At 64.3% G+C, this 41,267-nt stretch carries 31 protein-coding genes, 3 pseudogenes and 1 riboswitch; of the genes and pseudogenes, 13 read left to right on the top strand and 21 right to left on the bottom strand.

The features are described 5' to 3' along the window. Positions 1-1,128: 1,128 nt before the first annotated feature. From ACYP5B_RS33555 to ACYP5B_RS33545, 3 genes and pseudogenes are all read right to left on the bottom strand, one after another. Positions 1,129-1,821, bottom strand: coding sequence for a DsbA family oxidoreductase (locus tag ACYP5B_RS33555; protein ID WP_459572495.1), 693 nt, complete (start codon positions 1,819-1,821; stop codon positions 1,129-1,131). Beyond that, complete coding sequence (locus tag ACYP5B_RS33550) at positions 1,818-2,018, bottom strand: DUF1289 domain-containing protein (RefSeq protein WP_459572494.1); 201 nt, start codon at positions 2,016-2,018, stop codon at positions 1,818-1,820. Before ACYP5B_RS33550 ends, ACYP5B_RS33555 begins: the two co-directional genes overlap by 4 nt. A gap of 262 nt (positions 2,019-2,280) precedes the next feature. Further along, positions 2,281-2,514: pseudogene (locus ACYP5B_RS33545) on the bottom strand (3-keto-5-aminohexanoate cleavage protein); the annotation flags it as partial. A gap of 138 nt (positions 2,515-2,652) precedes the next feature. On the opposite strand from ACYP5B_RS33545, the gene ACYP5B_RS33540 reads away from it, so the two are divergent. Beyond that, positions 2,653-3,666 carry an AraC family transcriptional regulator gene (locus ACYP5B_RS33540; protein ID WP_400096162.1) on the top strand — a complete coding sequence of 338 codons (1,014 nt, stop codon included), beginning with the start codon at positions 2,653-2,655 and terminating at the stop codon, positions 3,664-3,666. A gap of 121 nt (positions 3,667-3,787) precedes the next feature. Here ACYP5B_RS33540 and ACYP5B_RS33535 read toward each other — a convergent pair. Continuing rightward, a pseudogene (locus ACYP5B_RS33535) lies at positions 3,788-4,040 on the bottom strand (hypothetical protein); the annotation flags it as partial. Positions 4,041-4,257: 217 nt separating this feature from the next. Between ACYP5B_RS33535 and ACYP5B_RS33530 the strand changes: the two are divergent. Next, positions 4,258-4,566, top strand: coding sequence for a hypothetical protein (locus ACYP5B_RS33530; protein WP_318232179.1), 309 nt, complete (start codon positions 4,258-4,260; stop codon positions 4,564-4,566). Between the two features lie 913 nt (positions 4,567-5,479). Here the strand turns inward: ACYP5B_RS33530 and ACYP5B_RS33525 are convergent. Beyond that, positions 5,480-5,719 carry a hypothetical protein gene (locus ACYP5B_RS33525; protein ID WP_318232178.1) on the bottom strand — a complete coding sequence of 80 codons (240 nt, stop codon included), beginning with the start codon at positions 5,717-5,719 and terminating at the stop codon, positions 5,480-5,482. 530 nt (positions 5,720-6,249) lie between these two features. Continuing rightward, positions 6,250-6,347, top strand: a riboswitch (glycine riboswitch). 167 nt (positions 6,348-6,514) lie between these two features. Here ACYP5B_RS33525 and ACYP5B_RS33520 point away from each other — a divergent pair. Continuing rightward, a complete protein-coding gene (locus ACYP5B_RS33520) occupies positions 6,515-7,783 on the top strand; it encodes a D-amino acid dehydrogenase (RefSeq protein ID WP_400096163.1) in 1,269 nt (422 codons plus the stop codon). 55 nt (positions 7,784-7,838) lie between these two features. Here the strand turns inward: ACYP5B_RS33520 and ACYP5B_RS33515 are convergent, their stop codons facing one another. Beyond that, positions 7,839-10,286 carry a DUF3772 domain-containing protein gene (locus ACYP5B_RS33515; protein ID WP_459572492.1) on the bottom strand — a complete coding sequence of 816 codons (2,448 nt, stop codon included), beginning with the start codon at positions 10,284-10,286 and terminating at the stop codon, positions 7,839-7,841. Between the two features lie 384 nt (positions 10,287-10,670). Between ACYP5B_RS33515 and ACYP5B_RS33510 the strand changes: the two genes are divergently transcribed. From ACYP5B_RS33510 to ACYP5B_RS33500, 3 genes are all read left to right on the top strand, one after another. Beyond that, positions 10,671-11,828: an acyl-CoA dehydrogenase family protein gene (locus tag ACYP5B_RS33510; protein ID WP_459572491.1), complete on the top strand. Its 1,158-nt coding sequence runs from the start codon at positions 10,671-10,673 to the stop codon at positions 11,826-11,828. Positions 11,829-11,900: 72 nt separating this feature from the next. Beyond that, positions 11,901-12,140: a DUF2789 domain-containing protein gene (locus ACYP5B_RS33505; RefSeq protein WP_400096166.1), complete on the top strand. Its 240-nt coding sequence runs from the start codon at positions 11,901-11,903 to the stop codon at positions 12,138-12,140. Between the two features lie 221 nt (positions 12,141-12,361). Then, entirely contained in the window at positions 12,362-12,970 is a 609-nt protein-coding gene (locus tag ACYP5B_RS33500) for a hypothetical protein (RefSeq protein ID WP_459572490.1), read from the top strand. A 159-nt stretch (positions 12,971-13,129) separates the two neighbouring features. On the opposite strand, the gene cyoD is transcribed toward ACYP5B_RS33500, so the two are convergent. The 4 genes from cyoD to cyoA form a co-directional block, all read right to left on the bottom strand. Continuing rightward, a complete protein-coding gene (gene cyoD / locus ACYP5B_RS33495) occupies positions 13,130-13,504 on the bottom strand; it encodes a cytochrome o ubiquinol oxidase subunit IV (protein WP_400096168.1) in 375 nt (124 codons plus the stop codon). After that, positions 13,501-14,103 (bottom strand): cytochrome o ubiquinol oxidase subunit III, encoded by a 603-nt coding sequence (cyoC, locus tag ACYP5B_RS33490; RefSeq protein WP_400096169.1) that lies wholly within the window; start codon positions 14,101-14,103, stop codon positions 13,501-13,503. The genes cyoD and cyoC overlap by 4 nt, the downstream gene beginning before the upstream one ends. Before the next feature lie 3 nt (positions 14,104-14,106). Further along, positions 14,107-16,083 carry a cytochrome o ubiquinol oxidase subunit I gene (gene cyoB / locus ACYP5B_RS33485; RefSeq protein WP_400096170.1) on the bottom strand — a complete coding sequence of 659 codons (1,977 nt, stop codon included), beginning with the start codon at positions 16,081-16,083 and terminating at the stop codon, positions 14,107-14,109. An 89-nt stretch (positions 16,084-16,172) separates the two neighbouring features. After that, complete coding sequence (gene cyoA, locus ACYP5B_RS33480; RefSeq protein WP_400096171.1) at positions 16,173-17,042, bottom strand: ubiquinol oxidase subunit II; 870 nt, start codon at positions 17,040-17,042, stop codon at positions 16,173-16,175. Between the two features lie 306 nt (positions 17,043-17,348). On the opposite strand from cyoA, the gene ACYP5B_RS33475 reads away from it, so the two are divergent. Beyond that, a complete protein-coding gene (locus ACYP5B_RS33475) occupies positions 17,349-18,752 on the top strand; it encodes an aminotransferase-like domain-containing protein (protein WP_459572489.1) in 1,404 nt (467 codons plus the stop codon). A 38-nt stretch (positions 18,753-18,790) separates the two neighbouring features. On the opposite strand, the gene pdxR is transcribed toward ACYP5B_RS33475, so the two are convergent. Next, positions 18,791-20,296 (bottom strand): MocR-like pyridoxine biosynthesis transcription factor PdxR, encoded by a 1,506-nt coding sequence (gene pdxR / locus ACYP5B_RS33470; protein WP_400096173.1) that lies wholly within the window; start codon positions 20,294-20,296, stop codon positions 18,791-18,793. Positions 20,297-20,569: 273 nt separating this feature from the next. Here pdxR and ACYP5B_RS33465 point away from each other — a divergent pair, with 273 nt between their 5' ends. From ACYP5B_RS33465 to ACYP5B_RS33440, 6 genes are all read left to right on the top strand, one after another. Further along, a complete protein-coding gene (locus ACYP5B_RS33465) occupies positions 20,570-21,466 on the top strand; it encodes a carbon-nitrogen hydrolase family protein (RefSeq protein ID WP_400096174.1) in 897 nt (298 codons plus the stop codon). Between the two features lie 342 nt (positions 21,467-21,808). Beyond that, entirely contained in the window at positions 21,809-24,616 is a 2,808-nt protein-coding gene (locus ACYP5B_RS33460; RefSeq protein ID WP_459572488.1) for an aminotransferase class I/II-fold pyridoxal phosphate-dependent enzyme, read from the top strand. A gap of 146 nt (positions 24,617-24,762) precedes the next feature. Further along, complete coding sequence (locus ACYP5B_RS33455) at positions 24,763-26,217, top strand: biotin carboxylase (RefSeq protein ID WP_459572487.1); 1,455 nt, start codon at positions 24,763-24,765, stop codon at positions 26,215-26,217. A gap of 33 nt (positions 26,218-26,250) precedes the next feature. Then, the gene (locus tag ACYP5B_RS33450; RefSeq protein ID WP_400096177.1) at positions 26,251-27,315 is read left to right on the top strand and encodes a C45 family autoproteolytic acyltransferase/hydolase; all 1,065 of its coding nucleotides are present in this window, start codon (positions 26,251-26,253) and stop codon (positions 27,313-27,315) included. 194 nt (positions 27,316-27,509) lie between these two features. Then, positions 27,510-28,823, top strand: a complete 1,314-nt coding sequence (locus tag ACYP5B_RS33445) for a dicarboxylate/amino acid:cation symporter (RefSeq protein WP_400096178.1) — start codon at positions 27,510-27,512, stop codon at positions 28,821-28,823. Between the two features lie 151 nt (positions 28,824-28,974). Then, complete coding sequence (locus ACYP5B_RS33440; RefSeq protein WP_318232239.1) at positions 28,975-29,859, top strand: amino acid ABC transporter substrate-binding protein; 885 nt, start codon at positions 28,975-28,977, stop codon at positions 29,857-29,859. An 82-nt stretch (positions 29,860-29,941) separates the two neighbouring features. Here ACYP5B_RS33440 and ACYP5B_RS33435 read toward each other — a convergent pair whose 3' ends face one another. From ACYP5B_RS33435 to phaC, 10 genes and pseudogenes are all read right to left on the bottom strand, one after another. Further along, a complete protein-coding gene (locus ACYP5B_RS33435) occupies positions 29,942-31,183 on the bottom strand; it encodes a polyhydroxyalkanoate depolymerase (protein ID WP_459572486.1) in 1,242 nt (413 codons plus the stop codon). A gap of 76 nt (positions 31,184-31,259) precedes the next feature. Next, complete coding sequence (locus tag ACYP5B_RS33430; RefSeq protein ID WP_459572485.1) at positions 31,260-32,618, bottom strand: sigma-54-dependent transcriptional regulator; 1,359 nt, start codon at positions 32,616-32,618, stop codon at positions 31,260-31,262. Continuing rightward, entirely contained in the window at positions 32,611-34,386 is a 1,776-nt protein-coding gene (locus ACYP5B_RS33425; protein ID WP_400102214.1) for a sensor histidine kinase, read from the bottom strand. Before ACYP5B_RS33425 ends, ACYP5B_RS33430 begins: the two co-directional genes overlap by 8 nt. 196 nt (positions 34,387-34,582) lie before the next feature. Continuing rightward, positions 34,583-35,578: a cytochrome d ubiquinol oxidase subunit II gene (locus ACYP5B_RS33420; protein WP_459572499.1), complete on the bottom strand. Its 996-nt coding sequence runs from the start codon at positions 35,576-35,578 to the stop codon at positions 34,583-34,585. 5 nt (positions 35,579-35,583) lie between these two features. Next, positions 35,584-36,987 (bottom strand): cytochrome ubiquinol oxidase subunit I, encoded by a 1,404-nt coding sequence (locus ACYP5B_RS33415; RefSeq protein WP_459572484.1) that lies wholly within the window; start codon positions 36,985-36,987, stop codon positions 35,584-35,586. A 124-nt stretch (positions 36,988-37,111) separates the two neighbouring features. Beyond that, complete coding sequence (locus ACYP5B_RS33410) at positions 37,112-37,546, bottom strand: DUF6781 family protein (RefSeq protein WP_459572483.1); 435 nt, start codon at positions 37,544-37,546, stop codon at positions 37,112-37,114. 119 nt (positions 37,547-37,665) lie between these two features. Continuing rightward, positions 37,666-37,761: pseudogene (locus ACYP5B_RS33405) on the bottom strand (DUF6781 family protein); the annotation flags it as partial. A gap of 107 nt (positions 37,762-37,868) precedes the next feature. After that, a complete protein-coding gene (gene phbB, locus ACYP5B_RS33400) occupies positions 37,869-38,615 on the bottom strand; it encodes an acetoacetyl-CoA reductase (protein WP_400102211.1) in 747 nt (248 codons plus the stop codon). Positions 38,616-38,643: 28 nt separating this feature from the next. Beyond that, positions 38,644-39,819: an acetyl-CoA C-acetyltransferase gene (locus ACYP5B_RS33395; protein WP_400102210.1), complete on the bottom strand. Its 1,176-nt coding sequence runs from the start codon at positions 39,817-39,819 to the stop codon at positions 38,644-38,646. A gap of 64 nt (positions 39,820-39,883) precedes the next feature. Then, the coding region (gene phaC, locus ACYP5B_RS33390; RefSeq protein WP_459572482.1) for a class I poly(R)-hydroxyalkanoic acid synthase at positions 39,884-41,267 on the bottom strand (1,384 nt) is incomplete at its 5' end.

Genomic DNA, 41,267 nt, shown 5'->3' with positions numbered 1-41,267 from the left:
TTCCATAGGGGCCCGCAGGCTTGACCTGCATGAGGCCGGATATAAGGCTGCAACCAAATCCTCGCCGAGCATCATGAGATGATTTACCTGGCAAACGCGGGGCGCGTTCATATAAGTAACCAAAAGAAAGCGATCCTTGCAGGAGGCTGGCTTGTCGGGGTTGCGCAGCCCAATGGTTTCGTCGTCAGGCCCCGGGTTTTAATTAACTCGTGCCGTTACCGGTTTAAATGGCCACGATCCTTTTAATGACGCTGGTTTCGTGGTGAGGCCCCCGGTAGCGGCATCCTTGCCCACTCGCCCATCTGCCGGTACCGGTGCGAAGCACCACGATATATCACGCCGTGATGGTTTCGTGGTGGGGTGGGGCGCGATGGTGATACCATCGGATTTATTCCTCGGTGCCACCGCGCCCACGACGAAAACGGGACGCCTGCAACTTCGTGGCTGCCCGCGCTGCGAGCGACAGACGGCTTGAAATTCGTGGTGGTGGCTACCGGTGGGGGCCACCACGAAACCCTGGGCACTGGCAGCGTCGTGATGATCTAAACTGGTAACGGCACGAGGTCATTAGAACCCGGGGCCGCACGACGAAACCATTGGGGTTCCCAATGACGCCACGCCAGCCTCCTGCAAGGATCGCTTTCTTTTGGTTACTTTTCTTTACGAGTAAAGAAAAGTGACATCTCACACGTTCTAAAACGGCCAACACCGCCCAGCCGCGACAGCAGCTAGAAGCATCAAAACCCCGCCCTAAAGAGACACCCCCGCGTCAGCGGGCCACAAGCAATACACATCGCACACTTCCCCCAACCTACAATTCCTGCTCCAAGCTCAACAGACTTTGCGAACGAATCAGCGGAACGGGACACTGATATGTATTGACCGAGTCAAGTGCTGAGTTCCTTGTTCATAGTGATAGTCCAGTGTGTTTGGGCCAGGCCCGGCGGTTCTTCGACGGTTGATCATTCTGATATGCGCGGGTTGGCTACCGCATGACAAACGATTCGTCGAGGAGCTGCCTCGGTCTAGCGTCGAGGGTTGTGCTGTTTCCAGTTGCCTCCTAGTGTCCGCGAGGGTTCTCCACCGCTGCCGGACCTGGCCCAAACACACTGCGCTGTATCGGTTCGCTTAGGCCCCGCCGATCTCTGGCAAGGCGCGGGCGAGCGCCCGATGCATCTCCTTGAGCAATATTTGCGGTGGTCTTGCGCCGGAGATGCCCTGGACGCCGTTGAGCACAATGTTAGGCACGCCAAGGCCAGGGCGTGGTGGTAGCGCATCCGCTTCGCGCAGCGCCGGCAGCCAGTCCAGATTCATGCCTGCGGCGGCTTCCGACGCTTGCGCCATCGGGATGTCGCAGGCGATGGCCGCTCGGTGCAGCACGCGCGGATCGCCGAGATCTTCCCCGTGCAGGAAATAGCCTTCAAACAGCCTGTCGATGAGCGCCGATGCGGCTGCCCGTCCGCAGGACTGAGCGGCAAAGCGGATCAGGCGGTGCGCAAGCACGGTGTTGGGCAGGGTTTCGATGCGGTCAAGCTCCAGCGCGATGCCGGCCTCGCGCGCCGCGGCGCATACCTGCGCCTGGCGCCTGGCCAGCGCTTCGGCGCTGCCCAGCCGCGCAAGATAGAAGTTGCGGTACGGGATACCGGCGGGCGGTATCGCCGGGAGCAGCGGACAGCTTCGCCATTCGATCGTGACGGCGACATCGGCCCGCTCGTGGCCAAGCCGGGCGAGTGCCGCTTCAAGATGGCGTTTGCCGATCATGCACCATGGGCAGATCAAGTCAAAGTCAACCTGGACCAGCAGGGAATCCGGGTAGTTCATGGCAGTCTTCCCGAAGGGTTATGCTGCCGGCGACGGCCCGGCGCTGCCGCGAGCACTTGCGTGCGTTCCGCGGCGGTCATCTGATCCCAGCGGCCGATTTCGAGCAGTGTTCTGCTGCAGCCCTGGCAGTAACGGCCGGCCAGGTCCATGCGGCAGATATTGATGCATGGATCGCCAACGGGGTTGGGGTGATTCATCACTGGCTCCCGGTTCATCAACCTGAGGAATTGGGGTAGACGGCAGGCCAGCGCGAAGCCACCGCGCCGGCCCGGCGGCAAGGCGTCAGGCAGCCGCGCGCAGCGGCAGGTCCTTCTGCCCTGCGGTGCGGTTTGGCACCATGCCGTTGGCCGCCAACGTGGTTTGCGCGCTGTCATACCAGGTGCCGATGCGGTAGATCTCGCGCGCCTCGGGGCCGCTCGCGATCTCGCGGCCCAGCTCTCGTGCCAAGCGCGCGCACTGCTCATTGAATGTTGACAGCCGCTTGGAGCCCTTGCCGTCCAGCTCCCGCACGTGCAGGTGCAACACCGTGGCGCCCGCGTTGTAGCAGTCAACGGCTTTCTGAACCTGTTCCTTCATGGTGACGGGAATGTCCTCGGGAAAGTCCTGGGGCATCCATTCCGGGCCATAAGGGGCAACGGTGATCACCACTTTGTCCATGTTCTCGGGATGCAGGGAATCGTCAAGGAATTGCATAAATCGCCTCCGGCTGGGCTGTGCTTGTCAAGGGAGCTGCCATGCCTGGAGTATCGGTGAACGCCGTGTTCCGATTTGACTATTCGGGACATCCGATTTACATTTTGGGACAGCCAGGGAAAACACGGTGTTCGACTAATGTCCTACTATCTGCGCAGCGCCAGCCTTACCAACTACGTTGAAGTGGCGCGCGCCGTCGACCTGGATCCATACCAGCACCTGCGGGCGGCAAAGATCAGCCGCTCGGTCTTGCTGGATCCCGATATCCGGATACCCGCGGCATCGGTTGGCCGGCTGCTGGACACGTCGGCGAGGGCAGCCAAGGTGGACGATTTCGGCCTGCGCATGGCTGAGTTGCGCGAATTCTCCAACCTGGGGCCGCTTGCCTTTGTGGTACGCGAGGAGCCGACGCTGCGCCGCGCGCTGGAGTCGATGGTCCGCTACATGGGTTTGCAGAACGAGGCGCTTTCCATGCGCATGGAGGAAGGCGACGGCGTGGTGATGATCCGGCTGCAGGTGCTAAGCGACCAGCCCGGTACGCTGCGCCAGGCCAGTGACCTGGCGGTCGGCGTGATGTTCCGCATGCTGCGCCTGTTCCTGGGGCAGTCGTGGCGCCCGCGCAGCATCTGTTTCACGCATGCCGCGCCCGCCAGCACGGCCACGTTCGCACGGGTGTTCGGCATGCCCACGGCATTCAACCAGGACTTTGATGGCATTGTCTGCCTCGCATCGGACCTGGAGGCGCCTTTGCCTTCGTATGACCCGGTGATGGCACAGCAGGTGAAGCGCTATCTCGGCACGCTGCTGGCGCAGTCGACGGCCGCCACGATGTCCGACAAGGTGCGCAAGCTCGTCTATGCGCTGCTGCCCACGGGGCTGTGCTCAGTCGAGCGTGTGGCCCAGCACCTGAGCGTCGACCGGCGGACCGTGCACCGCCGGCTCGAGCAGGAACATACGACTTACCTGGCAGTCCTCGCCGAGGCACGTGCCGACCTGGTGATCCGGTACATCGAGAACGGCGAGCGTCCGCTTTCCGAAGTGGCGGCGCTGCTCGGCTTTTCGTCGCTGAGCGCGTTCTCACGCTGGTTCAGTGGCCGCTTTGGGTGCAGTGTGTCGGCGTGGCGCGCGCAGGGGCGGCGCTCAGATGGCTAAAAAAGCCGCTGGCTAACCCGCAGCGCGGCGGCGGCCAAGGCGAGCGTCGGGCAGCCCGCTACGGTGCGGTCAGAACTTGTGGCGCACGCCTGCGGCAACGCCAACCATGCTGCGCTGGTCGCATCGCCGCGACCAGGCCCGCGCGATCGGTTCCCAAGCCGTAGTAGCGGGAAAGGAAGCTGGACATCCATGCCAGCAGCGCCCCCATGACGAGCAACTGCAGCGCGCTGCCCGCATAGGCGCAGAGCATGGAGGGCGCCGCAAGGAGTTCGTACAGCCTCTGGCGAGGTTTCAGGCACTTCGGCGATGCCCACACTGCCATAGGCCGCCTCGCCAATGCCTACGCACAGCCGTGCAATGAACATCTGTCCAAAGCGAATCAGCGTCATGTGCGTTAGCAGACGTTCGCGCCGAGAACTAGCATGCATTCTAAAGATCCCTTGGGAGGTTCCTCTCAACCTTCCTTCGCCTTGCCGCATCTCCTTCTGTGCGGCGAGGCGTTTTTCGTCCCCTGATTGCCGCGCGCAGGGTTACCTGGCACTCCCGGGGCGTGGGAGCGGTTTATATCCGAGGGCAGGAACCACGACGGAAATGGAGCCGATTGTCGTCCTTGGGCCGTGCTACGATTCTCTTGAACAACTGGAGAAGGCTATGGATCTCCAAGGCTTCACGTACTACAAAGATCACTGGTATGAGGCTAGCGCAACGTCGCCAACCGGTGGACCTTGGCAGGGCGAGGTGACGATCTGTGCAAAAGCGGCGGACGGAAGCTCGATCAAGATCTTCGAGCACGAACCTGTGCCTGGGCAGTACTTTTCCGAAGGCGAGGCGTGGCAGCATGCGCGCGACTATGCCGAGAAGCTGATAGACGAAGGCCGGGCGAACCCAGGCGCTCTCTGATTCGCGCGCCGTATCCCCATCCGGGTCAACCACGCAGCGTGCTGCGGTCCTCCGAAATCCGGCGAGGCACATATGGACTTCAAGTACAAAGGCCGGGATATCTCCATCCAGACGATAAGGGTCGCGGGTGATCGGTGGGACTGGTCGTATGTCATCCGTGGGCACGGACACAGGCAAAACACTCGGGAGCCTGCAGCCTCGGAAGATATTGCGATCGATGATGCATATCGAGCCGCGAAGCGAGAGATTGACCATATTGCCGTTGACAGTGACGATTAACATTTCTGAAATCCGCCACCCCCGCCCAAAAGCTCGTCTCCCAAACACTGGTGCCCGTCGCCGCATGCTAAAGAAAAACGCGCCCTGGCAAGGCGGCGGCGCGAGGTGCGAACGGGAAATGCAGAGTGACTGCATGCAGGCAGGCGATGGTGACGCGTTGGGTGTAAAAGTTGCAATCCGATGGTTCTGACCCCGAGGCGGCACGCTGACAAAAAAAGAAGGCGCGGTGGTGCCGCGCCTTTTGGTGCCGAGACTCATACACGGGGAGCGTACAGTCGGGAGAGGAAAAAATCCTCAGAGTCCAATCTATGTCAAAGTCCGACAGATAACAATCATTCCGAAATAACATCAGATTTAACAGATTTTTCACATTATCCGGCCGACCGGGATGATTGGCGGGTGTGGTTGCGCTTCGACTCGCTGACTTATCTCTGGTAATTTATCTCTCCCTATCTCGACAACTCCTTTGTTTTGAGCCAACCAATGCCCGCACGTTTAAGGCCGGCATACGGCATAGCTTTCCTCAAACAAAGCAGGGGTGTTCCAGGAATCGAATCTGCTGCATCTTGTGCGATGCAGTAGGAAACAGTCGCCCTGTTGCCGCTGCAAACGCCTTTCGAGAATTGGAGCGCCCTCATACGACAGACAGCGGCGCAGGCGACAGATCGAGCATGATGCGAAGCTCGACGTTGTCCGGGGCGCGTGGCTGCCACATGCGACCGATGACCACAAAGATGATTGGTTGTCCCGGGAACTGGATCAGGTCGCCGATCACCGGCGTTAGCGCGCCGGTGTGCGGTGTCAGGTCCAGGTCGATGTCTCTGGCTGCGGCCTGTGCAGCCGGGGTGAACTCAAGGGTGATCGTGAGTTTCATTCGGGCCCCTTCGTGGTTGAGAAGGTCGGATTCCTCGTTTGTGCTAGCTTGCCAGCAAGCCCAAGATCTTGCTGGCGGGCGCGCCGGACGCGCGTCGGGCCAGCAGATCATGCGCGGTGCCTCGACAAGGGTACGGCTTGCGCGGCTCGCTTTGTAGGAAATGCCTTCTCGTAACTTGTACTTTGAATATTAGGGGGATCCACGTGTTTCAGAGGCGTCTGACTGCGTCGTGAAGCCGGCGTCGGAGAGCGCAGGGAAGGCCGAACCCGACGGGCTGCACGGGAGGGCCGCGCAAAGGCACCGGGGGCGGCACTGTCGACCAGACCGGAGTCCCCGATGCCAAAGGCCGCTAATATCAACGCCCTGTTATCAACGCCCTGTTCGGACCTGGCATCTCGGCCGCCTGACAGGTTCTCCTTGAGCGGGCAATAAAAAGTTCCTCACGCGGACATGACTAATGCTAAAGTTCTGCATCGCGCCGCCGGAGACTCGCTTGGTAAAGCAGGCAGGCATCCAACGGCCGCGACGCAAAGTTGATATCGGGAGAGACCGCCTGGCCATGCTGCCAGGCAGCGCCGAAGGAGCAACCGCCCCGGAAACTCTCAGGCAAAAGGACCGATATCACGTTTGAACTCTGAAGAACCCCGGCGCTCGTCAGCCGGCGGTACCGAAGGAGCAAGCGATCCGCGCCACCCCAAAGTGGCGCATCGTGAATCTCTCAGGTCAAGGACAGAGGGGGCGTCTTTCGCGCATGTCGCGCAAGAGGCTCCCACTCGACGTCCTGGAACCAAAGAGATGAGAACAATTGCCGTTATCGGTGGTGGCATCACTGGCGTGACCACTGCCTACGCACTCGCCAAGCGCGGTTTCTCGGTCACCCTGCTCGAAAAACACCGCTATGCCGCCATGGAAACCTCGTTCGCCAATGGCGGCCAGCTTTCCGCCTCCAACGCCGAAGTCTGGACCCACTGGTCCACCATCCTCAAGGGCATCAAGTGGATGCTCAAGAGCGATGCGCCGCTGCTGGTCAACCCGCGCCCGAGCTGGCACAAGCTGTCCTGGTTCGCCGAGTTCATCGCCGCCATTCCCCAATACCGCAAGAACACCGTGGAAACGACGCGCCTGGCGATTGCCGCGCGCGACCACCTGTTCGCCTGGGCCGCGGCCGAGGGCATCGATTTCGACCTGAAGAAGGAGGGCATCCTCCACATCTATCGCGACAAGGCGGGCTTCGACCACGCTGGCAGGGTATCGAAGCTGCTGGCCGAGGGCGGCCTTGCGCGCCATGCCGTCACACCGGAAGAGATGCGCGCCATCGAGCCGACCCTGGCCGGCGAGTACTACGGTGGCTATTTCACCCAGAGCGATTCCACCGGCGACATCCACAAGTTCACCAGCGGCATGGCCGCGGCGATCGACCGCCTGGGCGTGCGATGCCTGTACAACCAGGATGTCCAGTCGGTCAGCACTGATGGCCGGCAGGTCGCCATCGTCAGCAGCGACGGCCAGCAGACCGAATCGCGCGTGTTCGACGGCGTGGTGGTCTGTGCCGGCACCGCCAGCCGGGCGCTGGCCGCCAGCCTTGGCGATCGCGTCAACATCTATCCGGTCAAGGGCTATTCGATCACGGTCAACCTGAACGACGCGCAAAGCCAGGCTGCCGCGCCCGTCGTCAGCCTGCTCGACGATGAGACCAAGCTGGTCACCAGCCGCCTGGGCGTCGACCGCTTCCGCGTGGCGGGCACGGCGGAGTTCAACGGCTACAACCGCGACATTCGCGCCGACCGCATCCGTCCACTGGTGGAGTGGGTCAACCAGTGCTTCCCCGGTGTCAGCACGCGTAGCGTGGTGCCTTGGGCCGGCCTGCGGCCGATGATGCCTACCATGCTGCCGCGCGTGGGCCGGGGCCGTGCGTCCTGCGTGTTCTACAACACCGGCCACGGCCACCTGGGGTGGACGCTGTCGGCGGTCACCGCCGACATGATCGGCGATGTCGTGCAGCAAGCCATGGGCGCCAAGCGCGTGCATGGCGTGCAGGATAGGGTGGCGCTGGTTAGTCCTTGACAGGCTGCCAGGGACTGGCAAGGGCCGGCAATCGGGCCTGAAGCCAGCCAACGCGTTACACGCCGAGCGCGGCCATATTCTCCACCCGCAACGTCTGCGGGACCGACAGCGAGATATCGGCCGCGCGCAGCCGCTTCAGGATCTCGAACAGCAGGTCGCTCTTGGTCGCGGTGGCGATCCGCGGGCTGCCTACGTAGCCCGTCACGCTAAGCGTGATCCCGTTCGGCGCCAGCTGGCTGAACGTGACGGATGGCGCGGGCTTGTCGAGAATCGCCTCATTCTCCCGATAGGAGTCGAGCAGCAGTTCGCGCACCTGTTCGGGATCGATGTTCAACGGGAAGGTGAGCAGCAGCGTCGCGACGCCTTGCGTGCTGTTGCTCATCGTCACGTTGCGCAGGTTCTGCGAGATCAGCTGCGAGTTAGGCACGATCACGGTGGAGCGGTCGCCCAGCAGGATCTCCGTCGCGCGCACGTTGATGCGCTTGATGTCGCCTTCCACGCCGCCGATGCTCACCATGTCGCCGACCTTCACCGGGCGCTCGGTCAGCAGGATGAGCCCCGACACGAAGTTCTTGACGATCTCCTGCAGGCCGAAGCCAATGCCGACGGACAGCGCGCTGACGATCCAGGCCAGGTTTTCCCATCTGACGCCCAGCAGCGATAGCGTCAGCAACACGATCAGCACGTAGCCGATGTTGCTGAACAGCGTCACGAGCGAGGCGCGCAGGCCCGCTTCCATGCAGACCTTCGGCAGGAGTTCCGCATCCAGCCAGCGCCGCACCGAGCGCAGCAGGTAGATGCCGACCGACAACGCGATGACAGCGTTCAGGATGCGGTCGGGCATGATGTTGAGGCTGCGCAGCCGCTCCCCGCCGAGCATCGTCAGCAGGCTGTTGAGCAGGTCGCTCGGCGTGGTGCCGAAGCCGCCGGTCAGCAGCGCAATGACCGCCACCAGGAGCAGCAGGCTGGTGCCGATCCCCGACAGCACCGTCGACGCTTGCTCGAGATGGCTGTCCCCGAGGCCGAACAATTGCTTGATGACCTTGCCGCTTGGATGGTGCGCGCTGAACACGCTTTCGCAGACGTCGCGGGTCAGTTGCGTCAACAGGTACAAGCTGCACAGGACGATGTCGATCCACACGAGCTCATAGGTCAGGAAGCGCGCGAACGTGATATAGCCGATCAGCAGCGCCAGCAATGAGGCGACGACCGTCACCGTCACGCCAGCGTGAATCAGGCCGGCGAAGGTGGAGCGCGCTTCAGGCCGCTCGCCCGCCGCGGCTAGCATCGTGCGCACGCGGTTGGCGCGCAGCAGCGCTGCGCCGATTGTCAGCACCACCACAAGCGACACCAGGCCGCGGCCTAGCAAGGTCACCTGCAGGCTCGTATCCGCGGTCCGGTTGAGTTGCTCGAGCGTGCCGGCAATCAGTAGCAGGCCCGCGAGGGCGGTCGGGAAAGGACGCATCGCCAGCGCGACCTTGTCGGCGAGCGCCGGCAGGCGCCATGAGGGATGGCGCGTGCACAGCAATGCCCGTCCCAGGCCCGCGATCAGCGCGCTCGTCAATGCTAGCTTGCCGAGCTCGCTGATCAGGTCTTGCACCTGCCCCGGCAGCTCGTAGTGCGGGGCGAACGCGATACACACGAGCTGTACCGCGATGGCGGTCGCAGCAACCGTCGCGAGCACAGTCGCCAGCGCGAGCGCGCTGCGCCGCAGCCGGCTTTCGGGCAAGCGTGTCAGGCAGAACCACGCCAGTGCCCGCTCGATCAACCGTCGGCCGATGGTCCAGACGCCGATCGCAAGTAGCAGGAGTAGCGCGGTAATCGCTTGCCGCCCGGGCTGCCAGGCCAGGTCCCACAACGGCGTGACTTGTCCCTTGAAAGCGCTCAGCCGCTGCTGGTCCTCCGGGCTTGGCGCGAACAACGGTTCCCAGAATTGCTTGCTAAGGATGCCGGCCGACTGCAGCGCGAGCTGGTTCTTCAAGCGGCTGCGCTGCAGCTTGGCGATCTGCTCGGTCAGGTTGGTGACATTGCCCTTGACCTCGGCGGCCTGCTTGAGTCCGCTGTCCAGTTGGGCCTTGCGCGCATTCAGGTCTGCCCGCTGCTGTGCGACTGCAGCCGCCTCGGGCGTGGTGCCCGCGGCGGGTGGCGGCCCGAGCACGTCGAGTTGTGCCTGCAACTGCGCGCGCTGGGGCGTGAGCGCCGCGGTCAGCTTGTCGACGTCGCTTGCCAGCTGGTGGATGGCGTCATCCAGCCCTTCGAGCTGCGTGCCGCTGGTGGGCGACGACGCCAGCTGCTTGATGCGGTCCTGTTCGGTCTGGAGCCGTTTCAGCTCGGCCACGGCATCCGCGTGCGACAGCGGCTTGGCGGCAGGCGCGTCCGCATTCGAGGTGGTGTCGGCGGCTGTGGCTGCCACTGCCGTTGCTGCATTCGGGAGCGCTGTGGGGATCAGCTGCAATAGCGCAACCAGCACAAGGCTCAGCGCGAGCTTGGGGAGTTTGCTCATAGGACAAGAACTTTGCTGATCGGCTAGCCGGGCAGGCAATCGAACAGGTTCGCGTGGATTGCCATGCTTCGCCAGACGGCGGGTGACCGGGGTCGACGATCAGGGTGTTGGACGGCCGCGCTGGCGATCAAGATGGGAATCGATCGGAGCGCCCGAGGCGATGCCGCGTGATTGGCAAGCCGCTTGATGGCAAGCCGCTTGAAGCGGAAGGTTTGCCTGAAAGAAGTCGAATTATACAGAAGGCATGGCGTGCCGTTGCGCAGTGCACGATACGCAACTCGGGCGCCAGGTGGCGTGCGGATAATCCTGCACTAGAATTTCTACCAGTGGCCGCATCGGCCCAACCAGAACACGAACCACCACGAACCAACACGAGGCAAGCCAATGGACTTCAGTCTGACTTCCGTTCAACGGGATTTGCAGGAGCGTACCCGCCAGTTCATTGCTGACCAGGTCATGCCGATGGAGCGCGATCCCCGGCAAACGCCGCATGGCCCAACCGAGGACCTGCGCGCGGACCTGGTGGAAAAGGCAAGGGCAGCGGGCTTGCTGACACCCCACGCCAGCACGGAGGCCGGAGGCCTCGGGCTTTCGCACCGGGACAAGGCCATCGTCTTTGAAGAGGCGGGCTACTCGCCGCTGGGGCCGGTCGCGATGAACATCCATGCGCCGGACGAAGGCAACATCCACCTGATGGAACTGGTCGCCACGCCGGAGCAGAAGGCGCGCTGGCTGCAGCCCCTGATCGACGGGCACACGCGCTCGTGCTTTTGCATGACCGAGCCGGCGCCAGGCGCGGGAGCCGATCCGTCGATGCTGCAAACCACGGCGGTGCGCGATGGCGATCATTTCGTGATCACTGGCCGGAAGTGGTTTATCACGGGCGCCACCGGCGCCACCTTCGCCATCATCATGGCGCGGATGGAAGACGGCTCGGCCACCATGTTCCTCGCTGACATGAACCAGGCCGGTGTCGCGATCGAGCGGCAGATGGATGCGCTCGATACGTGCTTCACGGGCGGGCATGCCGTGGTGCGCTTCGATGGCCTGCGAGTCCCGGCGAGCGACGTGCTCGGCAAGCTCGGCGAAGGATTCCGCTACGCGCAACTGCGCCTGGCCCCGGCGCGGCTGACGCACTGCATGCGCTGGCTCGGGGCGGCCCGGCGCGCGCACGACATCGCGGTCAACTATGCGCGGCAACGCCGCGCGTTTGGCCGGACCTTGGTGGAGCATGAGGGCGTGGGGTTCATGCTGGCCGACAACGAGATGGACATGCACACCGCGCGCCTGACCATCTGGCACTGCGCCTGGGTGCTGGACCAGGGCGAGAAGGGGCGCGATGAGTCCAGCCTGGCCAAGGTGCACTGCTCGGAGGCCTTGTGGCGGGTGGTGGATCGTTCCGTGCAGGTGCTTGGCGGCAGCGGGGTGACGGATGAAACCATCGTCGCGCGCATCTTCCGCGACATGCGCGCCTTCCGGATCTACGATGGTCCCTCGGAGGTGCATCGCTGGAGCATGGCCAAGCGGATTGCGCGGGGCTGAATCCCTCTCAGCGTGCAGGATCAAACAGTGATTTAAACAGTGATGCATTTCACCGCAGGAGGTTCGCTCGCCATGGACAATGCCTTCCACCATTTTTCCGAGCTGTTTGCGCAACTGGGCCTGCCTGCCGACGAAAAGGGCATCCGTGAATTCCTGGCCGCGCATTCTCCCCTGGCCCCCGACGTCGTGCTTGCCGACGCCCCCTTCTGGACGCCCGCGCAGGCCACGTTGCTGCGGGAGGAAATCCTGGAAGATGCTGACTGGGCGGAGGTCGTTGACCAGCTGAATGCCGCGCTGCGGGTGCCCGGATAAAGCCTCGGTGAAATTCGAGCCTGCTCCGTTCCAAATAGTGTACTTCTGCTCCTGTTCTGCATTGCTGCGGTGCGGCAACATCCCCTGGACGCGCGTCATTGTCGACGCCAGGGGAAATCGCCGCAGCCATGAAGTACCAGTTATTTGTATTGGCCGGATGTCCGGCCTGCACCGCGCTTGAACTGTGCATGCGAGACGCCGGTCTCGCCTATGACCGTATCGTGCTGGCGTCGCCGCGCCACGCCGCCGATGTGCTGGTTTTGCTTTCCGAATCCGATCCGCGTTGTCCGGTTTTAAGTCATGGTGAGCAGAGCGCCAGCGGCCTCGCGGCTTGCCTTGCGCTTCTGAGCGAAGGCCATCCCGACCGCGCCTCGCTTGCACCGCTGGCATTCACTGGCGCAGGCAAGGAACTGGTGGATGGCATGCTTAGCGGGCGTGTGCTGATGGCCAGGAACGAGCGGGCGTTCTCGCTCGCGCTCGGTGCATTGCGTGCTGGCATCCAGGTATGGACCACCGCGATGCCGGCGGCGCTGCGCCGCACCGGACTATTCGTGCCTTACCTGGACCTGAGAATCGCGGATGGCCTGTCTGGGGGGAAGTTCAGGCTTGCTGGTGCGCTTGGCGTCGACGAAAGCGCGCTGGCCTCACTCGCCCATCGCGTGCCAGCCGGATTTGAAGACGCCTATCTGGACCGCCTTAGAAGAGGCCGGAGCTGGGTCTATTGGGAGGGGGGCGCCAGCATGCTCGGCGACCGGACTACGCGGTTTCAAAATGCCCGTCACTGGCCCGCGGCCAGGAGCGCGGCGGCCGCCGGCGGTCTGCTTATCTAGCTTTCCGGGGTCGCCAGGCTTCAGTGAGTGTGGATTCACCGCTGGGTTGCTCCCCTCTCCCACGAAGCCCACGAAGCCCACGAAGCCCACGAAGCCCACGAAGCGGGAGGGGATCAAACCACGGATCCGCATAACGCGAGATCCGGCCGCGCCGTGGTCCTAGTCGCGCAAACGCGCGCGTTCCGGCGACATATCCATCGGCATCATGTTGACGTTGGCGTTATGCATGACCCATAGCGAGCCTGCCACGATGATGGCGATCAGCAGCCCGGTGCAGACGAAAATCGCGGTGTTCATGCGCTGGTCCGCAGACGTGCCGATATGCAGGAAGAACACCAGCTGCACCACCAGCTGCGCAACGCACAGCAGCACGATGGCCGCAAGGCCCATGCCCTTCGGCACGAACCCTCCCATCACCGCGCCGAAAGACGCGAGGGTGAGCGCCAGCGACAGCGCAAAGCCGATCACATAGCCTTTCATGCTGCCATGCGCGGCGTGCGCAGCGGATCCTGTGGGGAGGTGGGCGGTCTTCATACAAACTCTCGCAGATAGACAAAGGTGAACACGCAGATCCAGATCAGGTCCAGGAAGTGCCAGAACAGGCTCAGGCAGGCCAGGCGGCGCCGGGTCACGCCATCCAGCCCGAAGCGCTTGACCTGGTGCATCATGACCAGGATCCACAGCAGGCCGCAACTCACATGCAGGCCGTGGGTGCCCACCAGGGAGAAGTAGGCAGACAGGAACGCGCTGACGCCCGGCCCCGCGCCGGCATGCAGCAGCTCGGCGAACTCATACAGCTCCATGGCGATGAAGGCCGCGCCGAGCAAGAACGTGACGCCCAGCCACTGGATGACCTGGCGCTCCCGCCCGGGCTGCATGTTCAGCATGGCCACGCCGAAGGTGAAGCTGCTGACCAGCAGCAGCATGGTTTCGCCGAGCACGAATGGCAGCTCGAACAGGTCGCGGCCGCCCGGGCCGCCTGCCGTATTGCCGGCGAGCACCCCGAAGGTAGCGAACAGCACGGCGAAGATCAGGCAGTCGCTCATCAGGTAGATCCAGAACCCCAGCGTGGTCTTGGAGCCGTCGTCGTGCGCCACGTGCTCGTGCGTGTTGTGAATGACTGTGTAGCTCATGGGTCAAGCCGCCTTGCGTAGCTGCGCATAGCGCGCGTTTTCGATGCGTTCGACTTCAGCCGCCGGGACGTAGTAGTCCACGTCGCGGTTGTAGGTCCGTGCGATGAAGGTGCCGATCACGCCCAGCAGGCCCAGGGCCGCCACCGCCCACATGTGCCAGACCAGGGCGAAGCACAGCACCAGGCCGAACGCGGAGACGATCACCCCCGCGCTGGTGTTCCTTGGCATGTGGATGTCCTCGTAGTGGCTTGGCCGCACGTAGGCGCGCCCGGCCTCCTTGTCATCCCAGTGCTGCTCCAGCGAGGTGATGTGCGGCACATGGGCGAAGTTGTAGAAGGGCGCCGGCGAGGCCGTGGCCCACTCCAGGCTGCGGCCATCCCACGGGTCGCCAGTGAGGTCGGGGTTGTGCTTGCGGTCGCGCACGCTCACGGCCAGCTGGACGAGCAGGGCGACGATGCCCGCGCCGATGATCACGGCACCGCACAGCGCCACGATCAGGTAGGGCTGCCAGTCTGCGTGCGTGTAGTGGTTCATCCGGCGGGTCATGCCCTTGAAGCCGAGCACGTAGAGCGGCATGAAGGCCAGGTAAAAGCCCACCAGCCAGCACCAGAACGAGATCTTGCCCCAGCGCTCGTTCAGGGTGAAGCCGAACACCTTGGGGAACCAGAAGCTCATCGCGGCCAGGCAGCCGAAGATGACGCCGCCGATGATCACGTTGTGGAAGTGCGCGACCAGGAACAGGCTGTTGTGCAGCAAGAAGTCCGCGCCGGGCACGGCCAGCAGCACGCCGGTCATGCCGCCCACGGCAAAGGTCACCATGAAGCCGATCGTCCACAGCGTGGAGGAGTGGTAGCGGATGCGGCCGCGGTACATCGTGAACAGCCAGTTGAACAGCTTCACCCCGGTCGGGATCGAGATGATGGTCGTCATGATCCCGAAGAAGGCATTGACGTTCGCGCCCGAGCCCATCGTGAAGAAGTGATGCAGCCAGACGAAGAACGACAGGATGCCGATGGACGAGGTGGCGTACACCATCGACTTGTAGCCGAACAGCGGCTTGCCGGAGAACGTGGAGATGATCTCGGAGAAGGCCCCGAAGCACGGCAGGATCAGGATGTAGACCTCGGGGTGGCCCCAGACCCAGATCAGGTTGACGTACATCATGGCGTTGCCGCCAAGCTCATTGGTAAAGAAATGCATGCCCAGATAGCGGTCGGCGGTGAGCAGCGCGAGCGTGGCGGTCAGCACCGGGAACACGGCAACGATCAGGATGTTGGTGATCAGCGCGGTCCAGGTGAACACCGGCATCTTCATCAGCGTCAGGCCCGGGGCACGCATGCGCAGGATGGTGACGATGAAGTTGATCCCGGTGAGCGTGGTCCCCAAGCCCGATATCTGTAGTGACCATATGTAGTAGTCCACCCCCACCGTCGGGCTGTATCCCAGCTCGGACAGCGGTGGATAGGCCACCCATCCCGTGGCGGCAAAGTCGCCGACGAACATCGACATCATCACCAGCACCGCGCCCGCTGCCGCCAGCCAGAAGCTGAGTGAGTTGACGAACGGATAGGCTACGTCGCGCGCGCCGATCTGCAGTGGCACGATGACGTTCATCAAGCCGAGGATGAACGGCGTCGCCACGAAGAAGATCATGATCACGCCGTGGGCGGTGAAGATCTGGTCGTAGTGGTGCGGGGGCAGGTAGCCGGCCGCATCGCCGACAGCGATCGCCTGCTGCACGCGCATCATGATGGCGTCGGCAAAGCCGCGCAGCAGCATGACCAGCGCCATGATGATGTACATCACGCCGATGCGCTTGTGGTCGACCGAGCAGATCCACTCGGTCCACAGGTACTTCCATTTGCCGAAGTAGGTCACGGCGCCGAGCAGCGCGATGCCGCCCAGAATGACGGCGACCAGCGTACCCATGATGATGGGCTCATGGTACGGAATCGCCTCGAGGTTTAATTTGCCGAACATGGATCAGTGCTCCGTGGCCGCGGCGCGGTGGCGTTGCGTGTGTTGCATGCAGTGCATGTATTGCATGTATTGCGGATTCATTGGCTTCATCAGTTGGCAGCCAGTGGGGGGCTTTGGGCTGTGCAAACGTCGCCACGCACATCGCCACGCATATTGGCGCGCATATCGCTATGCATGTACTTGTTGACGATGTTCTGGAACAGGCCGGGCGCAACGCCCGCGTAGACCGTCGCCGGCTCCTTGGTGCTCGGCAGCTCCAGCGTCTTGTAGGCCTTCTCGTCCAGCGTCAGCAGCGACCGCCTGGCCTGCCGTACCCACGCGTCGAATGCCTCGCGCGAGGTGGCCACGGTGTCGAAATGCATGTCGGAGAAGCCGGGGCCGCTATAGGCCGCGGACAGCCCCGCGTAGGTGCCCGGCGTGTCGGCGATCAGGTGCAGCTTGGTCTCCATGCCGGCCATGGCATAGACCATGCTGCCGAGCTGCGGGATGAACAGGGAGTTCATCATCGATTCCGCGGTGATGCTGAAATTGATCGGCGTATCGACGGGTATAGGCAGCCGGTTGACCGAGGCGATGCCGTAGTCCGGGTAGATGAACAACCATTTCCAGTTCAGCGCCACGGCTTCGACGCGGATCGGCTTGACCTTCGACTCAAGCGGTTTGTAGGGATCCAGCGAATGGGTGGTGTTCCAGATCAGCACCGCCAGGCCGGCCACGATCACGCACGGGATGGTCCAGATGACCACCTCGATGCGGGTGGAGTGCGCCCACTTGGGCGCATACGTTGCCTTGGTGTTGGAGGCGCGATAGCGCCAGCCGAAGTACAGCGTCAGGAAAATGACCGGCACCACGACCAGCAGCATGATGAACAGCGAGACCAGGATCAGCGTCTTTTCCTGGTGCCCGATGTCGCCCTTCGGGGATAGCAGCTCCAGCTGGCAGCCACTGAGAAGGAGCATCGCTGCCCCACCGAGGAACAGCCCCGCATGGCGGAGCCCTCCCTTGCACGCATTCAGCCAGTCGCTGGATTCTCGCCGGACAGCAGCGCTTGCGCCGGCAATTGAGTTACGCATAAGACACACCTCAGTTATGCATCACATAACCGGCGCACGCGTCGAGACTGCCTGCCACGGCACGCTGGAAACCATCGCGAGAGAGGGGATTCCGCCGGACTGGCGGGAAACGCATACAAAGCGTTAAATGTATGGATTTGTGTGATGCTGCGGCGCATGATAATGTAAGACAAAGCCCATACATCAAGCAAAATGCATCAGAATAAATCCATACAAGATGAGGGCGACGGACCCGACTGGGCCGCCGCCTTCGTGCGCGGCGAGGGCGCGCGCTACCAGCAGATCGTTGGCTTCATCGAGCGCGCGGTGGGAGAAGGGCGCCTGAACCCGGGCGACCGCCTGCCGCCGCAGCGCGAGCTGGCCAGGCAGCTCGGGGTGGATCTCACCACGGTGACGCGGGCGTTCACCGAGGCCAAGCGGCGCAACCTGATCGAGGCACGCGGGGCGCTGGGCACGTTCGTCGCCCCGCCAAAGGTCGAACTGGCGCAGATGGTCGACCTGAGCATGAACGTGCCGCCGCCTCCCGCTGGGGTGGACTTCCATGACCTGCTGCAGCGAGGGTTGTCACAGGTGCTGCTGCGCTCCGATGCGCACCTGCTCATGACCTACCAGCTTGGTGGCGGCAGCAGGGCGGACCGGGCCGCCGGCGCCATGTGGCTGAAGCCGGTGCTGGAGTCGGTCAGCCCGCAGCAGTTGATTGCCTGCCCCGGCGCCCAGGCCGCGCTGGCGGCGCTGATCCTCACGCTCACGCAGCCAGGCGAGGCGATCCTTGCGGAGCCGCTGATCTATCCCGGTTTGCGCGCGGCGGCCGAACAGCTCGGGCGCCGCGTGGTGACGGTGGCCACCGATGACGAAGGGATGCGGCCCGATGCGCTGGAGCAAGCGTGCCGCGAGCATGGCGCTCGCGCGATCTACCTCAACCCGACCATCCAGAACCCGACCACGCGGACCATGCCCGCGCACCGGCGCCGCGATGTCGCGCTGGCCGCGCAGAAGGGCGGCGCCTGGATCATCGAGGACGATCCCTACTGGCTCCTCGGCATCAATATGCCGCCGCCCGTGGCCCACTTTGCGCCGGGCCAGGTCTACTACGTTGCCACGCTGTCGAAATGCCTGAGCCCGGGGCTGCGCACCGCCTACATCCGCCTGCCCGAAGCGCGCAGCCGGGCCGGCGTGCTGGCCGCGCTGCGCTCCTTCGCGCTGATGTCGACACCGCTGTCGACGGCCCTGGCCACTCAGTGGATTCACGAAGGCTCCGCCGCCCAGCTGCTGGCCGGGATCCGCACGGAAGCGTTTGCGCGGCGCGAGCTTGCGCGGCAGTTGCTCGCAAGCGCGGACCAGGCGCCGCCCAGCGGCATACACGTCTGGCATACGTTGCCGAGCTACTGGACTTCGCTGGCGCTGACGCAGGCCGCGCGCGCCGAGGATCTGCGCGTCACCGCTTCCGATGCGTTCTATTCCGGCCCCACGCCGCCTAATGCGATCCGCATCTCGTTGGGTGGGGTCGAAACGCGTGCCCATCTCGCCGCTGCGTTGAAAAAGCTCGCAGAGCTATTGGTGCGCAGGCCGCAGATGTCCGGGGAGATCGTGGTCTAGTGTCGGGCCGTCAGGAGGAAATCAGCAGCTTGCGCGGATCAGGCGTTCTTCAGCACATCGATGGCCAAAGCCAGCCTGGCCACCGCCGGCCGGATCTCGTCATCCCGTACGCCGCCGTAGCCCAGGACCAGGCCGTTCTGCGAGCGCTCGGGCGTGGCGAAATAGGACGACAGCGGGCGCGCCACGATGCCTTGCGCCAGGGCGCAACGCGATACCAGCTGGTCGTTGGCGTGCCGGAGAATGACGCTCAAATGCAGCCCGGTGTCCGTACCGACGATTGCCACCTCGTCGCCGAGCTGACGCTGCAATTCATCAATCAGCAGCGCCTGGCGCTCGCCATAGATCTTGCGCATGCGCCGTACGTGCGCCGCGTAATGGCCATCGGAAATAAACTCCGCCAGCGCCGCCTGCACCGATAGTTGCCCGCCACGATGGAGCTCGGATTGCGCCACCGAGAAGGCGTCGACCAGCTCCGGCGGCACGATCAGGAAGGCGAGCCGCAAGCCGGGATAGAGCACCTTCGAGAAGCTGCCGACGTAAATGGTGTTGCGATGCGGGTCCAGTCCTTGCAGCGACGGCAAAGGCGCGCCCTGGTAGCGGAACTCGCTGTCGTAGTCGTCTTCGATGATCCACGCATTGTGGCGATGCGCCAGCTCCGTCAGCAGGCGGCGCCGCGCAAGGCTCATCACCACGCCGCTAGGGTATTGATGAGAGGGCGTGACGAACATCAGCCTTGGCGCGGTTTCCGGCGCAATTGGTGGCTGGATCCCGTGCTCGTCCACGGGGATGGCCTCCATCTGCAGGCCCGCCGAGCGAAAGACACTACGCGCGCCCCAATAGCATGGGTCCTCGACCCAGACCAGTTCGCCGGGGTCCGCGAGCAGCCGGGCGCAAAGATCGATGGCCTGGTGGCTGCCCTGCGTCACGATGATCTGTTCCGGGGAACAATCCACGCCCCGGGCGAGCGACAGATACTCCGTCAACGCACGCTTGAGCGGCGGATAGCCATGCCGGCTGCCATAGCCCAGCTGCTCCTGGCTGGCGGTCTTCCAGACCTTGGTGATCAGGCGCTGCCACACGCCGCGCGGGAACTGGCTGACATCCGGAATGCCGGGCACGAACGCACCCACTTGCAGGTCAGATGCGCCAACGCTGGCAAGCAGCTCGCGCGCGCGCTGGGAGAGCCTGGATGCATTGCCAGGGAGCGGCGTGGGTTCGCTGGCCTGGCTCGGGTCCACCATGCGGGCGAGCAGGGCAGGATCAGGGGCGGTATCGCCAACATAGGTGCCACTGCCGCCATGTGTGTGCGTGTAGCCTTCGTCGGTGAGCCGTTCATAGGCATACAAAACCGTGTTGCGGGCAATGCTCAGTTCCCGGGCAAGTTCGCGCGTGGGTGGCAACCGTGTGCCCGGGGATAGCTGGCCGGCGAGGATGGCCTCGCGGATGTCGTCAAACAACTGCCTGTTCAGCGGAGCGCCGGATCTTTCGGGCTGGCTCCAATGACTGCGCGCGAGAAGCCAATCGGTCAGCGGCGTCTCTCTCAATTCTTGGCTCCATCTGAAAATTTGTACCGGCACTATACAGTGGAGCCAACAGGCTTGTAGAGTAGATCCCATCATGTCGCGGCATTACCACATAACCATTTAAAACAAGTAACGAACCGCCGCCGTGAATCCAAAAAACAGGAAAGACCTGCGAAAGACCTGCAATTGAGCGGGCACTTAAATCATTGCCTGGACGGTTTAAAAGGTGATGGCGGATATCCCCATGTCGGTGCGTGGTTAATCGCTGATATGTTGTATTTCTTGAGGCATTCAATGAAGCGTTTTGCAGTAGCAGGTATCCAGATGCCGGTGTCGGCATTCGAAGAGAACATCACGCAGATGCATCGCTACCTGGCGCATGTCAGGCATCGCTTTCCCTGGGTCGACATGGTGCTGTTCTCCGAACTGGCGGCCTTCGGCCCGAGCCCGGCCAAGGCCGAGGAAATGCCGGGCGCGGCCGAGGCCCGCCTGTGCGAGATGGCCGCCAAGTACGGCTTGTGGCTGATACCGGGATCCCTGTTCGAGCGCCGTGATGGTGCAATCTACAACACCTCGCCGGTGATCGATCCGGCCGGGAACGTGGTCGCCCGTTTCCGCAAGCTGTTTCCCTTTCGGCCCTACGAGCAAGGCATTGCCGCGGGCAGCGAGTTCGTGGTGTTCGACGTGCCGCACGCGGGGCGCTTTGGTATCTCGATCTGCTATGACATGTGGTTCCCGGAGACCACCCGGACACTGGTGGCGATGGGCGCGGAAGTCATCCTGCACCCGACCATGACGGACACCATCGACCGCGATATCGAACTGTCGATCGTGCGGGCATCGGCCGCAACCAACCAGGTCTACTTCTTCGATATCAATGGGGTCGGCGATGGTGGCGTGGGCCGCTCCATCGTGGTGGATCCTGCTGGCTATGTGCTGCACGAAGCCGGCTCGGGCACCGCTGAGATCATTCCCGTCGAGATCGATTTCGAGAAGGTCCGGCGCGAGCGCGAGCGTGGCTTGCGTGGGCTTGGCCAGCCGCTGAAGAGTTTCCGCGACCGGGAGGTGGAGTTCCCGGTCTACCAGCGCAACAGCGGTGCCGATGCCTATCTCCATTCGCTCGGAAAGCTGGTGAAGCCGGGTGTCCTGGAAGACGCACAGCCGGAAGTGACCGGGCCGGCGGGCGAGTAGCCGCAGGGGGAAAGCCCCGGCAGGCCGCCATGCCTTCCCGGCGTGGCGGGAAAAAAACCGTATTCAAATATCCGGGGGAAAGCGTGATCGCTGGCCCAATGGGTAGCGCTTGCCTTCTGGGTTGTTATTGATCCGGTTAATGGATATCGACGGGTAAATATAAAACCAGGAATAAAACGGTCGTTCGATTCAACGGATTCGCAGCTGCTGATCCGCGCGTTGAGATTATCTAGTTAGCAGAGGAATAACATGGCACGCAGCACGGCACGAAAAGCAAAGACCGGGCAGAACATTTCCCTAAACCGTTACCGCAGCGTTTGGGAAATGCGCGCGGATGGCTGGATGAATCTGACTGATGACCTGGGCCGCCTGGTCAATCTCGCGCGGGAGTGCAAGGAATTCGTCGAGCGCCACGCCCGGGTAAAGGAGACGCTGGCCATGCTCGAGCCGATCGAGCGGTTCTGGGCGTTTCCCGGGCACCGCTTGTTCGAGGAGCTGACGGCGTGGTTCGAGGCTGGCGATCTGGGCCGGCTGAATATCGCCGTGCACCGTATCAACCGCATGCTGGCCAGCGATACCTACCGCCACAAGAAGCTGTCGCTGGATGCGGAATCCGAAGAGCCGTCGGAGATCGAGACGGAAGAGGAGATGCAGGCGCAAATAGCACGACCGTACTTCGAAGTCCTGATCGTCGACGACATGACGCGCGAGGACGAAGAGGCCCTGCGCCGGCGCGTCCAGCGCAAGCAGCGGGTGGATGACCCCTTCGTCTGGGACGTGGTGGTGGTGCCAAGCTTCGAGGACGCGCTGATCGCCACGCTCTTCAACTTCAACCTGCAGGCTTGCGTGATCCGGCATGGCTTTCCGTTCAAATCGGAATACGAACTGGACCTGCTGCGCAAGTTCCTGGAAGGGCTGGACGAGGGCATCGAGGAGCAGCCGGAGTCCGAGCGCGGCCCCTTGTTGGGTCAGAAGATTGCGGAACTGCGTCCCGAACTGGATCTGTACCTGGTCACGGATGTGAAGGCCGAGGAGATCGCGTCGCGGCTGGGCGAGGTCTTCAACCGGATCTTCTTCCGGGAGGAGGATCACACCGAGCTGTACATGTCGATCATGAAGGGCGTGTCGGAGCGTTACAAGACGCCGTTCTTCACGGCGCTCAAGGAGTACTCGAAGCAGCCAACCGGGGTGTTCCACGCCTTGCCGCTGGCGCGCGGCAAATCGATCATGAACTCCCACTGGATCCAGGACATGGCGCAGTTCTATGGCCTGAATCTCTTTATGGCGGAGACCTCCGCCACCTCCGGCGGGCTGGATTCGCTGCTGGATCCCATCGGGCCCATCAAGGTCGCGCAGGAGTACGCTGCGCGCGCGTTTGGTGCGCGCCGCACCTTCTTCGCGACCAATGGCACGTCGACTGCCAACAAGATCGTGGTGCAGGCGCTGGTCAAGCCGGGCGATATCGTGATGGTAGACCGCAACTGCCACAAGTCGCACCACTATGGCATGGTCCTGGCGGGTGCCAAGGTGGCGTATCTCGACTCCTATCCGCTGGACGATTTCTCGATGTACGGCGCCGTCCCCATCGCCCAGATGAAGCGCACGTTGCTGCGTTTCAAGCAGGCGGGCACGCTGCACAAGGTCAAGATGGTGCTGCTGACCAACTGTACCTTCGATGGCGTGGTCTATGACGTGAAGCGCGTGATGGAGGAGTGCCTGGCCATCAAGCCGGACCTGATCTTCCTGTGGGACGAGGCCTGGTTCGCTTTTGCCCGCTTTCACCCCACCTACCGCCAGCGCACCGGCATGGACTGCGCATCGCGCCTGCGCCGCGAGCTCGATAGCGCGGACTATCGGCGGCGCTACGAGGATTTCACCGCGTCGTTCGGCGGCGCTGACTGGGACGACGAGGACAAGCTCGTGGCCACCCGGCTGATGCCCGATCCGGACCGCGCGCGGGTCCGGGTCTATGCGACCCAGTCCACCCACAAGACCCTGACCTCGCTGCGGCAGGGCTCCATGATCCATGTCTGGGACCAGGACTTCAAGGACAAGGCGGAGGAGGCGTTCCACGAGGCGTACATGACGCACACCTCCACATCGCCGAACTACCAGATCCTGGCCTCGCTCGATGTCGGCCGCCGCCAGGTGGAGCTGGAAGGCTACGAGCTGGTCCAGCGCCAGATGGAACTGGCCATGACGCTGCGCGAGTGGATCCATACACACCCGTTGCTGAAGAAGTACTTCCAGTTCCTCAACGTCTCCCGGGTGGTGCCGACCGCGTACCGGCCATCGGGCATCGAGGCCTACTACAGCCCCGAATCCGGCTGGGCGAACATGGAAGCCGCATGGCGCGTGGATGAGTTCGCGTTGGACCCGACGCGCCTGACGCTCTCGATCGGCACCTCCGGCATCGACGGCGACACGTTCAAGAACAAGTACCTGATGGACAAGTACGGCATCCAGATCAACAAGACGTCCCGCAACACCGTGCTGTTCATGACCAATATCGGCACCACGCGCTCGTCCGTGGCCTACCTGATCGAGGTGCTGATCAAGATTGCCAGGGAGCTGGAGGAGCGCACCGCGGACATGAGCGTGATCGAGCGCCGCCTGCACGAGAAGCGCGTGTCGTCGCTGACCAAGGAGCTGCCGCCGCTGCCGGACTTCTCGCACTTCCATTTTGCGTTCCGCAGCGTGTGCAACAGCGGGCAGATCGAAACGCCGGACGGCGATATCCGCAAGGCCTTCTTCATGTCCTATGACGAGGAGAATTGCGAGTACCTGAACATGGCCGAGGTGGCCAAGGCCATCTCCAAGGGGCGTGAGGTGGTATCGGCCCTGTTCGTGATCCCATATCCCCCGGGCTTCCCGATCCTGGTGCCGGGGCAGGTCATCAGCTCGGAGATTCTCGAGTTCATGCAGGCGCTGGACGTGCGGGAGATCCACGGCTACCGCCCGGAACTGGGCTTCCGCGTGTTCGGCGACGGAGCGCTCCAGCAACTGGCGCTCCAGGCAGCCGGCGAGGCGGCGGCAGCGGTTGCGGCCGCGGCCAACGCCTCGGTCTCGACCGTCGTGGAAGTCTCGACGGCAACGGTCGATGAAGTGGCAGCGGCGGCCCAGGCGGAACGCCCCGCGCTAAAAAAGTAGCGAGGCGGGAGGCCGGGAGCGGGCTTGGCGCCCGGTTTCTCGCAACAGAGCCCATGCCAGCAAAAAAAGAATGCCGGACCTGGATCTCCAGGAGCCGCGGGAAACCCGCGTCCAGCCGGCCCCGAATTCCTCAGGAGAAAGCCGCGATGCAAAAAGTCCGTAATGTCTCAGATCTGCGCGTGATGTTCCATAGGAACGAGAAGCCTATCTACTTCATCAGCGCCACCAACTTCAATCTCCTGGGCATCGATCAGTGGGTTAACCGTTTCAAGTACATCAACTACATCGATTGCTTCGACGGGCGCCATCCTAACGTCTTCGTGCCGCAAGCGCTGCCGCACGAGGAGTTCACCTCGATCGAAGACATCAACAACTACCTGCTGCAACACAAGGATGTGGTGCAGATGATCGAGCAGCGGGGAGGAAGGCCGGCAGCCACCTTCCTGATGTTCGACGAAAAGACCGAGGAGCTCGCCGACGAACTCGGGCTTGACGTGTGGTTCCCGCCGGCCGCGCTGCGCAGCCGCTGCGACAACAAGATGGAGACCGTGCGCATCGGCAACAAGGCCGGCGTGCACTCGGTGCCCAACGCGCTGGAGAAAGTCGACAGCTACGCGCACTTGATGCAGATCGCGGAGCACCATGGCCTGGGCAATGACCTGGTGGTGCAGAGCGCGTTCGGCGACTCCGGCCACACCACCTTCTTTATCGCAAGCGTTGACGACTTCAACAAGCACAAGGATGAGATCGTCAACGACCCCGAAGTCAAGATCATGAAGCGCATCAACTGTCGGGGCGCGACCCTGGAGGCGTGCGCCACGCAGTCCGGCACGCTGGTCGGGCCGCTGCTGACCGAGGTGGTGGGCGCGCGCGAGCTGACCCCCTACAAGGGCGGCTGGTGCGGCAACGAGATCTTCCCCGGGGCGTTCTCCGAAGAGGTCCGGATGAAGGCGCGCGACATGGCCTTCCGGTTTGGCAACCAGTTGCTGGAAGAGGGCTATCGCGGCTACTTCGACCTGGATTTCCTGATCGACGTGGATACCGGAGAGGTATATCTGGGCGAGCTGAATCCACGCATTTGCGGTGCCAGCCCGATGACCAATCACGCGGCCTTTGCCTATGCGGACGCGCCGCTGTTCCTGTTCCACCTGCTCGAGTTCTCGGGCGTGCCGTTCGACCTCAATGTGCGCGAGCTCAATGAGCGCTGGGCCGAGAAGTCGTTCATCGACGGCTGGTCCCAGCTGGTCATCAAATCCACCGAGGACAACGTGGACATCGTGACCCATGCACCGCCATCTGGCATCTACCGCATGGCGTCCGACGGCGCCGTGTCCTACCACCGCTTCGATTCCAACCGACGCGAGATCGAGAGCGAGCACGAAGCCTTCTTCTTGCGTATCACCGGGCCCGGCGACTATCGTTATGAGGGTGCGGATCTCGGCATCCTGATCACGCGGGGCCGCTCGATGAACGATGAATTCAAGCTCAACGAGCGCGCGCACCAATGGATCCGCGGCATCAAGCAATACTACGTGGCCAAGCCGCTGGCTGCCGCGCAGGCCGGGCTGGCGCCGCAGCCGGGCGCCTTCAAGATCCTGTAGGCCGCAAGTCCAACCACGAGAGGGCAAGAATTCATGCGTTGTACTTTCGAAGCGATCAGTGAGGACTTGCCCGGCCAGCGATGGCAGAACATCTTCCGGCAATTCTGGCCTGGATACCGGCAATGGTATCTGCGCGACGGTGACCGCGCGCGGCCCGGCTACCTGATGTGCCGCAAGGCCTTGCGCAACCATATGCCGGAACTGGTCCCGACCTGGGAGCGGCTGGTCGAGCTGGCCGGCGGCGGCGACCTGGAGGCGCGCTTCCTGTCGATGTGGGGCCCCCCGCCCTATATCGCGGGCTGCTCCCAGGCGGTGTGGCTGCCGGTGGACGGGCAGCAGGCCGCGGGCGCCACGCCCGCGCTGTTACGCAATTACGATTTCGCCCCGGCTTTGCTCGAGGGTGTCTGGCTGGCGTCCAGATGGCATGGCCAGCGGGTGGTGGCGGTCAATGACTGCCTGTGGGGCGCGCTCGACGGCATCAACGAGAGCGGCCTGGCCGCGTCGCTGTCGTTCGGGGGCCGCAAGGCGGTGGGTAATGGATTCGGCATTCCGCTGGTCTTGCGCTACGTGCTGGAGTTCGCGCAGAACGTCGAGCAGGCCGTGGAAATGCTCGCGCGCATCCCGGTGCATATGAGCTACACGGTGAGCCTGCTTGACCGCCGCGCGCAGTGGGCAACGGTGTTCGTCACGCCCGACCGCCCGCTCGAGGTGGTGCGCAAGCAGGCGGTCAGCAACCTGCAGCATGGCGTCGAGTGGGCGGCGCACGCCAACGCGACCCTGGCAGAAGCCAGGGAGCAGACGCTGGCTGTTGCGGTGCGGCAGGCCGAGGATTCCAAGGCTGTCCTGCGCGCGCTGCTGCGCCCGCCGCTGTTTCAAACATCCTACGGGCGCGGCCACGGGACGTTGTACAGCGCCGTCTACCACCCGTATGACGGTGCTGTCGAAATGGTCTGGCCGGATGCCATCTGGAGGCAGTCATGCAGCCATTTCCTGCCCGGCGCGCGGATGATCGAGTTCGACGTGGAGAGTACGGCGCTGCGGCACGCGGTGGCGCCCGCGCGCCGCTGGATGCTCGACGATGTTGGCAGTTTTCAATGAGTTTCCTAGTCTCATAGTCAGGGGAAGGCATGCATATCGAAACCAGGCTGTCGCTGGCCGCACGCTAGCCATCTAACACGCTGAAACACAAGCAGCACGCGATCCGTTTCGGCTCGTGGGGGCCCATATCGCCTGGACCTGTCCGAGGGTGGCGGCTTCGGAAAAGCAGGCTCGCAAGAATCCAAGGAGCAGTCATGAAAAAGAAGCGCCCAATCACCACATACATCGTCATCGCGATGATCCTCGGCGTCATCGTCGGCTATAGCTGCCACCAGGCCTTCCCGGATCCCGGTACCGCCAAGGAGATTGCCGGCTACATCTCGATCTTTACCGACGTCTTCCTGCGCCTGATCAAGATGATCATCGCGCCGCTGGTGTTCTCCACGCTGGTGGTTGGTATTGCGCACATGGGCGATGCGAGTACCGTCGGCCGCGTTGGCGTGAAGGCACTCGGCTGGTTTATCGTGGCTTCGTTCATTTCTCTCACGCTGGGCCTGATACTCGCCACCCTCCTGCAGCCGGGCCACAACATCGGCCTGCCGCTGCCGGACGTTGGGGCGGCCACCAACCTGAAGACCAACGCCTTCACGCTGAAGGACTTTGTTACGCACCTGGTGCCGAAGTCCGTGGCCGAGTCCATGGCCAACAACGAAATCCTGCAGATCGTGGTGTTCTCGATCTTCTTCGGCACCGCGCTGTCGACGCTGGGGGAGACGGGCAAGCGGCTGGCCGGCGTCATCGACGACCTTGCGCAGACCATGCTCAAGATCACCGGCGCCGTGATGTGGATGGCACCGGTAGCCGTATTTGCCGCGCTCGCGTCCACCGTGACCACGCAAGGCCTGGGCATCCTCCTCACCTTTGCCAAGTTCATGGGCAGCTTCTATCTTGGGCTGGTGGTGCTGTGGGGCCTGCTGGTGGCGGCCGGGTTCTTCTTCCTGGGCAAGCGGGTGTTCACGCTGATCCGGCTGATTCGCGAGCCCTTCCTGCTGTCGTTCTCCACCGCTAGCTCGGAGGCCGCCTATCCGAAGATGCTCACCGCGCTGGACCGGTTCGGCGTGAACCGCAAGATCTCCAGCTTCGTGCTGCCGATGGGCTACTCGTTCAACCTCGACGGCACCATGATGTACTGCACGTTTGCCGTGCTGTTCATCGCCCAGGCTTATGACATCCATCTGCCGATCGGTACCCAGATCACCATGCTGCTGCTGCTCATGCTGACGTCCAAGGGCATGGCCGGGGTGCCGCGCGCATCGCTGGTGGTGATCGCCGCCACGCTGAACCAGTTCGGCATTCCGGAAGCGGGCTTGCTGCTGATCATGGGGGTCGACCAGTTCCTGGACATGGGCCGCTCCGCGACCAACGCCGTGGGCAACTCGATTGCCGCTGCCGTGGTGGCGAAGTGGGAGGGCCAGCTGGCTGGCGAGTCGGATGTGGAAGGCGAGGGCGACAGCACCGCATCGGATGCGCACGCCCCGCTCGCCAAGCCGGACGCGGTCCAGGCCTGACCGGCGTGCGCGCCGGGCGCCTCGCTGGCGGCCTCGCGCATGGCGTGCCTGGCATTGTGCGAACGATCATTGCAGGAGTGCAAATCAAATGATTTCAAACGGAGCACGCGTGAGCGACGGGCGCAGCCGCCGCAGGTGCCGGCAAATCGTGATGTGGGCGGCCGTTGCGCTGTGCGCGGCATTGTCCGCCGCCGCGGCGTCGGCGCAACAGGCGGGGGAACTGGCCGGCACGTTGAAGAAGGCGAAGGAAAGCGGCACCCTGACCATCGGCTATCGCGAGTCGTCCCTGCCCTTTTCGTACCTGGACAGGCTCGGCAAGCCGGTCGGCTATTCCATCGATATCTGCCGCGCGATCGTGGACGCGGCGGCGGCGGAGGTGGGCCGCGAGGTCAGCATCCAATGGGCGCCGGTCACCTCGGAGAATCGTTTCGACGCGGTCACGTCCGGCAAGGTCGACCTGGAGTGCGGCTCGACCACCCGGAACGCCGAGCGCCAGAAGCTCGTGTCGTTCTCGCCGGTGATCTTCGTGGCCGGGACCAAGCTGATGGTGCCAAGGGGATCGTCGATCAAGTCGTTCAAGGACCTGAAGGGAAAGTACGTGGTCGCGACCGGCGGCACCACCAATGTGGAAGCCATTGAGCGGCTTTCGGCCCGCTTCGACCTGCAACTGAAGATCATCAAGGCGCGGGACCATGCCGATGCGTTCAAGGTGCTGGAGCACGGCGGCGCGGATGCCTATGCGGGGGATGATGTGCTGCTGTACGGCTTTTTGCGCAGCAGCGGGGCTGGCGGCAAGTTCCAGATCACCGGCGATTTCCTCTCCTACGATCCCTACGGGATCATGTTCCGCAAGGGCGATCCGCAGTTCGCCGCCGTGGTGGACAGGGCGGTGCGTGAGTTGGCGGTGTCCGGGGAGATCGATCGCATGTACAAGCAATGGTTCATGAACAAGCTGCCCACCGGCGAGCGGCTCGGCCTGCCCATGAGCGCACAGCTCGATGAGCTGATCCGGGCTATCCCGGACCAGACGGATTAAGGCGCCTGCCCATCCCGGGGCCTATGCAATTGCTGGGGAGCGCCGCTCAAGGGCGCGCTCCTCGGGCATCGGAATGGCCCGCTCAGCGATAGCTGGCGATGAAGGCGCGCAGTTGCGGATAGATCTCCTCGCGCCAGCGCCGGCCTGAGAAGATGCCGTAGTGCCCGCACCCGAGCGCGGTGACATGCTGCTTGCGCTCACCGGGAATGCCAGAGCACAGGTCGTGCGCCGCCGCGGTCTGGCCCGCTCCCGTGATGTCGTCCAGTTCGCCTTCTATGGTCAGCAGCGCCGCACCCTTGATGTCCTGCGGCCGCACCGGCTTGCCGCCGATTTCCCACGTGCCGGTGGCCAGGCGGAATTCCTGGAACACGTCGCGGATCGTATCCAGGTAATACTCCGCGGCCATGTCGAGCACGGCGTTGTACTCGTCATAGAAACGTACATGGGCCTCGGCGTCGTCCAGGTCGCCATCGACCAGGTTCTGGTAGTAGTCGTAGTGCGATGAGAGGTGGCGATCCGGGTTGGTCGCCACAAAGCCGGCATGCTGGAGGAACCCTGGGTAGACCTTGCGGCCGTGGCCCGGGTAGTTGGCCGGCACGGCATGAATCACGTTGTTCTCGAACCACTCGAATGACTTGTCGGTGGCCAGCGCGTTCACGGCAGTGGGGCTGCGGCGCGCATCGATCGGGCCGCCCATCATGGTCATGGTCCGCGGCGTGGCCTCGCCGGCCGATGCCAGCAGCGAGATGGCGGCAAGCACGGGCACGGCGGGCTGGCATACGGAGATGACATGCAGGTTCTGCGCGCCGATGTGGCGAATGAAGTCCTGGATGTAATGCACATAGTCCGTCAGGTGGAAGGGGCCATCCTCCGCCGGCACCATGCGGGCATCGATCCAGTCCGTCACATAGACCTTGTGGTGCTGCAGCAGGGTCCGTACCGTGTCGCGCAGCAGGGTCGCGTGGTGTCCGGACAGCGGGGCGCACACCAGCACCACCGGCTCGTCCTTCAGCATCTGGATGACCTGAGGGTCGTCTGCATAGCGCTTGAAACGCAGCAGCGTGCAGAAGGGCTTCTCCACAATGGTCTGTTCCACGATGGGAATATCCCGGCCGTGGCACCGCACCGACTTGATGTCGAAGGGCGGCTTCTTGTAATCCTTGCCCAGGCGGTAGAGCAGTTCGTAGCCGGCAGCCATCCGGTTGGCGCCCGGCATCATGGACAGCGGGCTGAGTGGATTGGTGAAGGTGCGCGACGTTGCCTGGGCCAGCGCGGTGAGCGGCAACAGCATGGCGCTCTTGAGTTCGTGGAATTGGTAAAGCATGGGGAATGCCTGTAAGTCTTGAAAATAGGGGGGGTGTCCCCCGCGCTACCGGGGGGGATAGAGGGTCGAGCCTGGGTCACTCCTCGGCCTGCACCTTGTCATAGGCGATCTGCAGGCGGCGCAGCTTGGAGTACAGCGTTTGCTTGGGGATGGAGAGCGCCCGCGCGGTAGCCGCCACATCGCAGTTGTTGCGCTTGAGCTCCTCCATCACTACGACCCGTTCAAACTGCTCAAGCTGTTCCGGCAGGCTGTTACCGTGCTCGGCGTGGCTGCGGTGCAGCTCGAAATCATCGGACAGCAGCCCAAGCACGAAGCGGTCGGCCACGTTGCGCAGCTCCCGCACATTGCCGGGCCAGGAATGGGACAGCAGCAGCTCGAACTGCGCGTTCCCGAGCACAGGCGCCGGCCGGTTGAAGCGGGTGGCGGCCTGCAGGATGAGATGCTCGAACAGCAGCGGGATATCTTCGCGGCGCTCGCGCAGTGGCGGCAGGTCGATAAAGGCCACGCCAATGCGGTAGTACAAATCGGCACGGAACCTTTTTTGCTCGCTGAGCAGTTTCAGGTCTTCCTTGCTGGCGGCAATCACCCGGCAATCCACCGCGATGGATTCGTTCGATCCCACCCGCTCGATGGAGCGCTCCTGCAGCGCGCGCAGGAACTTGACCTGCACCGACATCGGCATGCTCTCGATTTCGTCGAGGAACAGGGTGCCGCCCTGCGCATGCTCGAACTTGCCGCAGCGCCGCCGCGTGGCGCCCGTGAAAGAGCCCACCTCATGCCCGAACAGCTCGCTCTCGGCCAGGGCTTCGGGCAGGCCGCCGCAATTCAGCGGCACGAAGTTGCCGGTGCGGCGCGCGCTGTGGTCGTGCAGGCAGCGCGCCACCAGGTCCTTGCCCGTACCCGTCTCGCCATAGATCACCACGTCCGCCGGCGCATCCGCCAGCGCGCGCACCGCGCGGCGCACCCGTTCCATCTGCGCGGAGCGGCCGATCAGGCAGGCCTGGATCCCGTGCCAGCTTTCCAGTTGCTCGCGCAGGCCCAGCACTTCCAGGCTGAGCTTGCGCCGGTCTGCGGCGCGCCTGACCACGGAGACCAGCCGCTCGGAGGAACACGGCTTCTCGATGAAGTCGTACGCGCCCTCGCGCATGGCCTGCACCGCCATGGAGATGTCGCCGTGGCCGGTCATCAGGATCACGGGCAGGTCGGGGTCGATGTGCCGGATCTCGTTCAGCCAGGCCACGCCGTTCATGCCCGGCAACTTGACATCGCAGACCACCACCACCGGCACGCCGATGCCGATGCTGCTGCGCGCCTGCTCCACCGAGGCAAAGCCGTCCACGGCGAATCCCGCCAGCTCGAGGGCCTGCGAGCTGCCGACCAGCACATCCTCCTCGTCCTCGACAAAAACCACGCGGATGGGGTGGGTGTCAGTCATTGGTTTGCCTCTCCAGCGACGGGGCCAGCGGCAGCTCGACCACGAACTCGGCACCGGCGGGCGCCAGGTTGCGGGCGTACAGGCGGCCGCCGAACTCGCGCACGATATGTGCCGAGATCATCAGGCCAAGGCCCAGGCCCTTGCCCGCCGGCTTGGTTGTAATGAACGGGTCGAACAGCCGTGGCAGCACATCGGGATGGATGCCGGGGCCCGAGTCGCGGATGGTGAGGATGCATTGCTGGTCATGCCGGGCCGCGTGGATGTCCAGCTCCCGGATGGGGGCGCCCGACAAGGCATCGGCGGCATTGCCCAGCAGGTTGACCAGTACCTGCTCCACGCGGATCTCGTCAGCCAGGACGCTGATGTCAACCGGGTCGATCGCTACGCTGACCGTGATATCGCGCTCCCGCATCCGGGTGCTGACGAGGAGCAGCGCGTCCTGCACCGCCTGGCGGATCAGGACCGGCCGCACCGCGTCCCGGGACTTGAACGCAAAGACCTTGAGTTGCTGCGTCAGCCGGCCAAGGCGGTCGATCAGCTTGGCGATGCGCTGGAGATTGCCCGCCACATCCTTGAGCCTGCCCTTTTCCAGCAGTACCTCGGCGTTGTCCGACAGCGTGCGCATGGCCGCCAGCGGCTGGTTGAGCTCGTGCACCACGCCGGCGGACATCTGCCCGAGCGCGGCCAGCTTGCCGGCATGGACCAGGTCGCTCTGCAGCGCGCGCAGCTCAGCCGTGCGCTCCAGCACCTTGGCCTCCAGGCCATCGTGCGCGGCGCGCAGCGCGCGTTGCGCCGCGGCTTGTTGTTGCCCGGCACGCAGGCGCAGTGCAATCACCAGCACCAGCAGCAGTACCACCATGCAGGCCAGCAGGGCGCCGATGGCTGCGTTGCGGGCCAGGTTGCGCGCGGGCAGTTCGTCATCCAGCAGCATGATGCGCCAGAGGCCGTGGTTGACCGTGCGCTCCGAGGCCAGGTAATCCACGCCATCCAGGCGCACGCGCGTGGTGTGCGCGTCCAGCCTGGCGCGAACCTGCCAGTCCAGTGGCATCAGGTCGGACTTGCCATAGGTGCGGGCCCGTCCGGCCTCGGCCAGCATCGCTTCCGTCAGCGGCGCCAGCGGGCGCAGCCGCCAGGGCGCCAGCGAGGCCAGGATGACCACATCGCGAGCGTCGACCACGAGCACCTTGCCAGGGATCTGCACCCAGTTGCGCTCCACGGCGTCGAGGTTGACCTTGACCGTGGCCACGCCGCGCTGCGCGCCGCCTTGCTGCAGCGCGTAGGCGAGGTAGTAGCCGGGCCGGCCGGAGGTAAACCCCACGCCGTAGAAGCGGCCCCGGCCGTGTTCGAGCGCGTCGCGCATATACGGCCGGAAGGAAAGGTCGGCCCCCATCGGCGTGCCCGGCTGGTCCCAGTCGGCGGCAGCCAGGGTCATGCCGGAGCGCTGGGTGACATACAGGTTGTCGGCGCCGGCTGTCGCGGTGATGCCGTGCAGGTAGCGGCTGACCTGCTGCTTGAGCGCCACGTCATCGGGCCGGCCGAGCAGTTCGAAGACTTCCGTGGTGGATTCGAGCAACGATGGCAGGTAGTCGAACCGGGACAGCTCGCCGTCCAGCCGCGCGGACACGACATCGAGGCGATGCTGGGCGGCAACGCGCAGCTGGTCGAGCCCGGCGCGCAACGCCATGGCATAGGCGAGCCAGGTGGCCAGTGCGATCGCCGCCAATGCCATACCGCACCAGATCCCCATGCGCATACGGCCGAGTTTCATGTCGCGAGCCCTTTCTCCGCAGTCCTCAAAGTCGCAGGACTTGTCGTCCGGATACCAGTGATGGAAGCGAGACCCGTGCTCGTCCTGGCACAGGTCAAGTGGATGCAGTGTACTCCCGGGGCACGGCTGCGCAAGACCCGCGCAACCGGCGGCGGGGGCTTGCATCGTGTCGCGGCGCAGCATGCGCGGGGGCCAGCTAGGCATAGCGGAGCTCGCCGGTCTTGCCGCGGAATACGCGGTACGAGAACACCGTGTAGCCGGCGATGGCCGGCACCGAGATGCACACGCCCACCAGGATCACCTTCAAGGCCTCCGGGCTGCTGGCGGCCTGCCAGATCGTCAGGCGGTGGATCACGATAAACGGAAAGATGCTGTAGGCCAGCCCGAGGAAGCTGAGCACAAAGACCCCGATCAGCAGCACGAAAGGCAGCCAGCTCACCGGCCCGCGCACCAGGCGGGTATTGAGCAGCAGGCGTACGGCAAGCAGCGCGACGCCGGTCACCAGCGGGATGGAGAGCAGGGCGACGATCTGCGGTAGCACGAACCAGCGCTCGCGCACCGCCACGCTGATCCAGGGCGTGGCCACCGAGATCAGGACCAGCCCGCATACCATCGGCGCCCACGCGATCCTGGCCCACTGCACCGCGCGCTGCTGGAGTTCGCCCTCGGTCTTCATGACGAGCCAGCACGCGCCGAGCAGCACATAAGCCATCGGCAATGCCACGGCGATGGCCGCAGCGAACAGGGGATAGTTCCAACCGATACCGAAGCCACTGATGTAACGTCCCAGCATCCACCCTTGCGAGACCGACGCGATTGTCGAGCCGGCGAAGAAGAGGCTGTCCCACATCGGCTTGTGCGCGCTCTTCACCTTCACCCGGAAGTCGAACGCCACGCCACGCAGGATCAGCCCTACCAGCATCAGCGTGACAGGCAGGTAGAGCTCGGTCAATATCAAACCGTGCGCCTTAGGGAAAGCCACGAGGAGGATGCCGATGCCGAGCACCAGCCAGGTCTCGTTGGCGTCCCAGAACGGGCCGATCGACGCCACCATGACGTCTTTCTCGGCCGGGGTGGCCCGGTGCATCAGCATGCCGACGCCCAGGTCATAGCCGTCGCTGATCACGTAGACCAGCATGGCGACGCCCATCAGCGCCATGAAGATCACGGGCAGGGCATCGTCAAAACGCATCCAGGTCATGGTTGGCTCCCGATCGGCAAGGCGTGCGTGGCGATGGTGCCGGGCGCAGTGGCGATTTGTCCGGCGGGCTCGTCCCCGAGCGGCGCCTCTGGCTTCTCCGCCAGGTACTTCAACACGCTGACATAGGCGATGATCAGCGCGAGGTACACCGTCACGAACAGCGCCAGCGTGAGGGCGATATGGGGCGCCGGCACGTTGGAGGCCACATCGGCGGTGCGTACCAGGCCGTAGACGATGAAAGGCTGGCGCCCGATCTCGGTGACGTACCAGCCAGCCACCGTGGCGATCCAGCCGGAGAAGGTCATGCCCGCGAGTCCCCACAGCAGCGCGCGCGGCAGCCGCTGAGGCTGCCAGCCAGCGCGGCGGTACCACCACCAGCCCAGCCAGCTGGCCGCCAGCATCAGCACGCCCATGCCCACCATCACGCGAAAGGCGAAGAACAGCGGCAGAACCGGCGGATGCGCATCGCCGAACGTGTTCAGCCCGCGGATCTCGCCGTCGGAGCGGTGGGTCAGGATCAGGCTGGCGAGATGCGGGATGCCGATGGCAGCGCGATTGGTGCGAGCGCTTGCGTCGGGCATGGCGAAGAGCAGCAAGGGCGCGCCGCGCTCCGTCTCCCATACGCCCTCCATGGCGGCAATCTTCTGCGGCTGGTGCTCGAGCGTGTTCAGGCCGTGCATGTCGCCGATCACGATCTGCAGCGGGATCGCGGCCGCGGCAAGGGTCAGTCCGACCCGCAGCACCTTGGGCGCGGACAGCTGCGCCGTGCCTTTGAGCAGCTGCCACGCGCTCAGCCCCGCGAGCAGGAAGGCGCAGGTCAGCGCGGAGGCCAGCAGCATGTGGCAGAAGCGGTAGGGGAAGGAGGGGTTGAGGACGACGGCCACCCAGCTCCGCACGTGGAACTCGCCGTTGATGATCTCGTAGCCCTGCGGTGTCTGCATCCAGGAGTTCAGCGCCAGGATCCAGAAGGCGCTGAGCGTGGTGCCGAAGGCGACGAAGAAGGTCGACATCAGGTGCACCCGTTCGCTCACCTTGCCGTGGCCGAACAGCATCACGCCGAGAAAGCCGGCTTCGAGAAAGAACGCGGTCAGGACCTCATAGGCGAGCAGGGGCCCGGCAATATTGCCGACCGTTTCCATGAAGCCCGGCCAGTTGGTGCCGAACTGGAAGCTCATGGTGATGCCGCTGACCACGCCAAGCGCGAATGTCAGCGCGAACACCTTGGTCCAGAACCGGTAGGCATTCAGCCATGCATGGCGGACCTGTGGCGAGTCGGCCGCCAGGTAGCGCCAGCGGAAGAACAGCAGCAACCATCCCAGGCCGATGCTGATGGTCGGGAACAGGATATGGAAGGTGATGTTGGCAGCGAACTGCATGCGCGCCAGCAGGATGGGATCCATCTATCTGGGCCTCCGCCGTGGGTTATGGATGGGCGCCGCGGGGCGGCTGGTTTGCGCCCCTCTCCCGCTTGCGGGAGAGGGGCGGCAACGCAGATTGCCGGGCCGAGGTGTGGCTTGAACGAGATCAGCGCTTGCCTTCCCCGGCCAGGCCATTCGACATGCCGATCAGCACGCCGCTGACCAGCGTGGCGTAGTGCTCGAGCCAGGCCTCGGTGCTGCTTTGCGCAAAGGCCCGTCCCTCGCGCGTGAGCTCGCGCGCCTGGGTGGCCAGCTGCTCGACCACTGCCGTCGCGCTGGCCCCGGTGGCCGTGCCCTTCACCTTCATGCCGTCCAGCACCGTCGACCAGGGCCCTTGCACGGCCTGCGGCAAGTCGCCGATGGATTTGGCCACTGTGCTGAACAGCGCGTCCTCCATCTTCTCGATGTCGGCCACGGCCTTCTTGAGGTGCGTTTCGCGCAATTGCGTGCCCTGGTCGACGATCTGCTGCAACGCCCGCCGATTTGCCTCCACCGCCTGCACCAGCGCGGCGTCCATGCCCTGCGCCACCTGCGACAGCATCGGCTCAAGCCCTGCTCCCGCGAGCCCGCTGCTGGCCCCCCGGCGGAGGCCGCCTGGGTGACCATCTTCAGCGTGTCCTTGATGCTCTTGAGCGTCAGTTCCCGGCTTTGCAATGCCTTGAGCGTCGCCTGCTGGACAGCCTGCTGCAGGGATTCGCCTTGCTTCTCCGACGCTTGCGTGAACTGCTGAATCAGCGCGTCGCGATCGATGCCCATGGATTTCATGTGGTCTCCGGTTGCTGCCTTGCGTAGTTGTTCTGCTGCCGTGCGGTGGCCGTGCGGTGGCCGCGTGGTGGCCGTGCGCCGGCCGCCACCGCCAAACGTCACTGCATATGCTGGCCGCCGTTGATGGCGATGTTGGCGCCGGTGACGAAGGCAGCTTCCTCGGAGGCCAGGTAGATGATCAGGCCCGCCACTTCCTCCGGCTTGCCCAGCCGGCCTACCGGGATCTGCGGCAGGATCTTGGTGTTCAGGATCTCCTCGGGAATGGCGGTGACCATCTTGGTGCCGATGTAGCCGGGCGAGATGGTGTTTACCGTGACGCCTTTCCTGGCGACTTCCAGCGCCAGCGCCTTGGTGAAGCCGTGCACGCCGGCCTTGGCAGCCGAGTAGTTGGTCTGGCCGAACGCGCCCTTCGAGCCGTTGACCGACGACACGTTGACAATGCGGCCCCAGCCGCGCTCCACCATACCGTCGGCGACCTGCTTGGTCATGTTGAACAGGCTGTCCAGGTTGGTGCGCAGCACCGTGTCCCAGTTCACCTTGTCCATCTTCTTGAAGGTCATGTCGCGCGTGATGCCGGCGTTGTTGACCAGCACGTCGACCGGGCCGGCGACTTCCATCACGGCAGCCACCGCCTTCGCGCACGAATCGATGTCCGCCACGTCGCAGGGCACGGCGAGGATGTCGTAGCCGCGCGCCTTCATCTGCCGGACCCATTCGCCATGGGTGGTGTTGCCCGGCGAATAGGTGACCGCTACCCGGTAGCCGGCATCGGCCATCTTGGTGGAAATGGTTTCACCCAGGCCGCCCATGCCGCCCGTGACCAGTACTACGCGTTGCTTGCTCATCGTTTCTCCTTGTGGAATGAATGCTGTCTTAGCGCTCGACGGCCAGCGCCACGCCCATGCCGCCGCCAATGCATAGCGACGCCAGGCCACGCCTGGCGTCGCGCCGGGCCATCTCATGGAGCAGGGTGACCAGGATGCGGCAGCCGGATGCGCCGATGGGATGCCCGATGGCGATGGCGCCGCCATTGACGTTGATCTTGCTGGCGTCCCAGTCCATCTCCTGGTTGACCGCGCACGCCTGGGCGGCGAAGGCCTCATTGATCTCCATCAGGTCCAGGTCGTTGATGCTCCAGCCCGCCTTTTGCAGGCAACGCTGCGAGGCCGGGACCGGGCCCATGCCCATGATGGTCGGGTCGAGCCCGGCCGAGGCATAGGAGGCGATGCGGGCCAGGGGCTTGAGTCCCAGTTCGCGCGCCTTGCTTGCCGACATCATCAGGACCGCCGCAGCGCCGTCGTTCAGGCCGGAGGCATTGCCGGCGGTGACGGAGCCGGCTTTGTCGAAGGCCGGCCGCAGCCCCGCCAGCGCATCGGCCGTGGTGCCGTGCTTGATGAACTCGTCGGTATCGAAGACCACGGTGCCTTTCTTCGAGACGATCGAGACCGGCACGATCTCGTCCTTGAAGCGGCCGGCTTTCTGCGCCAGTTCGGCCTTTTGCTGCGACGCGGCCGCGAACGCGTCCTGCTGCTCGCGCGAGATGTTGTATGCCTTGGCGACGTTCTCGGCGGTGGTGCCCATGTGGTACTGGTTGAAGGCATCCCACAGGCCGTCGACGATCATCGTGTCGGTCAGCTTCCAGTCGCCCATGCGCTGGCCGTCGCGCGATCCCGCCAGCACGTGCGGCGATGCGCTCATGTTCTCCTGGCCGCCGGCGATGACGATATCCGCATCGCCGCACTTGATGGCCTGGGCCGCCAGGTGCACGGCCTTCAGGCCGGAGCCGCAGACCTTGCCGATGGTCATGGCGGGCACGGTGTTGGGCAAGCCTGCCTTGAGGGCGGCCTGGCGCGCGGGATTTTGCCCGCTGCCCGCGGTCAGCACCTGGCCCAGCAGCACCTCGTCGACCATTTCCGGCTTCAGGCCGCTGCGCTCGAGCAAGGCCTTGATGACCGTGGCGCCCAGTTCGGGGGCCGGCACCTTGGCCAGCGAGCCGCCGAACTTGCCGACGGCGGTTCTGGCTGCGGCGACGATAACAACATCTTCCATGTGACTCTCCTGGGTGAATCGGGGGTAGGGTGGATAGGGGATTGGCAGGCCAGCCTGCGGATAGCTAGCTGGCCTTCGCCTTGACGTAGCGCCCGGGTGCGGGCTCGATCACGGGGTAGGCGGTGCTGCCGGGCGAGCGCTGCGGGGCGGTGCGCGGGCCGGCGTGTTCTGCGAGCCAGCTGGTCCAGGCCGGCCACCAGCTGCCTTCGACGCGTTCGGCGCCGTCAAGCCAGCGTTGCGGTTCGCCCTGGAGCGGGCCGGTCCAGTGGTGGCGCTTGCCTTTGGCTGGCGGGTTGATCACGCCGGCGATGTGGCCGCTGGCGCCCAGCACGAAGGTCGTCGGGCCGCCCAACAGGCGCGTGGTGGCATAGGCGCTGCCCCACGGCACGATGTGATCGTCTTGCGAGGCATAGAGGAAAGCGGGCACCTGGACCCGGGCAAAATCCACCGGCTCCCCGCACTGCACGGTGCCGCCCGGCACGCGCAGGCGGTTCTCCAGGTAGGCGTTGCGCAGGTACCAGCAGTACATCGGCCCCGGCAGGTTGGTGTCGTCGCAGTTCCAGGACAGCAGGTCGAACGCCGGCGGCGCGCTTCCTTTCAGGTAGCTGTTGACCGCATAGGGCCAGATCAGGTCGTTGGCGCGCAGCGCGGCGAACACATGGGCCAGCTCGCGGCCGCGCAGCAGCCCGCCGCGGCCGATCGTGGCCTCCCGCATCGCGACCATGGCGTCGTTGACGAGCAGGCCGATCTCGCCGGTATCAACGAAGTCCAGCATCGTGGTGAGCAGCGTGACGCTGGCAACCCTGTCCTGGCCCCGTGCGGCGGCCACCGCCAGCGCGCAGGCCAGCAGCGTGCCGCCCACGCAGAAGCCCAGCGTGTTGACGCGGTCGGCGCCGCTGATCTCCTGCGCTACATCGATGGCGCGCAGCACGCCCTGTTCAAGGTAGTCGTCCCATGTCAGGTGCCCCTGCGCTTGCGCCACGTTGCGCCACGACATCAGGAAGACCGTATGCCCTTGCGCGACCGCATGGGCGACGAATGAGTTCTCGGGCTGCAGGTCGAGGATATAGAACTTGTTGATGCAGGGCGGCACGATCAACAACGGGCGCTGATGGACCTTGCCCGCGCCCGGTGCGTACTGGATGAGCTGCATCAGCTCGTTCTCATACACCACGTCGCCCGGCGTGGTGGCCACGTTGCGGCCAACCTCGAAGCTCTGCTCATCAGTCATCGAGACGCGGCCCTTGGCCAGGACCTGCAGGAACAGGCGCATGCCCTCCACCAGGCTGGCGCCGCCGGAGTCCACCGCCAGCTGCAGCGCCTCGGGGTTGGTGGCCAGGCAATTGGCCGGGCTGAGCGCGTCCAGCACCTGGCGCAGGGCGAACTGCCACTGCGCCTTGGCCTGCGCGTCGGCGGGTGCTTGCTCAATCGCGCCTTGCAGCAGCGTC

This window comes from Cupriavidus sp. 8B, assembly GCF_054589115.1.
Note: the sequence above shows the minus strand (reverse complement) of the source record. Positions and strands in the feature narration are given on the sequence as shown.

Coding starts and splice junctions, on each gene's coding strand:
- ACYP5B_RS33555 (WP_459572495.1), bottom strand. CDS start 1,821: ATGAACTACCCGGATTCCCTGCTGGTCCAGGTTGACTTTGACTTGATC.
- ACYP5B_RS33550 (WP_459572494.1), bottom strand. CDS start 2,018: ATGAATCACCCCAACCCCGTTGGCGATCCATGCATCAATATCTGCCGC.
- ACYP5B_RS33540 (WP_400096162.1), top strand. CDS start 2,653: ATGTCCTACTATCTGCGCAGCGCCAGCCTTACCAACTACGTTGAAGTG.
- ACYP5B_RS33530 (WP_318232179.1), top strand. CDS start 4,258: ATGGAGCCGATTGTCGTCCTTGGGCCGTGCTACGATTCTCTTGAACAA.
- ACYP5B_RS33525 (WP_318232178.1), bottom strand. CDS start 5,719: ATGAAACTCACGATCACCCTTGAGTTCACCCCGGCTGCACAGGCCGCA.
- ACYP5B_RS33520 (WP_400096163.1), top strand. CDS start 6,515: ATGAGAACAATTGCCGTTATCGGTGGTGGCATCACTGGCGTGACCACT.
- ACYP5B_RS33515 (WP_459572492.1), bottom strand. CDS start 10,286: ATGAGCAAACTCCCCAAGCTCGCGCTGAGCCTTGTGCTGGTTGCGCTA.
- ACYP5B_RS33510 (WP_459572491.1), top strand. CDS start 10,671: ATGGACTTCAGTCTGACTTCCGTTCAACGGGATTTGCAGGAGCGTACC.
- ACYP5B_RS33505 (WP_400096166.1), top strand. CDS start 11,901: ATGGACAATGCCTTCCACCATTTTTCCGAGCTGTTTGCGCAACTGGGC.
- cyoD (WP_400096168.1), bottom strand. CDS start 13,504: ATGAAGACCGCCCACCTCCCCACAGGATCCGCTGCGCACGCCGCGCAT.
- cyoC (WP_400096169.1), bottom strand. CDS start 14,103: ATGAGCTACACAGTCATTCACAACACGCACGAGCACGTGGCGCACGAC.
- cyoB (WP_400096170.1), bottom strand. CDS start 16,083: ATGTTCGGCAAATTAAACCTCGAGGCGATTCCGTACCATGAGCCCATC.
- cyoA (WP_400096171.1), bottom strand. CDS start 17,042: ATGCTCCTTCTCAGTGGCTGCCAGCTGGAGCTGCTATCCCCGAAGGGC.
- ACYP5B_RS33475 (WP_459572489.1), top strand. CDS start 17,349: ATGCATCAGAATAAATCCATACAAGATGAGGGCGACGGACCCGACTGG.
- ACYP5B_RS33465 (WP_400096174.1), top strand. CDS start 20,570: ATGAAGCGTTTTGCAGTAGCAGGTATCCAGATGCCGGTGTCGGCATTC.
- ACYP5B_RS33460 (WP_459572488.1), top strand. CDS start 21,809: ATGAATCTGACTGATGACCTGGGCCGCCTGGTCAATCTCGCGCGGGAG.
- ACYP5B_RS33455 (WP_459572487.1), top strand. CDS start 24,763: ATGCAAAAAGTCCGTAATGTCTCAGATCTGCGCGTGATGTTCCATAGG.
- ACYP5B_RS33450 (WP_400096177.1), top strand. CDS start 26,251: ATGCGTTGTACTTTCGAAGCGATCAGTGAGGACTTGCCCGGCCAGCGA.
- ACYP5B_RS33445 (WP_400096178.1), top strand. CDS start 27,510: ATGAAAAAGAAGCGCCCAATCACCACATACATCGTCATCGCGATGATC.
- ACYP5B_RS33440 (WP_318232239.1), top strand. CDS start 28,975: ATGTGGGCGGCCGTTGCGCTGTGCGCGGCATTGTCCGCCGCCGCGGCG.
- ACYP5B_RS33435 (WP_459572486.1), bottom strand. CDS start 31,183: ATGCTTTACCAATTCCACGAACTCAAGAGCGCCATGCTGTTGCCGCTC.
- ACYP5B_RS33430 (WP_459572485.1), bottom strand. CDS start 32,618: ATGACTGACACCCACCCCATCCGCGTGGTTTTTGTCGAGGACGAGGAG.
- ACYP5B_RS33425 (WP_400102214.1), bottom strand. CDS start 34,386: ATGAAACTCGGCCGTATGCGCATGGGGATCTGGTGCGGTATGGCATTG.
- ACYP5B_RS33420 (WP_459572499.1), bottom strand. CDS start 35,578: ATGCGTTTTGACGATGCCCTGCCCGTGATCTTCATGGCGCTGATGGGC.
- ACYP5B_RS33415 (WP_459572484.1), bottom strand. CDS start 36,987: ATGGATCCCATCCTGCTGGCGCGCATGCAGTTCGCTGCCAACATCACC.
- ACYP5B_RS33410 (WP_459572483.1), bottom strand. CDS start 37,546: ATGCTGTCGCAGGTGGCGCAGGGCATGGACGCCGCGCTGGTGCAGGCG.
- phbB (WP_400102211.1), bottom strand. CDS start 38,615: ATGAGCAAGCAACGCGTAGTACTGGTCACGGGCGGCATGGGCGGCCTG.
- ACYP5B_RS33395 (WP_400102210.1), bottom strand. CDS start 39,819: ATGGAAGATGTTGTTATCGTCGCCGCAGCCAGAACCGCCGTCGGCAAG.